General features: G+C 46.4%; 60 protein-coding genes, 7 tRNA genes, 6 pseudogenes and 1 riboswitch (2 of these 74 cut by a window edge). Of the genes and pseudogenes, 17 read left to right on the top strand and 56 right to left on the bottom strand.

Annotated features, from left to right (window positions below; translation table 11 throughout):
• A protein-coding gene (locus tag OQ477_RS17915) for a helix-turn-helix domain-containing protein (protein WP_265973396.1) crosses the window boundary here: on the bottom strand, positions 1-410 show its 5' portion. 376 nt of this gene lie to the left of the window's left edge; the window shows 410 of its 786 coding nt (coding positions 1-410); the start codon lies at positions 408-410; its stop codon lies off the left edge, out of view.
• Between the two features lie 254 nt (positions 411-664).
• A pseudogene (locus tag OQ477_RS17910) lies at positions 665-1,572 on the bottom strand (lysozyme family protein); the annotation flags it as partial.
• Between OQ477_RS17910 and OQ477_RS17905 the strand changes: the two are divergent.
• Positions 1,573-1,659 (top strand): annotated as a pseudogene (locus OQ477_RS17905) (hypothetical protein); the annotation flags it as partial.
• A gap of 86 nt (positions 1,660-1,745) precedes the next feature.
• Here the strand turns inward: OQ477_RS17905 and OQ477_RS17900 are convergent.
• The 8 genes from OQ477_RS17900 to OQ477_RS17865 form a co-directional block, all read right to left on the bottom strand.
• Positions 1,746-1,829, bottom strand: a tRNA-Leu gene (locus OQ477_RS17900).
• Between the two features lie 68 nt (positions 1,830-1,897).
• Positions 1,898-1,979, bottom strand: a tRNA-Leu gene (locus OQ477_RS17895).
• 8 nt (positions 1,980-1,987) lie between these two features.
• Positions 1,988-2,063: transfer RNA gene (locus tag OQ477_RS17890), tRNA-Lys, on the bottom strand.
• Between the two features lie 33 nt (positions 2,064-2,096).
• A tRNA-Gln gene (locus OQ477_RS17885) sits at positions 2,097-2,171 on the bottom strand.
• Positions 2,172-2,182: 11 nt separating this feature from the next.
• Positions 2,183-2,257, bottom strand: a tRNA-Glu gene (locus OQ477_RS17880).
• Positions 2,258-2,276: 19 nt separating this feature from the next.
• Positions 2,277-2,367, bottom strand: a tRNA-Ser gene (locus tag OQ477_RS17875).
• A 3-nt stretch (positions 2,368-2,370) separates the two neighbouring features.
• Positions 2,371-2,445: transfer RNA gene (locus OQ477_RS17870), tRNA-Asn, on the bottom strand.
• Positions 2,446-2,581: 136 nt separating this feature from the next.
• On the bottom strand, positions 2,582-3,031 hold the full coding sequence (locus tag OQ477_RS17865) for a SprT family protein (RefSeq protein WP_202735240.1): 450 nt from the start codon (positions 3,029-3,031) through the stop codon (positions 2,582-2,584).
• Positions 3,032-3,130: 99 nt separating this feature from the next.
• Between OQ477_RS17865 and cmpA the strand changes: the two genes are divergently transcribed.
• The gene (gene cmpA, locus OQ477_RS17860) at positions 3,131-3,244 is read left to right on the top strand and encodes a cortex morphogenetic protein CmpA (protein WP_003156164.1); all 114 of its coding nucleotides are present in this window, start codon (positions 3,131-3,133) and stop codon (positions 3,242-3,244) included.
• 9 nt (positions 3,245-3,253) lie between these two features.
• On the opposite strand, the gene OQ477_RS17855 is transcribed toward cmpA, so the two are convergent.
• The 14 genes from OQ477_RS17855 to acpS form a co-directional block, all read right to left on the bottom strand.
• Entirely contained in the window at positions 3,254-5,413 is a 2,160-nt protein-coding gene (locus OQ477_RS17855) for a Tex family protein (protein ID WP_265973395.1), read from the bottom strand.
• Between the two features lie 72 nt (positions 5,414-5,485).
• Positions 5,486-6,088, bottom strand: a complete 603-nt coding sequence (locus OQ477_RS17850; RefSeq protein ID WP_007410234.1) for a PP2C family serine/threonine-protein phosphatase — start codon at positions 6,086-6,088, stop codon at positions 5,486-5,488.
• Positions 6,088-6,876 (bottom strand): RNA polymerase sigma factor SigB, encoded by a 789-nt coding sequence (sigB, locus tag OQ477_RS17845; protein WP_003156171.1) that lies wholly within the window; start codon positions 6,874-6,876, stop codon positions 6,088-6,090. The genes OQ477_RS17850 and sigB overlap by 1 nt, the downstream gene beginning before the upstream one ends.
• Positions 6,842-7,324, bottom strand: a complete 483-nt coding sequence (gene rsbW / locus OQ477_RS17840; RefSeq protein WP_007609591.1) for an anti-sigma B factor RsbW — start codon at positions 7,322-7,324, stop codon at positions 6,842-6,844. The genes sigB and rsbW overlap by 35 nt, the downstream gene beginning before the upstream one ends.
• Entirely contained in the window at positions 7,321-7,650 is a 330-nt protein-coding gene (locus OQ477_RS17835) for an anti-sigma factor antagonist (protein WP_265973394.1), read from the bottom strand. The genes rsbW and OQ477_RS17835 overlap by 4 nt, the downstream gene beginning before the upstream one ends.
• 63 nt (positions 7,651-7,713) lie before the next feature.
• The gene (locus tag OQ477_RS17830) at positions 7,714-8,721 is read right to left on the bottom strand and encodes a PP2C family protein-serine/threonine phosphatase (protein WP_007609589.1); all 1,008 of its coding nucleotides are present in this window, start codon (positions 8,719-8,721) and stop codon (positions 7,714-7,716) included.
• A gap of 11 nt (positions 8,722-8,732) precedes the next feature.
• Positions 8,733-9,134, bottom strand: a complete 402-nt coding sequence (locus OQ477_RS17825) for an anti-sigma regulatory factor (RefSeq protein WP_003156178.1) — start codon at positions 9,132-9,134, stop codon at positions 8,733-8,735.
• Positions 9,135-9,136: 2 nt separating this feature from the next.
• Positions 9,137-9,502: an RsbT antagonist protein RsbS gene (gene rsbS / locus OQ477_RS17820; RefSeq protein ID WP_007609584.1), complete on the bottom strand. Its 366-nt coding sequence runs from the start codon at positions 9,500-9,502 to the stop codon at positions 9,137-9,139.
• A 4-nt stretch (positions 9,503-9,506) separates the two neighbouring features.
• Entirely contained in the window at positions 9,507-10,328 is an 822-nt protein-coding gene (locus OQ477_RS17815; protein WP_003156182.1) for an STAS domain-containing protein, read from the bottom strand.
• Between the two features lie 117 nt (positions 10,329-10,445).
• Positions 10,446-10,796: a type II toxin-antitoxin system endoribonuclease NdoA gene (gene ndoA, locus OQ477_RS17810; RefSeq protein ID WP_003156187.1), complete on the bottom strand. Its 351-nt coding sequence runs from the start codon at positions 10,794-10,796 to the stop codon at positions 10,446-10,448.
• Between the two features lie 5 nt (positions 10,797-10,801).
• Positions 10,802-11,083: a type II toxin-antitoxin system antitoxin EndoAI gene (endB, locus tag OQ477_RS17805; protein ID WP_003156188.1), complete on the bottom strand. Its 282-nt coding sequence runs from the start codon at positions 11,081-11,083 to the stop codon at positions 10,802-10,804.
• A gap of 119 nt (positions 11,084-11,202) precedes the next feature.
• The gene (gene alr, locus OQ477_RS17800) at positions 11,203-12,372 is read right to left on the bottom strand and encodes an alanine racemase (protein ID WP_265973393.1); all 1,170 of its coding nucleotides are present in this window, start codon (positions 12,370-12,372) and stop codon (positions 11,203-11,205) included.
• 116 nt (positions 12,373-12,488) lie between these two features.
• The gene (locus OQ477_RS17795) at positions 12,489-13,496 is read right to left on the bottom strand and encodes a LolA family protein (protein WP_007410230.1); all 1,008 of its coding nucleotides are present in this window, start codon (positions 13,494-13,496) and stop codon (positions 12,489-12,491) included.
• 164 nt (positions 13,497-13,660) lie between these two features.
• Positions 13,661-14,026 (bottom strand): holo-ACP synthase, encoded by a 366-nt coding sequence (gene acpS / locus OQ477_RS17790; protein ID WP_007609580.1) that lies wholly within the window; start codon positions 14,024-14,026, stop codon positions 13,661-13,663.
• Positions 14,027-14,118: 92 nt separating this feature from the next.
• Here acpS and OQ477_RS17785 point away from each other — a divergent pair, with 92 nt between their 5' ends.
• Positions 14,119-14,718: a rhomboid family intramembrane serine protease gene (locus OQ477_RS17785; protein ID WP_003156193.1), complete on the top strand. Its 600-nt coding sequence runs from the start codon at positions 14,119-14,121 to the stop codon at positions 14,716-14,718.
• Here the strand turns inward: OQ477_RS17785 and OQ477_RS17780 are convergent.
• The 5 genes from OQ477_RS17780 to OQ477_RS17760 form a co-directional block, all read right to left on the bottom strand.
• Positions 14,715-16,181 (bottom strand): PH domain-containing protein, encoded by a 1,467-nt coding sequence (locus OQ477_RS17780; protein WP_265973392.1) that lies wholly within the window; start codon positions 16,179-16,181, stop codon positions 14,715-14,717. The two genes, OQ477_RS17785 and OQ477_RS17780, sit on opposite strands and share 4 nt — an antisense overlap.
• Positions 16,171-16,650, bottom strand: a complete 480-nt coding sequence (locus OQ477_RS17775) for a PH domain-containing protein (RefSeq protein WP_007410226.1) — start codon at positions 16,648-16,650, stop codon at positions 16,171-16,173. The genes OQ477_RS17780 and OQ477_RS17775 overlap by 11 nt, the downstream gene beginning before the upstream one ends.
• Positions 16,651-16,766: 116 nt before the next feature.
• Entirely contained in the window at positions 16,767-18,251 is a 1,485-nt protein-coding gene (gene cshA, locus OQ477_RS17770; RefSeq protein ID WP_015239193.1) for a degradosome RNA helicase CshA, read from the bottom strand.
• Between the two features lie 330 nt (positions 18,252-18,581).
• Positions 18,582-19,952 carry a UDP-N-acetylmuramoyl-tripeptide--D-alanyl-D-alanine ligase gene (locus OQ477_RS17765; protein ID WP_265973391.1) on the bottom strand — a complete coding sequence of 457 codons (1,371 nt, stop codon included), beginning with the start codon at positions 19,950-19,952 and terminating at the stop codon, positions 18,582-18,584.
• 77 nt (positions 19,953-20,029) lie between these two features.
• Positions 20,030-21,115, bottom strand: coding sequence for a D-alanine--D-alanine ligase (locus OQ477_RS17760; RefSeq protein WP_265973390.1), 1,086 nt, complete (start codon positions 21,113-21,115; stop codon positions 20,030-20,032).
• 153 nt (positions 21,116-21,268) lie between these two features.
• On the opposite strand from OQ477_RS17760, the gene OQ477_RS17755 reads away from it, so the two are divergent.
• Entirely contained in the window at positions 21,269-21,586 is a 318-nt protein-coding gene (locus OQ477_RS17755; RefSeq protein ID WP_003156200.1) for a thioredoxin family protein, read from the top strand.
• Here the strand turns inward: OQ477_RS17755 and OQ477_RS17750 are convergent.
• A complete protein-coding gene (locus OQ477_RS17750; RefSeq protein WP_265973389.1) occupies positions 21,583-22,476 on the bottom strand; it encodes a cation diffusion facilitator family transporter in 894 nt (297 codons plus the stop codon). The genes OQ477_RS17755 and OQ477_RS17750 overlap by 4 nt on opposite strands.
• Positions 22,477-22,689: 213 nt before the next feature.
• On the opposite strand from OQ477_RS17750, the gene OQ477_RS17745 reads away from it, so the two are divergent.
• Together OQ477_RS17745 and fbpB are read left to right on the top strand one after the other, a co-directional pair.
• Positions 22,690-22,869, top strand: coding sequence for a Fur-regulated basic protein FbpA (locus OQ477_RS17745; protein ID WP_265973388.1), 180 nt, complete (start codon positions 22,690-22,692; stop codon positions 22,867-22,869).
• On the top strand, positions 22,856-23,002 hold the full coding sequence (fbpB, locus tag OQ477_RS17740) for a Fur-regulated basic protein FbpB (RefSeq protein WP_003156206.1): 147 nt from the start codon (positions 22,856-22,858) through the stop codon (positions 23,000-23,002). The genes OQ477_RS17745 and fbpB overlap by 14 nt, the downstream gene beginning before the upstream one ends.
• A gap of 26 nt (positions 23,003-23,028) precedes the next feature.
• On the opposite strand, the gene OQ477_RS17735 is transcribed toward fbpB, so the two are convergent.
• The 8 genes from OQ477_RS17735 to OQ477_RS17700 form a co-directional block, all read right to left on the bottom strand.
• Positions 23,029-24,174: an acyl-CoA dehydrogenase family protein gene (locus OQ477_RS17735; protein WP_265973387.1), complete on the bottom strand. Its 1,146-nt coding sequence runs from the start codon at positions 24,172-24,174 to the stop codon at positions 23,029-23,031.
• A gap of 114 nt (positions 24,175-24,288) precedes the next feature.
• Positions 24,289-24,624, bottom strand: coding sequence for a hypothetical protein (locus OQ477_RS17730; protein ID WP_032872980.1), 336 nt, complete (start codon positions 24,622-24,624; stop codon positions 24,289-24,291).
• A gap of 94 nt (positions 24,625-24,718) precedes the next feature.
• On the bottom strand, positions 24,719-25,486 hold the full coding sequence (locus tag OQ477_RS17725; protein WP_007410217.1) for an ABC transporter permease: 768 nt from the start codon (positions 25,484-25,486) through the stop codon (positions 24,719-24,721).
• The gene (locus tag OQ477_RS17720) at positions 25,479-26,405 is read right to left on the bottom strand and encodes an ABC transporter ATP-binding protein (RefSeq protein ID WP_265973386.1); all 927 of its coding nucleotides are present in this window, start codon (positions 26,403-26,405) and stop codon (positions 25,479-25,481) included. Before OQ477_RS17720 ends, OQ477_RS17725 begins: the two co-directional genes overlap by 8 nt.
• 101 nt (positions 26,406-26,506) lie before the next feature.
• Positions 26,507-27,556: an AI-2E family transporter gene (locus tag OQ477_RS17715; RefSeq protein WP_101670016.1), complete on the bottom strand. Its 1,050-nt coding sequence runs from the start codon at positions 27,554-27,556 to the stop codon at positions 26,507-26,509.
• Between the two features lie 185 nt (positions 27,557-27,741).
• On the bottom strand, positions 27,742-28,998 hold the full coding sequence (gene dctP / locus OQ477_RS17710) for a C4-dicarboxylate transporter DctP (protein ID WP_032872974.1): 1,257 nt from the start codon (positions 28,996-28,998) through the stop codon (positions 27,742-27,744).
• A gap of 108 nt (positions 28,999-29,106) precedes the next feature.
• A complete protein-coding gene (locus tag OQ477_RS17705) occupies positions 29,107-29,778 on the bottom strand; it encodes a response regulator (protein WP_003156219.1) in 672 nt (223 codons plus the stop codon).
• Positions 29,753-31,375 (bottom strand): ATP-binding protein, encoded by a 1,623-nt coding sequence (locus tag OQ477_RS17700; RefSeq protein ID WP_265973385.1) that lies wholly within the window; start codon positions 31,373-31,375, stop codon positions 29,753-29,755. The genes OQ477_RS17705 and OQ477_RS17700 overlap by 26 nt, the downstream gene beginning before the upstream one ends.
• 80 nt (positions 31,376-31,455) lie before the next feature.
• Between OQ477_RS17700 and OQ477_RS17695 the strand changes: the two genes are divergently transcribed.
• Together OQ477_RS17695 and OQ477_RS17690 are read left to right on the top strand one after the other, a co-directional pair.
• Entirely contained in the window at positions 31,456-32,508 is a 1,053-nt protein-coding gene (locus tag OQ477_RS17695) for a TRAP transporter substrate-binding protein (RefSeq protein WP_265973384.1), read from the top strand.
• Positions 32,509-32,592: 84 nt separating this feature from the next.
• On the top strand, positions 32,593-33,414 hold the full coding sequence (locus OQ477_RS17690) for a manganese catalase family protein (protein WP_014416954.1): 822 nt from the start codon (positions 32,593-32,595) through the stop codon (positions 33,412-33,414).
• Positions 33,415-33,450: 36 nt separating this feature from the next.
• On the opposite strand, the gene OQ477_RS17685 is transcribed toward OQ477_RS17690, so the two are convergent.
• The 4 genes from OQ477_RS17685 to OQ477_RS17670 all read right to left on the bottom strand — a co-directional run bounded on the left by OQ477_RS17685 (position 33,451) and on the right by OQ477_RS17670 (position 35,557).
• On the bottom strand, positions 33,451-33,810 hold the full coding sequence (locus OQ477_RS17685) for a YdbC family protein (protein ID WP_265973383.1): 360 nt from the start codon (positions 33,808-33,810) through the stop codon (positions 33,451-33,453).
• Positions 33,804-34,145: a cupin domain-containing protein gene (locus OQ477_RS17680; RefSeq protein WP_014304387.1), complete on the bottom strand. Its 342-nt coding sequence runs from the start codon at positions 34,143-34,145 to the stop codon at positions 33,804-33,806. Before OQ477_RS17680 ends, OQ477_RS17685 begins: the two co-directional genes overlap by 7 nt.
• 134 nt (positions 34,146-34,279) lie before the next feature.
• Positions 34,280-34,651: a glucose starvation-inducible protein GsiB gene (gene gsiB / locus OQ477_RS17675; RefSeq protein ID WP_012116853.1), complete on the bottom strand. Its 372-nt coding sequence runs from the start codon at positions 34,649-34,651 to the stop codon at positions 34,280-34,282.
• Positions 34,652-34,750: 99 nt separating this feature from the next.
• Entirely contained in the window at positions 34,751-35,557 is an 807-nt protein-coding gene (locus OQ477_RS17670) for an EcsC family protein (protein ID WP_265973382.1), read from the bottom strand.
• Positions 35,558-35,723: 166 nt separating this feature from the next.
• Between OQ477_RS17670 and OQ477_RS17665 the strand changes: the two genes are divergently transcribed.
• The 3 genes and pseudogenes from OQ477_RS17665 to OQ477_RS17655 all read left to right on the top strand — a co-directional run.
• A complete protein-coding gene (locus OQ477_RS17665; protein WP_265973381.1) occupies positions 35,724-36,089 on the top strand; it encodes a DMT family transporter in 366 nt (121 codons plus the stop codon).
• Positions 36,086-36,493: pseudogene (locus OQ477_RS17660) on the top strand (DUF5360 family protein). Before OQ477_RS17665 ends, OQ477_RS17660 begins: the two are co-directional and overlap by 4 nt.
• Before the next feature lie 57 nt (positions 36,494-36,550).
• Positions 36,551-36,766, top strand: a pseudogene (locus OQ477_RS17655) (DUF2188 domain-containing protein); the annotation flags it as partial.
• 58 nt (positions 36,767-36,824) lie between these two features.
• Here the strand turns inward: OQ477_RS17655 and OQ477_RS17650 are convergent.
• Positions 36,825-37,178, bottom strand: a complete 354-nt coding sequence (locus tag OQ477_RS17650) for a hypothetical protein (protein ID WP_007410203.1) — start codon at positions 37,176-37,178, stop codon at positions 36,825-36,827.
• 656 nt (positions 37,179-37,834) lie between these two features.
• Between OQ477_RS17650 and OQ477_RS17645 the strand changes: the two genes are divergently transcribed.
• The 5 genes from OQ477_RS17645 (at position 37,835) to OQ477_RS17625 (ending at position 41,550) form a co-directional block, all read left to right on the top strand.
• Positions 37,835-39,112 carry an Nramp family divalent metal transporter gene (locus OQ477_RS17645; protein WP_088005335.1) on the top strand — a complete coding sequence of 426 codons (1,278 nt, stop codon included), beginning with the start codon at positions 37,835-37,837 and terminating at the stop codon, positions 39,110-39,112.
• A 105-nt stretch (positions 39,113-39,217) separates the two neighbouring features.
• The gene (locus OQ477_RS17640) at positions 39,218-39,484 is read left to right on the top strand and encodes a hypothetical protein (protein ID WP_012116848.1); all 267 of its coding nucleotides are present in this window, start codon (positions 39,218-39,220) and stop codon (positions 39,482-39,484) included.
• Positions 39,485-39,707: 223 nt separating this feature from the next.
• A complete protein-coding gene (locus tag OQ477_RS17635) occupies positions 39,708-40,286 on the top strand; it encodes a hypothetical protein (protein WP_172645800.1) in 579 nt (192 codons plus the stop codon).
• Between the two features lie 95 nt (positions 40,287-40,381).
• Positions 40,382-40,939, top strand: coding sequence for a hypothetical protein (locus OQ477_RS17630; protein ID WP_265973380.1), 558 nt, complete (start codon positions 40,382-40,384; stop codon positions 40,937-40,939).
• Positions 40,940-41,319: 380 nt separating this feature from the next.
• Positions 41,320-41,550 (top strand): hypothetical protein, encoded by a 231-nt coding sequence (locus OQ477_RS17625; protein WP_012116845.1) that lies wholly within the window; start codon positions 41,320-41,322, stop codon positions 41,548-41,550.
• A gap of 288 nt (positions 41,551-41,838) precedes the next feature.
• Here the strand turns inward: OQ477_RS17625 and OQ477_RS17620 are convergent, their stop codons facing one another.
• The 4 genes and pseudogenes from OQ477_RS17620 to OQ477_RS17605 form a co-directional block, all read right to left on the bottom strand.
• Positions 41,839-41,973, bottom strand: coding sequence for a hypothetical protein (locus OQ477_RS17620; protein WP_255322095.1), 135 nt, complete (start codon positions 41,971-41,973; stop codon positions 41,839-41,841).
• Between the two features lie 99 nt (positions 41,974-42,072).
• Positions 42,073-42,614 (bottom strand): annotated as a pseudogene (locus OQ477_RS17615) (phage portal protein); the annotation flags it as partial.
• A gap of 12 nt (positions 42,615-42,626) precedes the next feature.
• Positions 42,627-42,788, bottom strand: coding sequence for a hypothetical protein (locus OQ477_RS17610; RefSeq protein ID WP_014304372.1), 162 nt, complete (start codon positions 42,786-42,788; stop codon positions 42,627-42,629).
• Between the two features lie 155 nt (positions 42,789-42,943).
• Complete coding sequence (locus OQ477_RS17605; RefSeq protein WP_265973379.1) at positions 42,944-43,132, bottom strand: hypothetical protein; 189 nt, start codon at positions 43,130-43,132, stop codon at positions 42,944-42,946.
• Between the two features lie 134 nt (positions 43,133-43,266).
• Between OQ477_RS17605 and OQ477_RS17600 the strand changes: the two genes are divergently transcribed.
• Positions 43,267-43,704 (top strand): GNAT family N-acetyltransferase, encoded by a 438-nt coding sequence (locus OQ477_RS17600; protein WP_265973378.1) that lies wholly within the window; start codon positions 43,267-43,269, stop codon positions 43,702-43,704.
• A 114-nt stretch (positions 43,705-43,818) separates the two neighbouring features.
• On the opposite strand, the gene OQ477_RS17595 is transcribed toward OQ477_RS17600, so the two are convergent.
• The 9 genes and pseudogenes from OQ477_RS17595 to OQ477_RS17555 all read right to left on the bottom strand — a co-directional run.
• Positions 43,819-45,540: a pyruvate oxidase gene (locus OQ477_RS17595; protein ID WP_060675354.1), complete on the bottom strand. Its 1,722-nt coding sequence runs from the start codon at positions 45,538-45,540 to the stop codon at positions 43,819-43,821.
• A 57-nt stretch (positions 45,541-45,597) separates the two neighbouring features.
• Positions 45,598-45,855: pseudogene (locus tag OQ477_RS17590) on the bottom strand (DNA mismatch repair protein MutT); the annotation flags it as partial.
• 80 nt (positions 45,856-45,935) lie between these two features.
• On the bottom strand, positions 45,936-47,756 hold the full coding sequence (locus OQ477_RS17585; protein WP_007410187.1) for an APC family permease: 1,821 nt from the start codon (positions 47,754-47,756) through the stop codon (positions 45,936-45,938).
• 156 nt (positions 47,757-47,912) lie between these two features.
• Positions 47,913-48,059: riboswitch (cyclic di-AMP (ydaO/yuaA leader) on the bottom strand.
• A 135-nt stretch (positions 48,060-48,194) separates the two neighbouring features.
• On the bottom strand, positions 48,195-50,300 hold the full coding sequence (locus tag OQ477_RS17580; RefSeq protein ID WP_265973376.1) for a cellulose biosynthesis cyclic di-GMP-binding regulatory protein BcsB: 2,106 nt from the start codon (positions 50,298-50,300) through the stop codon (positions 48,195-48,197).
• A gap of 5 nt (positions 50,301-50,305) precedes the next feature.
• Positions 50,306-51,568, bottom strand: coding sequence for a glycosyltransferase family 2 protein (locus tag OQ477_RS17575; protein ID WP_017419244.1), 1,263 nt, complete (start codon positions 51,566-51,568; stop codon positions 50,306-50,308).
• Positions 51,561-53,288, bottom strand: a complete 1,728-nt coding sequence (locus OQ477_RS17570; RefSeq protein ID WP_265973375.1) for a DUF2334 domain-containing protein — start codon at positions 53,286-53,288, stop codon at positions 51,561-51,563. Before OQ477_RS17570 ends, OQ477_RS17575 begins: the two co-directional genes overlap by 8 nt.
• Positions 53,278-54,126 carry a diguanylate cyclase domain-containing protein gene (locus OQ477_RS17565; protein WP_003156258.1) on the bottom strand — a complete coding sequence of 283 codons (849 nt, stop codon included), beginning with the start codon at positions 54,124-54,126 and terminating at the stop codon, positions 53,278-53,280. The genes OQ477_RS17570 and OQ477_RS17565 overlap by 11 nt, the downstream gene beginning before the upstream one ends.
• Positions 54,107-55,192 (bottom strand): lipoprotein YdaJ, encoded by a 1,086-nt coding sequence (locus OQ477_RS17560; RefSeq protein WP_265973374.1) that lies wholly within the window; start codon positions 55,190-55,192, stop codon positions 54,107-54,109. The genes OQ477_RS17565 and OQ477_RS17560 overlap by 20 nt, the downstream gene beginning before the upstream one ends.
• 232 nt (positions 55,193-55,424) lie before the next feature.
• Positions 55,425-56,233, bottom strand: partial view of a DNA topoisomerase III gene (locus OQ477_RS17555; RefSeq protein ID WP_029326219.1) — the 3' end only. The gene runs 1,378 nt beyond the window's last position; the window shows 809 of its 2,187 coding nt (coding positions 1,379-2,187); its start codon lies off the right edge, out of view — the gene reads right to left on this strand; it ends in the stop codon at positions 55,425-55,427.

Below are 56,233 nucleotides of genomic sequence, written 5' to 3'. Positions count from 1 at the left end.
ACAATAACTCCAATGCCGAGTACTGCTATAATAATGATAAGGAGTGTATAAATAGCTGGTTCTTGTTTAAAAACCAAATAAGGGACTGTGGAAAAAATAAGCATGCTCAGTCCGAAAGATACATACTTGAAAACTTTGCGTTGATGCAATAAAAAGCCGTCTGCCATTTCTCTGCTTACATAATATCCTTCTTTGTTATCGGGATGAGGTTCAGCAGAGTCTTTTAACAAATAATCAATTGATACTTCGAAAATGTTTCCAATCATTAGAAGCTTTTCTGTTTCAGGAAACCCTTGCCCATTTTCCCACTTACTAATCGCCTGCCTTGTCGTGTTTACTTTCTCTGCTAAAGCTTCCTGTGACAGACCCTTTTTTTTTCGCAGCTTAAAAAGTTTTTCACCAAATGTCATATTTAAGAACTCCTTTACTTTGATGACTACATTGTATGAAAACAGCGCTCTCCGTTCTATCTTCCAGCAAATGCACTTTGTCAACTTACGGTTGCAACGGTGTTAAACCGTGTGTTTTATCCCTATTATGATTATGTCTTTGATAAGTAAATGTTTTCAAAATTAAACACCTAATTCCTTTTCCTTCTTAAGTATAGATAAACAATAAATTCTTTTCCACTTTTTATTTACCCTATAATACTTGTAATTCCTAATTATTTAATGCGTCCAAAAGATACAAGGTGCTCTCTCCAGTAACCTGATTTCAGATCAGAATATTCGATTCCACTGTCATTTGAATTAAACATTCTTCCATTGCCTACATAGATGCCGGCGTGAGTAATGGCTTTTCCTTCATATGTGCCGCCAAAGAACACCAAGTCGCCCGCAGTCGCTTCTTTTTCACTTATTTTCTTTGTTGCCCCATGTTGTTCCTGTGCTGTTCTTGGAAGAGTAATTCCGGCATTGGCGAAAGACCACTGAACAAGGCCTGAACAATCAAATCCAGTTTTCGGGTTTGAACCACCCCAGGCATACGGTTGCCCTTCATATTTCAAAGCTTCTTTCATAACCGTTTCATAGAAATCCATAGAACCATTAACAGGCTTCACATTTTTATCAAAGCCTTTCACATACCTCATGACATGGTCAACATAACTTGGGTCACCGTAGCTTTTCCAGCCCATTTTAAAAGCTTGCAATCGGCTGAAATCAAGTGCCAATTTCTTTGTGTATTTCCCACCATTCTTTTTCACATAGTCTATAAATCCAGAACCAAAGTTGTATCCCTGTAAGGTTAAACGAACATCACCGCCAGTCTGGTTAAAAACCTTCTTAAAATGTTTAATGCCTACTTCAATCGAACGTTCTGGGCCAGTTATGGAGTTGGGAGTAAGCCGATACTTTCGGAACCTTGCATGATATCTAAAGAACGCCCACCAATTTCTTGCATGGTGAGCGCCATAATAATATTCACTTGGTCAAAAACGCCTTCTTGACGGGCATATTTCTCAAATACTGCTCTAAATCGTTCCACTTCCGGGGCAATTCCAACTGTTTCATATTCGCCATCCCCACCGCCTATAAAATCGTCCCCGACTTGATTTTCTCTTGAAATCGTCATTCAATCAAAACAACAATCGATGTTTATGGTCATCTCTTTCCTAATAAACAAAAAGAAACTGCTGATAAGCTGGATGAATTATTCTAACAAGTGGAGTAAAAAGGAGTAAACCTTAAAAATAAAAGAGAGCATAAAAAAATACCAGGGGTCTACAACCCTTGGTATCATTGAGATGCGGCCGAGAGGACTTGAACCTCCACGGGTTATTCACCCACTAGGCCCTCAACCTAGCGCGTCTGCCATTCCGCCACGACCGCGTGCTATGAAGCTGTCTTTCCACTAAGCATATAAGCTAGTGATGATGATCAGCACTTTGAAAAGAAAGTGCGGGTGAAGGGACTCGAACCCCCACGTCGTAAGACACTAGATCCTAAGTCTAGCGCGTCTGCCAATTCCGCCACACCCGCGTGACAAGTGGTGAGCCATGAAGGACTCGAACCTTCGACCCTCTGATTAAAAGTCAGATGCTCTACCAACTGAGCTAATGGCTCGCTCTAAAAGTGATTCAAAATTTTTAAATAAAATGGCTGGGCTAGCTGGATTCGAACCAACGCATGACGGAGTCAAAGTCCGTTGCCTTACCGCTTGGCTATAGCCCAACGAAGGTAAATGGTGACCCGTACGGGATTCGAACCCGTGTTACCGCCGTGAAAGGGCGGTGTCTTAACCGCTTGACCAACGGGCCGTCTGGTTGAGAACTTATCTGGCGGAGAAGGAGGGATTTGAACCCTCGCGCCGCTTACGCGACCTACACCCTTAGCAGGGGCGCCTCTTCAGCCACTTGAGTACTTCTCCATATGGCTCCACAGGCAGGATTCGAACCTGCGACCGATCGGTTAACAGCCGATAGCTCTACCACTGAGCTACTGTGGAATAATCAGACTTTCTTCATTATAAATGATGCGACATATTGTGTCAAGAAGCAACATTTATTTTTTTTGAGAAAGTGTCGTTGTTTCTCAACGACTTTTATAATTTAACATAGAACATTAAAGTGAGTCAAGCCTTTTTAAAAAATTCTTTTGATTTTCCCTCTGCATTTTCCGCAGGCATATCTTTCCGGGTTCATTGCCCGCTTCTTTATATACTGTTGGCCGCAGGCCGCGCATCTATACATATATGTTTTCTTTTGTGTCTTTTTGGTTTGCAGCGGCGTGCAGAATCTCGGCGCTCCGACTTTCTGAAGCAGTTCTCTGAAGTCCTTGTCTCTGTGCTTGTACCCTTTTCCTTCAAGGTGAAGGTGGTAATGGCACAGCTCGTGTTTAATGATTCCTTCCAGCTCGCTCTGACCGTGTTCGAGAAGATATTTTCGGTTTAATTCGATGTTATGGGAAGACAGCATGTACCGCCCGCCTGTCGTTTTCAGCCGGTCATTGAAAAAGGCCCGGTGACGGAACGGCTTTCCGAAATCTTGTGCAGAGATGTCTTCCGTCAGCTTTTGAAGTTGTTCGTTATCCATATGTGCACCCCGCTTTAAAAACATTGAACGGGACAATTCACCGTTCGCATACAATGAGTTAAAACCGACCTCTAACTAAAAGCTGAGGAGGAATGAGCCATGCCGAATTGGCTGATGAAACAAATGCAAAAAGCGTTTTTAGAAAAGGACAATTACCAAATCAAACTGCTGAACCAGTGCTGGTATTTCTACAGAAAAAAACACTGCTCGTAAGCAGTGCTTTTATTTTACCATAGACAGCGACACTCTGCCTTTTTGCACGTCCACGCCTTCGACCCATACGGTGACGATGTCCCCGACCGATACGATGTCGAGAGGATGTTTGACGTATTGATTGCTCAGTTTTGAAATGTGCACAAGCCCGTCCTGCTTGACGCCGATATCGACGAAAGCGCCGAAGTCTACAACGTTGCGGACGGTGCCCTGCAATTCCATTCCTTCCTTTAAATCCTCAAGCTGCAGAACGTCTTTTTTCAGCAAAGGCTTCGGCACTTCGTCACGAGGATCTCGCTCCGGCCTTGTCAGCTGCCCGCAAATATCCGCAAGCGTAATTTCCCCTATACCAAGCTCTTCAGCCGTTTCAGACAGCGGCAATGCGCTTATTTTCTCTTTTGCGTCCGCGCTTCCGATCTGATCCGCAGTGAGCTGCAGTTTTTTGAGCAGCGCCTTTGTCTCTTTATAGCTTTCCGGGTGTATTCCGGTGCGGTCGAGCGGCTCCGGTCCTCCGGGCACTCTCAAAAAGCCGATGCACTGTTCATATGTTTTTGCGCCGAGACGCGGGATTTCTTTCAGCTCTTTGCGATTTGTAAATTTTCCGAGCCCTTCCCTTTTTTTAACGATATTACCGGCAACGGTTTTGGATAACCCGGCTACATATTGAAGCAGCGCGGCTGATGCTGTATTGACATTCACCCCGACTTGGTTGACGACGGTCTCTACGACAAAACGGAGTGATTCATTTAAATGCTTTTGGCTGACATCATGCTGGTATTGCCCGACGCCGACGGATTTAGGATCAATTTTTACAAGCTCGGCCAGCGGGTCCTGCAACCTCCGCGCGATGGAGACGGCGCTGCGCTCTTCGACCTGAAAATCCGGAAATTCTTCACGGGCGATTTCTGACGCGGAATACACGCTTGCTCCGGCCTCATTGACGATGACATAATAAATGTCCCGCTCTGTTTCTTTCAGCACATCAACGACGAATTGCTCTGTCTCCCGTGATGCCGTGCCGTTTCCGATCGCCACAACCTCGACTTCGTACCGGTCCAGCAATTCTTTGATTTTTTTTCGGGCTTCCGCTGTCTTTTTTACAGGAGCGTGCGGGTAAATGACGTCGATTTTCAACACTTTTCCCGTCTCATCAACAACTGCCAGTTTGCACCCCGTACGGAAGGCCGGATCGACGCCGAGCACAACTTTCCCCTTCATCGGCGGCTGCAGCAGGAGCTTACGCAGGTTTTCAGCGAAAATATGAATCGCCTGCGCGTCTGCTTTTTCTGACAGCTCTTTGCGGATATCGCGCTCAATAGCCGGCTGGATCAGGCGTTTGTACCCGTCCTCAATGGCTTCTTTCAGCGTTTCTTTCACAGGCGTTTCACGGTGTTTGATGATTTGCTTTTCTAAATAAGCTTTTATCTGATCGGCGGGCGGTTCGATCGCAATCTTTAAAATGCCTTCTTTTTCACCGCGGTTCATCGCAAGCACTCTGTGAGGAACGACCTTTTGGATCGGCTCTTCGTACTCGTAGTACATTTCATAGACGTTTTTCTCGTCATCTGCGGCTGACTTGCCTGTTGCGGAAGTGAGAATTCCTTTTTTATACGTTTCCTGGCGAATCCACTTTCTGAAATGAGGATCATCCGAGATTTGTTCGGCTATGATGTGCTTCGCGCCTTCGATGGCTTCCTCTCTTGAAGCGACTTCTTTTTCTGCACTGATATATTGATCAGCGATGTCGTGAAGGCGGTTTTCTTTCGGGAGAGAAAGAATATAGTCCGCAAGCGGTTCAAGGCCTTTGCTTTTGGCGACGGTGGCTTTTGTTTTCCGTTTTTGTTTGAAGGGACGGTATAAATCCTCGACTTCCTGAAGCTTGACCGCTTGTTCGATTTTTTGCTTCAGCCCTTCCGTCAGCTTGTCCTGCTCAGAGATCAATCTGATGACTTCTTCTTTCCGCTGCGTCAGGTTTTGTATGTATTGCCACCGCTCGGAGATTGCCTGAATCTGCACCTCGTCCATTGAGCCGGTCTGCTCTTTTCGGTACCGCGCAATAAACGGGACGGTATTGCCGTCTTCCAGCAGGCGGATGACACTTTCGACATGTTTTTGGGATAACGCTGTTTCTTCAGCAATTTGTTTTTTCAAAAGGGCTAACGTTTCCATATCACAAAAGCCTCCATCTCTTCATTCTTTCTCTAGTGTATCAAAAAACGGCGGAACATAAAAAAAGCAGCCTTACGATAAAAGCTGCCCTAGAATATAGGTCAAATCATCACGTCTGGATGTTGTGTACGGATGAAGTGATTTTGATATATCTTCTATTGAGTGTCCCTGCTTTAAGCAGGTGCGGATATGCGGAACCTCAAGCCCATCCGTGTAGATGATGAACCTCGCCCCTTTTTCGTATGATGACGTATACGTTTTGTATCTTTGCGGTTTGCCTGAGAGGTAACCCGAAATCGGCAGCGGATGAAAGACTTCGCCTGATGGGGAGTGCAGGAAGAAACGGACATTGCCGATCGAGCAGTATGTCAATTCCCTTTTGATGAAATTGATTTTTAAGATGGAGGCAGTCGCCCCTCTTTTGTTTTTCATCGCTTGATTGCAGCGCTCAATGATGCTCTCCACATCCTCATCCGCATACGTTTCCACGATGTCTTTAATGGCTGACGAGGATTCGTTGGCAAGAGATCCGCTGCCGAGACCGTCCGCTACCGCGCAAACTAATTCTTCTTCATTCGCCTTCATAAAAAAGCTGTCGCCGCATATGGACTTGCCTTCTTTATTTAATTGGTATACAAGAGTTTGAACATGTTCATTTTCTTCAACCTGAATCATTACATTAGCTCCATGGAGGGATCTCCAATCAAGGCCTCTCTCAGTTTTTTCACCGCTTTCCGCTGCAGGCGCGAGACGTGCATTTGAGATATTCCGAGAATGTCCCCTGTTTCTTTTTGGCTTTTATTTTGCACAAATGTTAGATCGATAATCTGTTTTTCGCGGTCGGACAGCACATGAAGCACGCTTTTGATCATCATCTGCTGGTTGACGCGTTCGTATCCTTCCTCCTGCGACCCGACGATATCTAAAATCGTGACGGTGCTTCCGTCCGCATCCGCTTCGATGCTGTGATCGACAGACAGCGCCTGATAGCTTTTTCCCATCTCCATCGTTTCAAGCACTTCCTCTTCTGACACATCGAGAAAGGCTGCGATTTCTTCGACTTTCGGCGACCGCTGCGTCTCTGTCGTCAGCTGATCCACCGCCATTTTAATGCGCGGCCCGAGTTCTTTAATCCGTCTCGGGACGTGTACGCTCCATGTTTTATCTCTGAGGAAGCGTTTGATCTCGCCGATGATGGTCGGAATCGCAAATGCTTCAAAGGATTTGCCGACCTCGGGATCATACCGTTTAATGGCTCCGAGAAGTCCGATCATCCCGACCTGGCGGAGGTCTTCATGAAAGCTTTTTCCTTTTGAATATTTCTTTGCCAGCATTTCGACGAGATTGGTATACACCTCGACGAGTGTTTCCTGGGCTTCTTTATTATCATGTGTTTGAAAGTCGCGTATGAGCCGATCAACTTCATCTTTAGTTAGTTTCGTAGTTTTTGATGGTTGTGCCATGATCAACTCGCTCCCCATTTAAATACTTTGTCATCGCCACGGTTACGCCAGAGTTGCTTTGAACTTTGACTTCATCCATGAGCGTTTCCATTAAATACAGACCGAGCCCTCCTTCTGACAATTGATCGACTGTGTGCGAAGGTGTGTACGGCCCGAGATCCTGCTGCTTCTGATCAAAATCAAAGCTGTCTCCCTGATCGGCGACAATGACCTCCAGCCGATCCTCAAACACACCGAACCGCACGGATACTTCTCCCTTATTTTCATCGTTGTATGCATGCTGGACAGCGTTTGTACAAGCTTCGCTGACAGCGATTTTTAAATCTTCAATGTCATCATAAGTATAGCCCATTCTGCTTGCGACCCCTGATAACGTAAGCCTGACGATTCCTACATATTCCGGTTCGGCCGGAATTTTCATCTCTATATAATCAACTGATGTACTCATTGCACGCCACCTTCTGACTTTGCCGAAATGTCGATGATGTCCTTAAGCCCCGTAATTTCAAACAGACGGACGAGCCGGTCGGAAAGATTCTCAAGCTTCAGAGAGCCGCCTTCCTTGCTCACCGTTTTAAACACGCCTACAAAAACGCCTAAACCCGTACTGTCCATATAATTTACATCTTTTAAGCAGATTCTCATGTCCTTCCCCTCGTTTGCCAGGGGCATCAGCTTTTCACGAACCACCGGAGCTGAGTATACATCGATTTCTCCAGCGATATTGATTTGTATATCTGAAAGATTCTCGATCATATCTACCGTTAAATTCATCGTATCACCTCTGAAAGTTATCCTTACTCGTGCTAATGGCTTTTTACCCGTGCTGCTGTTTTTTTAAACCTTTCTTTTCAAAACAATTAACGTAAAATCGTCATGAAGCTGAAAGTCCTGGAGTCTCAGCAGGCTGTCGTAAATATTTTTGACCATATCCTGCGCGGAGCAGTCCATATGTTCTTCCAGCATGCGCTGAATGTCGCTGCGTTCTAAGAAACCGTTTTCGGTACGGCATTCGGTGACGCCGTCAGAAAAAAGAACGATCATGTCTCCTTCGTCCATGTGCTGTTCATATTGGCTGTAATCAAAATCCTGAGAAATTCCCAGCACCAATCCTTTTGCCTCCAGATCATAAAACTTTTTTTCTTTTTCAGAGTAGTAGAAGCCCGGTTCATGCCCCGCAGAGGCATATGTAAATTGGTGATTTTTCGTATTGTAGTTTGCGTAAAACATGGTGATAAACATGCTTGAGTCCACGTTCTGTTCTACAACGCGGTTAAGATTTTTCAGCACTTGGGAGGGGTGAATGCCGGTCTCCGGAAGAGAGTCCATGGCATACTTGATCATCGACATGCACAATGCGGCGGGTATTCCTTTTCCGATGACATCGGCTATCGCGATGTTAATCGATTCCTTGTCTTTGACAAAGTGATAATAGTCCCCGCTCATTTGTTTGGCGGGGACGCTGATTGCCCCGATATCCAGGTCTTCTTCTTCAGGAATTTTTGTGCCAAGCAGCGTCTGCTGAACATTTGCGGCAATTTCAATTTCTGAACGAAGCTCCTGCTGGATATCTCTCAGACTTTGATGTTCCTGATAAGCCATCCCGTAGCCAATCATGACTTCTATTAAAAAATCCAGCGAATGAAAAACATCTTCCGGCAGATCCGGATACAGTTCCTTTACTACTTTTCGGTGGATGCTGATGATCTCCTCCGGAGGAACCTGATGTTCAATCGTTTTTCGGCTGAATTTTTGGGCTTGATATAAAGATGTTTCTGTTAATTCGGCTATATATCGGCTAAGCAGCTGATGATACCGCTGCTCTATAACCTCCCTGAAATCCACGTTCTAACCTCCTACCGAAGCCATTTCACGGCTTGAATCTCTGTTCCTTCCTCTGCAACAGATTGCAGGCTGAATTCGTCCATCAGCCTTTTGACGCCCGGAAGGCCCGCTCCCAGTCCGCCTGACGTTGAAAAGCCGTCTTCCATCACTTTACGGATGTCGGGGATTCCGGGTCCTTTGTCTTCTGCTATAATTTTAAGGCCTTTTTTCCCTCTGTCGTTTACTTGTTCTATGCTGACCTGGCCCTTGCCTGCATATAAGTAAATGTTTCTGGCCAATTCTGAGATAGCCGTCGTGATTCTGGCCTGGTCCACCGTGCCGAAGCCTAATTCCTTCGCAACGTTGCGGCCAAGCTGTCTGGCGGCTACGATATCCCATTCTGTCATGATTTTCACACAGGATTGGTCGTTCATCGCTATTCCCCCAATTCCCGCTTCAATGTCTCAAGCCCTTGCTCTAAATCGAGCGCTGTTTCGATTTCCTCAAGTGAGATTCCGAGTTCAATCAATGTGACCGCCACAGCCGGCTGAATTCCCGTCAATACGACATTTGCGCCCATCAATTTAGACATGGTGATGACATCGCCGAGCACTTTCGCGATAAATGAATCGATCATGTCAACGGATGTCAGGTCAATGACGACCCCGTTTGCGCCGGTTTCATAGATTTTGTTCAGCAGATCTTCTTGAAAATGCAAAGCTGTCTGGTCGTCAAGTTCCCATTGGATGGATACCAATAAGCAGTTATACAGTTTCAGGATCGGGATTTTTGGATGTCTCACAATGTTATTCCCCCAATGAAACGATTTTTCGATTTGTCATTTCAAGCGCTGTTTGAATTCCTTTTTGAAGGGTATTCTTCGTAATAACCTGCGACAAATCAATTCCCAGATTAACGATCGTCTGCGCGATTTCCGGACGGATTCCGACGAGCAGGCATTTCGCGCCGACAAGCCGCACCGCTTCCGATGCCTGGATAATATGGTGCGCCACCATCGTATCAACGACCGGCACGCCCGTGATATCAATTAATACAACCTGTGAACGGTGCTTCACGACGCCGTTTAACAGATTTTCCATAATGTGCTTTGCACGCTCCGTATCAATCGTCCCGACAAGCGGCATGACCGTTACATGCTCAAATACCGGGATCAGCGGAGCCGACAATTCCTGAAGCGCGATTTTTTGCAAAGTAACCGTTTTTTCCCAGGAGATAGAATACTGATTTAAGATTTCCGTGTTGATCGGATTGAAAAAGCTGTCTATTTCCAAAATCAAATCTGCTCTGTCCTGATCGGCCATATTAAGGTCGACCATCGTTTCGTAAAGCAGTTTCCAAAACTCTGACAGGGTGGCTGAAAGAAGTTTCAGTGACAGGCCGAGCTGAACGGCGCGCAGTGCGAGTTCACTGATCTGCTCTTCCGTGGCCTCGTCATTTTTAGTCGATAATAAAAGAATGTCTATATAGTCTTTACAAATATTTTCACATATGTGATTCGTAAGCTGATAGTCTTCCTGATTGCCTACTTCTTTTAGTTTGGCTGTCCAAGTATCAAGCAGTTCATCATGCTGATCAATGATGAACTGATACACTTTCTGATTCGACATGGGTTTCACTGACCTCCCGACACAAAACAACAAATTTTGTTTGATTATCTCTTTATTATAGCGCTTATGTTTTTCGAAAACAAAAAAAGTTGCTCTTTATGAGCAACCAAAATATGACTAAAAATCAATGAGTGCCAAACTGATTTGCAGGGCTTCATCAACCTTATCCATCATTTCATCATCCAGATGAGTTATTTTATCCGTTAATCTTTGCTTGTCAATCGTCCGAATTTGCTCCAGCAAAATAACGGAATCTCTTTCAAAACCGTAGCGTTTTGCATCAATTTCGACGTGGGTTGGTAATTTCGCTTTCTGTATTTGGGCTGTTATGGCTGCAACAATAGCAGTCGGGCTAAAGCGATTTCCGATATCATTTTGGATCACTAAAACCGGGCGTACGCCGCCTTGCTCTGAGCCAACAACAGGAGATAAATCAGCAAAATAAACATCGCCGCGCTTTACAATCAAAATGATTATCCTCCGCTGACTAAGCGCTCAACGGTCGTTTCTGCTTCGCACTCAGCATAGTGAGCCTCAGAAGAGATATTCAAGTTGATTTTCGCCATTTCCATATACCCGCGTCTCATCAAATCACGGTTATGGCGAGTTGTCCGTTCGCTGACATACGCTCTCACTGCTTGTGATATCAGTTCGTTTCTGCTTCGTTTCTCCCGCATCGCTACACCATCCAATTCAGCTACTAAGTTTTCGGGCAAGCTGATTTTCATTTCGGTTCTTGCGCTGGATTCAGACAAAAAACATACACCTCCACCAAACTTACGGATACGACCAATACATCCATCCAGACATAATGATACCATTATTCAAACGTCAAGCAAAGCTGTTTTATAAATTCTCTTTTTCCGGATGACGGCTACTTGTTTGTATTATCTTGCAGTAAAGGATTTCTTACTTCCATTATACTCTCATTTTCCAAAAACATACGGGGAACGCGGGAACTAATGGTACAAGGGACCTCGTAATTAATCGTCTCAAGCCGCCCTGCGATTTCATCCATCGTGATCGTTTCTTCCTTCTGGCTGCCGATCAGGGTGACTTTGGTGCCCGGCGGATAAGATTGATCTAATTCGACCATCAATTGATCCATGCAGATTCTTCCCGCGATGTTCATCCGTTTGCCTCCGATCAGCACAGACGTGCCGCTCAGCTTGCGGAGCCACCCGTCCGCATAGCCGATGGGAACCGTTCCGATCCATTGATCCTTCTCTGCCGTATATGTTGCGCCGTAGCTGACGCTTTCCCCTTTGCGGATCTTTTTCACATGGGATAAAACAGAGTGCAGCGCAAAAGCCGGCTTTAATTGAAACGGAATTTCGCTTTGGATGTCAGCAGAAGGACGAAGCCCGTACATACTGATGCCGAAACGAACCGCGTTAAAAAAGCCTTTTTTAAGACGAAGTCCGGCAGCGCTGTTCGCGCAGTGCACCATCAATTCTTTTAAAGGAAGCGGAGCGATCAATTTTTTAAAGCGGTCAAACTGGAAGAGGAAATAATCTCTGTTTTTCTCATCCGCGGTAGCAAAATGGGTGAATACGCCTTTACAGACTAAACCGGGATTTTGACCGAGGATTTTTAACACGCTTTGGATTTCTTCCTCCGTTTTGACTCCGAGTCTGTTCATGCCGGTGTCGACTTTCAGGTGGAACGGCACTGTTGCACTTCCGAGGTGGCGCGCGGCTTCCTGAAGCCATTCAACAGAATATCCCGTGAGTGTTACGTCATACTCGGCAGCTGCTTGTACATATTCGGGCGGCACGGCGCCAAGCACGAGAATCGGCGCTGTAATGCCCCGTTTTCTCAATGAAATCGCTTCATCCAGTATGGCTACGGCAAGACAAGAGGCACCCGCTTCAAGCGCGGCTTTCCCAACTTCCAAATCTCCGTGGCCGTAAGCGTTCGCCTTTACAACCGCCATGAGATGGACGTTTTGCCCGATGTGTTTTTTCATATGCGTGACATTTTCTTTAATCGCGGACAGGTTGATTTCCGCCCACGTTTCTCTGTAAAAGGATGCTGTGTTCATTCGATACACTTCCTAGCATTATTTTCAATTCATATTGTTATTATCATACTAAAATTATTCTGCAAAGTGAAATGGAATCAAAAAAGAGACCGACAGCGGCGGCCTCTTTTTTGACGTTATTTTGACGACTGTCCCTGCATGCTTTTGGCGGCGGCCACCATTTCATCTTTTGTCAGATCCTGTGATGACAGAAGATAATCCACTCCGTCATATGTCCACGTTAAAGACGTATCAGATAATGCGGCCACCGTGAAGCCGAGATTAACCGGTTCGCCTTTCAGCGTGACGGCAGAGGCGGCTTTTGCGATATGGGCTTTTTCTTGAATAAGGGTGAATGATTTTTCTCCGCCGTAAGTCATGACGATCCGTTTGCCGTCCGCCGTTGAAATATCTTTCTCTTCAAGCTTTTTGACGCCGGCCGGCACTTGAAGCGGTGTTTTGACCGCAAATGAATCAGACGGTTTGGCGCTTGTGGCGACGTCCATCTGGGAAAGCGTCATATTTTTCTTCTCGTCAAAAGAGTCTTTATCAAACGGCTTGTTGAATTCAAAGCTTTTGAATTCGACTTTTACCATCACTTTCCGGTCTGTATCCATGACTTTGACGAGCGATGGGCTCATGTCCTTTTTGTTGAAAGTGATTTCCTGAGTCGGCAGCATTTTGTTGTGCTGATAGTTTGTTTTTGTTTCAAACGTGTACTTTTTATCTTTGGCGGAATAGACGGCGTCTTTGTCATGCTGCACGTCCTTTACAAGTGACTCAAACAAATATACTTGGCTGCTGTTATTCGGCCAGTCGCTTTGGAAGCGGAAGCTCTTATTTAGAGACGGCGTGAGGACAAAGACTCCGTTGGCGTTCCGTAAGATGACTTGGTTTTGGTCTTTTTTCGGATTTTCCAAATAGACCCGGTACAGGGAAGGTTTTTTATGCCAGATTTCCACATTGTATACTTGCGGATCACTCCCCGTTTCGATGGTCATTTTGGCTTTCGCTTTGTACGAGGTGTATTCTTTCGCCTTCTTATCTAAACCGTTCACGATATCTTCCTGTGATTTTTGGCCGCAGGCCGAAAGAATAAGGACGGCAAGCAGTCCCGTTAAAAGCAAAACAAAGCTTTTTCTCACCTTTTTTCAACCCCTTCTTCTCAATTGATGTAAAGGGAAGAAATCGCTTGTTTGACTTTAACGGTACGCCCTGAACGGACGGACGCGTACCATAAAAGCCTCAAACAACTTGTCTCCCTTAATGCACTATCAAATATATGAAGGGGTTCCGGCTAATATGCAGACTAGCGTGACAACCTTTCAATCACGACCTGTGCCGCGGCGTATTCTTTTGTATGGGTAATGGAGACGTGAACCGCCGCGCCGTCAAGCTTGGCGCAGGCCAGCACAGGCTTTCCCGCCGTGTCGTTTCCGGTTTCAATATCCTGAAAGCTGAGCTCTTTGCCGATACCTGTGCCGTATGCTTTCGAAAAAGCTTCTTTTGCCGCAAATCTTCCCGCGAGAAATTCAATTTTCCTTTTGTCCGACAGCAATGTAAAACGGGCGTATTCAGCCTCCGTCAATATTCTTTGCGGAAACCTCGCCTGCCGGCTGAGCATGTTTTCAATTCTGTGCAGTTCAACGATGTCGATTCCGATTCCGAAAATCATGTGAATTCCTCCTAAAAGTCCGTACTAAAAAACGGTTTATGTCATAAACGTGTTACTATATATGTAACAAATCAGATGCAAAGGGGCTTGCGATGTTTATACGAACGGAAAATTTCCAGACTTTTATCAGACGTTATCCGGCCGTCAGCTGTATCTTGGCGCTGCAGGCGTTCTTGTGGCTGTTTTTCAGTATGCCGCTTCATTCCGTCATGATGTGGTCAGATGCTGTGACCGGCTATAATTACGGCGTTTCCTCGGGAGAATGGTGGCGGCTGGTGACACCGATGTTTTTACACGCGAATTTCACTCACCTTTTGTTTAACTCCATGTCTCTCTTTTTATTCGCGCCCCCGCTTGAGCAGATGCTCGGAAAAGTCCGTTTTCTGATTGTGTACATCGCATCGGGCATCATCGGCAATATCGGCACGTATCTTGCCGAACCGCTTGATTATGTGCATGTCGGCGCATCCGGCGCGATCTTCGGACTTTTCGGCGTGTATGTGTTTTTGACTGTTTTCCGCAAGGAGCTGATCGGCCGGGATCAGTCGAAAATGATTATGACCCTGCTTATCATCGCGGTGCTGTCGACGTTTATCAACTCTAATATTAACATTATGGCGCATTTGTTCGGACTGGCAGGCGGATTTTTGCTTTCCTTTTTATGCGTGCAGCAAAAAAAGCGGCGGTATTAACCGTCCGCTTTTTCATATGAATACCAGCGCCCGATGCGTTCGGCATCTTCCTCGCTGACATCCTTCAGCATGACATGCTCCATGTGGTGAGCTGATTTCACTGCGGTAGCCACAGATGCGAGCCGCCTTCTTTTTTGCAGAAAGGAGCGGCTGACTTCAAACATCTGCATTCTTCTTCTCAGCATTATCGTGGTCGTCTTCCCGATAAGCCTCGTGGTGATCTGAAGCCTGCCGCCGTTTATGCACCATGACGCTGTCCTAAACGAGGCATATCCAAGCACTATTTCGACGGGAAGCACAAGGAGCGATGCATATCCCCACGGTTTAAACAGAATACAAAGCGGGATGATCACGAAAACCGAGAAGATTATGGATCGGAATAAATACCGGCGCAGCGCCCTTTTCGGCAAATGATTCCGGTTTTCTTCCAGCACGTAATCCGGTGTGAAACCGTTCAGCATCACACCGAGCTTTGATTTGCGGATGATCGGAAACAGAATCGTCTGTGCTCCTTCTTTCTCATTCCCCGCACTGCCGGCGCTGACAATCGCAACCGTCGCGTATCCGAATAATTGCCTGATCACATTTTCTTTCATTTTAATGGCTTGGATTTTACGAAGCGGGATCGTCACTTGATGCTTTTCAATAATTCCTCTGGTAATGACCAATTCGTGTTCTTTTTTTTCTATCTTAAAGTTGGCATGCTTGATCATCATACCGGCGATGCTTAACAGCCAGGCGATGAACAATCCTATGAAAATGATCACGGCGTATATGCCGATGCTCGCATGCTTGAGAAAGGAGAACCTGTCATAGAGCCAGTCCATCGGAAGTACTTCATCAATCTGAGAAAAGAGGGCGAATACTGCTGAGATGATGACACCGATTCCCCCGGATGTTGAGGCGGCCATAAGCAGCTCACCCACAGACAGGCGGTAAACGGATTGCACATCTTCCCCGCGCATCGGCTCCTGCTCTGCTTCGGTCTCCCCTCGTTCTTCTTGCTCCGCTTTTTGCTGAAAAACAGCCACTCTGATCCGTTCCGCCTCTTCCACAGTAATGGCGGATAAGACGGCCTCGGCGTTTTTCCCGTCGCCGGCCGTTTCGATTTGAAGCTTAACAAGCTTAAAAAGCTGCTGAATGATGCCGGCACTCGTATTCATTGATTGAATCCGGTCAATGGAGATGTATCTCTTTTTCGTAAAAAACAAGCCTTCTTCAATTCTGAATTCTCCGTCCTCAATCCGGTATGTAAACTTTCTCCACTCGATCACACTTGCCGTAATCAGCCAGATAAGCAGGACGGCGAGCGCAATGCCTCCGTAAAAGCGGATGAAGTGGTTGGAATTAACAATATAGACGAGAAAAAATGGCAGAATAATGTTTTTAATGGTTTCGATAATAATATGGAATAAGTTCAAAATCACGGCCGCCGGGTGCAGACGTTTCGGCTCAGACATCATCTTCCGTCACCCTTGCCAGACGGGAAATGGAATCCCTCAGCCGGTCAGCTTCCTCCATATCAAGCGCCGGAATGGAATGAACGGTTGCCGCCGTGGAGATTTTGACTGAGGCCAGACGGTACCTTCTGAGGAGCGGGCCTTGTGAAGTATCTACGTGCTGCACCCTCACCATCGGCACAATGACCCGTTTGACAATAAAAATGCCGGATTGAATATCAATTTCATTTTCATGGACTTCATAGCGCCAGATCCTGTGCCTGATTTTCGGTATGGCATAGACGGATATCACTGAACCGAATATCCAAATGATGCCGAGGACTCCGGTGATCCAATACGGCCAATGGAAGAAATGGCTTAAAACAGCTGCTGCTATAACGGCCAGAAGACAGAAAGCGGACAGGATGATTTCCTGAAGACGCCAGACTTTTAAGCCGCTTGGACTGATTCGATTTTTTGGCTGTGCTCTCAACATAGCTACCTCCCATTTTTTATCATACATACAAATACGGCTGATTTGCAAAAAAGATTCACTTTCCGGCATATCAAAAAAAAGCGGACCCCGTAAAAGGGTCCGCTTCCTGTGTTTTAGTATGATTTTTTCTGGCGTCTGTCACCTGAAGAACGGCGGTCGCTTGAGCGTTTTTTATCGTAGGAAGAACGGTTGTTGGTTTTCCCTTTGCCGCCGCGGTAGCCGCCGCCTTGGCCGTCTCTGCGCTTAGAAGTACGCTGGTTTTTATAGCGTTTGCTGACCATCGGCGCTTCATCAGTGAGGCGTACAGGCGTGCTGTCCGGCTCTTTTGTCGCCATTTTAATGGCTGCAGCCACAACTGTCACTGCATCATGATCTTCTAACAATTCCGCAGCTGCCGTCATGTAGAAGTTCAGGTTGTTTTCGCTGATCGCCGTGCGCAGACGGTCAACCGTCACCTGCTGCTGTCCTTCTAATGCTTCGTCAAGCGTCGGCTCTTTCATGCGGTCCATTTTGCGTTTTGTCGTTTGTTCAATCGCGCGAAGCATGCTTTTCTCTCGCGGTGTGATAAACGTCATCGCCATACCCGTTTTTCCTGCACGGCCCGTTCTTCCGATACGGTGAACGTAGCTTTCAGGATCTTGAGGCACGTCAAAGTTGTAAACGTGGGTAACGCCTGAGATATCAAGTCCGCGGGCGGCAACGTCAGTCGCTACAAGCACTTCGATCGCACCTTCTTTAAATTTACGAAGCGCAACCATACGTTTCGCCTGCGTTAAGTCGCCGTGAATTCCTTCAGCCGCATATCCGCGAAGGTTCAGGGCTTCAGCAAGCTCATCGACACGGCGTTTTGTACGTCCGAATACGATCGCAAGTTCCGGAGACTGAATGTCAAGAAGACGAGTCAGCGTATCGAATTTTTTGCGCTCCTGCACTTCCAAGTAGAACTGCTGAATGTTGGACACAGTCATTTCTTTCGCTTTTACTTTTACGTGTTCCGGCTCAGTCATGAAACGCTCTGCGATCCGTTTGATCGGCGCAGGCATTGTTGCTGAGAATAAGAGCGTTTGGTGGTCGCTCGGCACGTTTGAGAGAATGGATTCAATGTCATCAATGAATCCCATGTTCAGCATTTCATCAGCCTCATCCATGACAACCGTGTTCACGTTGTTTAAACGGATCGTGCGGCGGTTGATATGGTCAAGAAGACGCCCCGGCGTACCTACGATGATATGCGGGTTTTTCTTCAATGCGCGGATCTGACGTCCGATATCCTGGCCGCCGTAAATAGGCAGTACTTTCGCACGCTTATCTTGTCCGATTTTATATAACTCTTCAGATACTTGAATGGCTAATTCACGGGTTGGCGCGATTACGATTGCTTGAATATTAGGAGACTCGGGGTTCATTTTTTCAACAAGGGGTATACCGAACGCAGCTGTTTTACCTGTACCTGTTTGCGCTTGTCCGATGACATCTTTATTTAAAAGTCCGAGCGGAATCGTTTGTGCCTGGATCGGTGTTGCTTCTTCAAATCCCATACGATTGATTGATTTCATGAGATCAGAACTTAATTGGAAATCTTGAAACGTTATAGTCAAATTATTCAAACTCCTTCTGATTGCTGTTTCAGTAATGTCGTGATTTACCACTAAAAACCGCCCTTTCATCCAAAGGACAGGATCATACGTATACAAAGCCCGAATTACTTTACGTTTAATCTTACCATTACACTATGTGTTTTTCAATAAGGCGAGATGGTCAGGCGGCCGGAAGCGGCCTGACCGGATTCTTCCCGCGAACGAGGCCGGCCCCCGCGCCGGACGGGATTTCCCAGCCGGCGGTCTTTCTTTTTCATACGGACAGAATTATTTCACCATGAATTAGTTTCTTCATTTTTGTATATTTTTATAATGCTGATCAGTATTTTTTCAGTTCTTCTCTAATAAATCTTTAACGATTTCTTCGAGCTTCATACCTCTCGATGCTTTAAACAGAAGGAGATCGCCGGAAGCGGCCATTTCCTGTATGGCGTGAAGCAGTTCTTTTTTGTCAAGATAATGGCTGACGCGCCCTTCTTCAAAATGCCGGCGCGCTCCGTCAGCGATGAATGCGCCGAGTGTGCCGTAAGTAAATACATGGTCGATTTCCGCCGGATTGATCGCAGCTCCGCATTCTTCGTGGAATGCTTTTTCTTCATCACCAAGTTCAAGCATATCACCGAGCACGAGCATTTTCTTCCGATAGCCTTTCATCGTTTCGATTAATTCGACCGCCGCTTTCATTGACGTCGGGCTCGCATTATACGCGTCGTTTACGATCGAGATGCCGTTGTCCGTTTTGACCAGTTCCAATCTCATCCCCGTCACCTTCAGGCGGCTCAGTCCCAGAGCGGCATTTTCCGGCGTAATGCCGAAATAGATGCCGGCGGCGTATGCGGCCATGGCATTCATCACATTATGTCTGCCGAGAACGGGAATAAAGAAAGAACGGTCGATTCCGTCGATATTGAAGTACGTGCCTTCTTCCGCCTGTTTTATTTCTTTCAGGCAGAGATCATTGTCCGCGCCTGCGCCGTATGTCGTTGTCCGGCAAGTGTACGCCTTTTGGCGGAGCAGCGGCTCATCCCCGAAATAAAACAGAACGCCGTCTTCCCGAAGTCCGTTTATAATTTCAAGTTTCGCCTCCGCAATTCCTTCTCTTGAGCCTAAATCCTGCATGTGGGATTCGCCGATATTGGTAATGACGGCAGCTTCCGGTTCAGCAAGACGGCTCAGAAAATCAATTTCGCCCCTCGCGCTCATTCCCATTTCTAAAACGGCGATTTCTGTATCTTCAGGCATGGCAAGCACAGTCAGCGGCAGGCCGATATGATTGTTGAAATTGCCGGCGGTTTTGTGAACGCGGTACTGCGTGCCGAGAACGGCGTGCAGCATGTCTTTCGTTGTCGTTTTTCCGTTGCTCCCGGTCACCCCGATAACCCGTGTGCCGAGCTCTTCCAAATAAGCTTTTGCCAATGTTTGCAGCGCCTCCAGCGTGTCATCGACCAGGATGACAGCACGCTCTTCCGGCGGATTCGGTTCAGAGCGGTCCCACAACACCGCGGAAACGCCTTTTTCGAATGCTTGCGGCACAAAGGTGTGGCCGTTAAAATGCTCGCCTTTTAAAGGAATGAACAGCTGATTTTTTTCCAAAGTCCGCGTATCGGTTGCGGCGCCCTCAATCATTGTTTGTTCAAATACGGGATTTGTCAGTGTGCCTTTGACCATGTCTGCGATTCGCTTTACAGTTCGCTTTATCAAAGGTGGCACCTCGCTTTCTGAAAATGTTGTCTGTTACGGGAAAAGACACTGCCCCTTTTAGGCAGTGTCCGTCTTCATTAAAATGTATGTTTAATCAGCTGTTTTTCGGCATGGCGTTCTTTTGCCAGCTCAACCAGCTGTTCGATCAGATCACTGTAATCTACGCCTGCTTCTTTCCAAAGCAGCGGGAACATGCTGAATGGCGTAAAGCCCGGCATTGTGTTCACTTCGTTAATGAGCACTTGACCGTCATTGGTCAGGAAGAAATCGGCGCGGACAAGGCCTGATCCGTCAATCGCTTTGAAGGCTTTAATCGCCATCTCGCTGATTTCCGCATATTGTTCATCCGTCACTTGCGCGGGAATCATTAAATCCGTGTCGCCGTCTTCATATTTCGCCTTGTAATCGTAAAAGCCGGTTTTCGGCGCGATTTCACCGACGGCGGAGCATTTCGGTTCGTCATTTCCGAGTACGCCGATTTCGATTTCTCTTCCGGCGATTCCTTCTTCCACCACAATTTTCCGATCATACTCAAAAGCCAGTTCGAAGGCTTTTTCAAGCTCTTCGCGATTTCGGCATTTGCTGATTCCGACGCTTGATCCGAGGTTCGCCGGTTTGACGAAGCACGGATATCCCAGCTCCTCTTCAACCTGCTGTAAGCAGCTGTCCGGCGTCTGTTTCCAGTCCTTTTTTAAGAAAGCGGCGTACTTCGCCTGCGGAAGCCCCGCTTGAGCGAACAAATGCTTCATGATGACTTTATCCATGCCGGCTGATGATGCAAGCACCCCGTTGCCGACATAAGGAACGTTCAGCAATTCCAGCAGACCCTGAATGGTGCCGTCTTCACCGTTCGGTCCGTGCAGAAGCGGAAATACGACATCGATCGGCGCCTTTTCGTCAGGCGACGCTTCAGGAAACATTTCCCGGTTCAATGCTGATAGAGCGAAACTTTCACCGTTTTGTTCCAGCTGAAGCATTTTCACGTTGGAAACCGGCTCAGTCAGCAGCGGGCCTCTTTGCCATTCTCCTTTTTCAGTGATGTAAATCGGATGTATATCAAACTTCTCAGTATTAAGCGCTTTTGTTACAGCTAATGCTGTCTGCAGCGATACATTGTGTTCGGCTGACTTTCCGCCGTACACCAATCCTAGACTTGTTTTCAATGGATATTCCCCCCACAACAATTCATCTTTACTATCTTATCACTTTCCTCAGAAAATGATCTAATTATTTTTGGGCATTCTGAATATGAAAGCATTTGTATGTAATTCCTTTTTATTTTATATTAAAATGGCATGGAAAAGGAGATGTGTCATATGAAAAAAATCAGTACAACAGAACAATTTAATGAACTTATTCAATCCGACAAGGAAATCATCGTGAAATTTTTCGCTGACTGGTGCCCTGACTGCACGCGCATGAATATGTTCATCGGCGATATTTTGGAAGAATATAATCAAAATGATTGGTATGAGCTGAACAGAGACGAGCTCCCTGAGCTTGCCGACAAATATCAGGTAATGGGCATACCGAGCCTTCTGATCTTTAAAAACGGTGAAAAGAAAGCGCATCTTCACAGCGCAAACGCGAAAACGCCCGAAGAAGTCACAGAGTTTTTATCACAGCATATTTAATTCGTTTCACGATCTTTGTTTATGACTTCAGGCTCTACATGAACATGGACATGAGTCACATCATGTTCATGTTTTATTGCATACTCGACTGCATCGGCTACTTCATGGCCTTCTTTCACTGACAGTCCCGGATCTACCGTAATGACCATTTCCACATGAACCGTGCTCCCCAAATACCTTGCTTTCACATCCTTCAGCCTGCTGACCTCTTTTATTTCTTTCACCGTGTGTTTATACGGCTCCAAATCTTTCAGATCAAACCCGTCCGTCAATGAGTGGGAAGCATCTTTGAAGATGTCCCATGCCGTCTTACAGATGATGATTCCGATCAGAAAAGCAATGACCGGATCAATCCACGGCAGATGAAGCCTGGCCGTTAAGACGCCTATAAACGCCCCAATACTGACATAGGCGTCAGAACGGCTGTCTTTCGCCGCCGCATGAAGCGCAGAACTTTTAACCCGATTCGCAAGACGGCTGTTATATACATACATGCCGTACATTACAATCGCGCTTCCGAGCGCCGTCCATGCCGCAATGAAGCTCGGCTCGGCCTCCGTTCCGCTGACAATCGCCTTTGCTCCTCCGATCAGCACTTCAATACCGACCGCCATCATAATAAAAGACGCAATTAATGAAGAAATTGTTTCAGCCCGATAATGTCCGTAAGCATGATCACTGTCCGCGGGGCGCTGGGAAATCCGGAGCCCGATCAGCACAGCCAGTGATGCGACAATATCCGTGGCATTATTTAAACCGTCCGCTCGGAGCGCTTCGGAATGATAAATAAGACCGATCACCAGTTTGACGGCGGCAAGGATGAGGTACGCGGCGATATTAAGAATCGCGCCTTTCTCACCCCGTTTTAAGTTTGCCGTTTGATCATTCATGTAAGGACTCCTCCATTCTCATTCATAGTATGGATGGAAAAGCGGAAAAATAGCAGCTTTGATCTGAGCAAATGCAATATTCGACAGCATTATTCCCCGGGAAACTTTTTGTCGAAAAATTGGCGGTATTTTTCCTTTACATATGAATATGCCCATTGTATAATTTCATTAATTGATAATGATTCTCAATATCATTTGATTAGGAGGGTAATCATGAGGTCTTCTCCTCAGCTCAGATCATCAGTTGAAGGACGAAAAAAACATCTGATCCATTTGCTGATCAATAACGGAATATACAAAAAGTCGGAACGGCATTTATATGAATTATCGCTCGGAGAATTAGAAAGCGAATACAAATATGTTAGGAAGGTGCGGGTTCATGGCGAAACGTAAAATAAAAACATACGAACAGCTGATAAAAGAAAACAAGGCGGCCATTATGAATAATCAAAAGCTGATGAATGTGATCTATGACAGAATTGACCGCAAGCATCAAAAACTGCTCCGGCACAACAGCCATACATAAAAAGAGCCTTTTTCAGGCTCTTTTTTTTATTGCTCAAAGGCTTCCGCCGCTAATTTGCCGATGACCGCATCGTCCATCGGCGGATTGTGAAGGCCGGCCCGGGCATCCCGATAATACCGCTGGAGCGGATTGTTTCGCTCCAGGCTTTTTGCGCCGGTGATTCTCATTGCTTTATCAACAACAGAAAGGACGGCATTTGTCACAATATGTTTTGCGGCGCCGAGCTCGCTTTTGATGAAAGGGCGGCGTTTCGGGTCATCATACATTTGCGCCGCCGTGAAGAGAAACTGTCTCGCTTTTAACAATTCAAGCTCCATTTCCCCGACACGCTGCTGAACGGCCGGCACGTCTTTAATCGGTCCGTTCAGGCTGTTCGGCGAATATTCGGATGCAAACCGGACGGCATAGTCCCTTGCCGCTTGAGCGATACCCAGATAAGCAGCGGGAATGTGAAGCAGCCAGCCATTCACTTTCGCCGCCCTCGGCCCGCTGATAAGCTCCACAAGCCGCTCGTCACTGAGCGTGACATGATCTAAAAGGAGATCATGGCTTCCGGTCGCCTTCATGGCAATCATATCCCATGTTTCTTCGACCGAGACGCCTGCCTGATCTTTATGAATGAGAAAAACACCGGTCGTTTGTTTTTCTTCAATCCATGCCGTCACAAGCATATAATCTAACGTCAACGAAAGGGTTGTAAAGGTTTTTCGGCCGTTCAGCACCCATTTTCCGTCTTTTTTGACAGCGGAGGTGCCGGGTCTTCCTCCCCTCGTCGGACTGCCGGTCTGCCGTTCCGTCGCTGCCCTGTTCAGGACAGCTCCCTTTTTCACCTCTTCTGTGATAAATGAAAAGACATCTTCATCCCAGCTGTTTCCTTCTCCGAGCTCACCCATGACGGATAAATGCCAGCCGATTCCGAGAGCAACGGCCGCGTCTCCCCGCGCCAGCCGTTCCTGAAACAGCACCATATCATAAACGGAAATGCCTGCACCGCCGAATGCCTCAGGTACCGTTAATGCCGTATATCCTGCGTCGCGCAGTCTTTGAATTTTCTCCACGGGAAAACGGCCCGCCTCATCATCAAGCGCGGCTGTTGTTTGAAATTCGTCTGCAAGCAGGCCGATTTTTTCCATCCATTCCCTCTGCCGTTCATTCTGTATCCATAAAGACACTGGAATCCCCCCATTATAATTCCGATAAAGTTAATAAGTATTATAGAGATTCAAGTCTCGTTTCGCAACTGTGAGGCTGTATAAAAAAACACGCTATTCCATGGAATAGCGCGTTCAGACTGCTTCCGGGCCGCGGTCCTGCTTGAGCCCGAGATAAATCAGCATATATGTGAGATAACCCATCGTCATCACAAGCCCGCCAAAGAAAAAGCTTGAAAAAATCGGCTCTTCAAACGCGGTAACCGCCGCAAGCACGATCCAGCTTGCATACAGGTAGATGATGAAATAACGGAATCCCGTCTTCAATTTATATAAGAGAAACAGCCCCACTGTAGAAAACAATCCCAGCGCAAGTCTGAAATAAACAAGATGTTCGAATTGGAACATGAATGACACAAAGGAAAAACCAAGCAATAACACAATCGGTAATGCGGTAATAAAATTTCTCAAGTGAGCACCTCCGTCATTACCTTTATTATAAATCAAAATAGCATAAATTATTGATTTATCGTGATCTTTTTCACAAAAATGTCATTCCTTTACTTTATACCCGAACATCGCGTTTGCAAAAGCTCCACCAAGCGACGGCTAAGAAGAATACGATATGGATAATGATAATGCCTGCGGAAAATAACGGCGTCATTCCCGCAAACAGCGGTTTCGCCCCGCTCATATATTGCGTCAAGTCAGTATTTGCGAACAGCAGAAAACTTCCCCATTTGTTTTGGAAGAGCGACATAATCGTCACGAGTGATTTTGCGCCGTACAGCACGATAAATGACAAAATGACGGCCGTTGCGCTGTTTCGGAATACAGAAGAACACAACAAGCCAAAACATGCCATCGCAAACGCCTCGACCCAGTTCGTGCCGATTACTTTCAGGGTGTTCATAAGAAGCGTCCCTGATTCAGATGTCACCGACACGCCGAAGAAAGCCATGCCGAACAGCAGAGACAGAATATAGTACGCCGCATACAGGTACAAGCTGACCAAAAATACGGTAATGAGTTTAGATACAAAAATCCGCTCCCGCTTTACCGGGCGGATTAACAGAAATTTGATCGTTTTCTTATCAAATTCAGCGGAAATGATCGTTGCCGCGATCACGATTGTTAACGCCTCAAGCAGAATATTCAGCCCGGGCGCGTACGCCATATAGCCGATGAAATTCTCATCCGTTCCGGAACTGATGACAAGCCGTTTAATGACAAGCGCCATAATAAATTGGAGAACGGCCATCAGAATCAGCGCCACTAATGAGACTTTTCGGTTAAAGAGCTTCATATGCTCATTCGCTGTCAATTTAAACATTCGTCTCCCCCTCCTCTTGAAGCGCCGTCGTCACTTTCATGAATTCATCCTCCAGCGATTCCGCATACGGCATGATGGAATACACGAGAAAGTCTTGTCCGACGAGCGCACGGTTTAATGCCGGGATGTCCTTCTTCGCTACGGTGACGGTAATGCCCCCGCCGTTTTTCTCCGGAGCAAATTGCTGTTCTGACAGCCATTCGAATGCTTCGTCAGCCGGCTGAATGTCGAGGACGGCTTTTTCTTCTTTTTCCTCAGCGCCGCGCAGAACAACCTCTGTTTTGATCTCACCTTTTTGAATGATGATGACACGGTCGCAAAGGTCCTCCACTTCACGCAATAAATGCGTCGCAAAAAGGATGCTCGTCCCTTCAAGCTCCGCGAGTTCCTTTAAGTGATCGCGGAAATCCTTCATTCCGCCGGGATCAAGCCCGTTTGTCGGTTCATCTAAAATGAGCATATTCGGACGGTGAAGAATGGCCTGCGCAATCCCGAGACGCTGACGCATGCCAAGGGAATACGTTTTAACTTTGTCATGAACGGCATTGGTGAGCCCGACCCGCTCGATGACTTCCTGAAGCCTGTCCTCTTTGATGTTTTTGTGCATGTTGGCAAAGTGCTTCAGGTTTTCCCACCCCGTCAGGTACGGGTAGAATTCAGGATTTTCCACGATCGCTCCGACGGATTCAAGCGCTTTTTCGAAATCAGCATCGTGCTGAAAGCCGTTAATTGTAATCGTGCCGCTGTTTTTCTTTAAAAGACCGACGATGATTCGGATAAGTGTAGTTTTTCCCGACCCGTTCGGACCGAGCAAACCGATGATCTCGCCCTGCCTGACATCCATGCTGATGTTTTTTAAAATGTGCTTTTTGCCTATTGTTTTGTCAAGGCCTTCAATATGTAAAATCGGCTCAGTCATACAGCCTTCCTCCTTTTTCACAAAAAATAAACAGTGCCCGTACATAGGCACTGTCTGCATTATAACATTAGTCATATATTCGTGAAGAGCCGGAGCCGACGTTATGTCTTATCCGGGACCGGTCCTTTTTTTTCCTTCTCTTCATTATTGACGACATCCAGAATATCAAGCAGGAACACAAAAATCGGAATTCCGATAATCAAGCCCCAGATACCGAAGAAATGTTCCGAGAAAATCAGAACCGTAAAGGTAAAAAAGATCGGCAGTTCCGTTTTCGCTGACATCAGTTTCGGATTAAGGAAGTACGTCTCAATCGCATGAATGACGAAAATGACCAGCACGATGTAGATGACATACGCTGCGCCGCCCGTCGTATACGCGATGATGCTGAGCGGAATGAGCGAAATCACCACACCCGCCACGGGAATGAGCCCGAGGAAAAAGACCATGATGGACAGGCCGAACAGCTGCGGAAAATGCAGAATCGCCAATGCGATCAAGGTGAGGATACAGTTCACCAGCGCGATAATAAATTGGGCTTCAAGCACTTTGCCGAATGTTCTCGCAAACTTGCTGCCGAAATAAGCAAGTTCGTAGTAAAAAACAGACAGCTTGCTGTGCTGAAATTTTTTCATAAACTCCGTGAGCCGCTTTTTCTCGAACAGGAAAAACATGCTGAGAATCAGTGACATCACGACCTGCAAACCGAAAGTGCTGATATCGGCCAAGTATGTATACAGTACATTAAAACCTTCTTTTACATAGGAACCGATATTGATATCGCCGAACACGCTCGATATCTCATCATAAAACGGAATGACATCGGGATGATACGCGATGTGCTTGATCTGCTTAATCAGCTGTTCAATCTGCTTGGCAACAATCGGGTAAAAGACAAAGCCTCCGACAGTCGCCCCGACAGCCAGCGCAATATATAAAACGGTGATGACCACCCTCTGGCTGATCCGGAAAAAATGGTTCAACACGTGCCGGATGACAGTCTCCAGCCGATCCATCAGAAAAGTAAAAATAAACGTAAGCAAAATCAAATTAATCATACTTCGGAATACAACTAACACCCCAGTCAAAACAAGAAAAACGGAAAAACGTCTGACACCCGGATGCTGAAAAAATTTAAAAATAGCCGCCATTTATACACTCCTGCTAGGACAAAAAGCCCTTAGATTTCATCTTTCACTCTCTAATTGTAAATTATATAACAAAATGACGCTAAGGTCTTTGTCCACCTCCTAATAAATTTAAACAAATTTATCTTTTTTACTCATGGAGGCCGAAAAAAAGAACGGCATGCCCGATGCATGCCGTTCCTTTCCTTTTATACCGCCGTTTTCATTTCTTTTACGGCCTGTGTGCTTTTCGTTTCGTCAAACTCATTTTCGCTCTTGGCTACGATGATGGTGGCGATTCCGTTTCCGATCAGGTTGACGATCGCCCTTCCTTCACTCATAAAGCGGTCAACGCCGAGGAGCAGCGCCAGTCCCTCCAGCGGGATAACCTGAAGCGCCGATAAAGTGGAGGCGAGTACGATAAATCCGCTTCCGGTTACGCCCGCCGCGCCTTTTGATGTCAGCATCAGCACGAGAATGATCGTAACCTGCTGGCCGATGGTAAGGTCAACGCCGAACACCTGCGCCAGAAAAACCGTCGCCATTGAAAGATAAATCGAGGTGCCGTCAAGGTTAAAAGAATATCCCGTCGGAATGACAAGGCCGACAACCGATTTGGAACAGCCGTAACGCTCCATTTTATCCATCATCCGCGGAAGGACGGACTCAGAAGAGCTTGTGCCGAGAACGATGAGCAGTTCATCTTTAATAAAACGGAGATAGTTCCACAAGCTGAAACCGAATAGTTTGCAAATGATATTCAAAGCGACAAATACAAACAGGAACATCGTAACGTATACAGACAGCATCAGACTCGCCAGCGGCTTGATGGAATCAAGGCCGAAGTGCCCGATCGTATAGGCCATGGCCCCGAATGCGCCGATCGGCGCCGCGCGCATGATGTAGCCGATGATTTTGAAAAAAACGTGCGACAGTTTATCAAAGAAATCAATAATGCTTTTGCCTCTTTCACCGAGCGCCGCCAGGCCGACACCGAATAAAACAGAAAAGAATAAGACCTGAAGAATGTCGCCTTTTGCGAAAGCGTCAACCATATTTGACGGAACGATGTGAGTGATAAACTCAATCCAGTCAATCCCCTGTCCCCCGTTTTGGGTGTACTGAGAGACATCCCCTTTTTCAAGCTTGCTGTAATCAAGGCCCTCACCGGGTTTCATGATATTGACGACCAGAAGTCCGATAATAAGGGCGATGGTGGTCACGACTTCAAAATAAATAAATGCTTTTCCCCCGACTTTGCCGACTTTTTTCATGTCTCCCATCTTGGCGATGCCGAGCACGATCGTCAGGAATATGATCGGTGCGATAATCATTTTTACCGCATTGATAAATGTATCGCCGAGCGGCTTCATCTGCTTCCCGGCCTCAGGCCATACGAGTCCGACAATGACGCCGATGATCACCGCCGTGATGACCTGCACCGTAAGATTTTTGAAAATTTTCATCCCTACTCCCCCTTGCCTCTCGCTGCGTCTATACGAGAATGATAGCGTTTTCATACAAAGAGGGGAAGCTTATGATCATAACGGACATTTTGGTCTTTTTGGTCTCGGCTAGCGGACAAATTTGTAGCGGTTAACCGGCCGGCCCACTCCCCCGTATTGAATGTCGAGCTTAATCTGGCCGTCTTTCTCAAGAAAATCAAGATAACGCCGCGCTGTCACCCTGGCGATCCCGAGCGCTTTGGCGGCTTCTTCAGCTGAAAGCGGCTCCGTCTGCTGTTTCATATAGGTCAAAATTTCATTCATCGTAAAATGATTTAACCCCTTCGGCAGATCCCTGGACGGATTTTGCGGAATTTTAAGCAGCATGTCAAGCTGCTCCTGCGACATGGTGTCATGCTCTTCAATTTTCCGTTTATATTGTTTATAGTTTTCGAGCGCCTGTCTCATCCGCTCCAGCTTAAACGGCTTCAAAATATAGTCGGCCGCACCGTTCTGCAGCATAAGCTGGATTGTTTCTTTGTCTTTTGCGGCCGAGACGATGATGACGTCCACTTCGAGCTTTTGTTTTCTGATTTCCTGGAGCGTTTTAATTCCGTCTTTTTTCGGCATGTATACGTCTAATACCACGAGCCCGGGCCGCAGATCTTTTATAAGCCTGATTCCCTCGTCTCCGTCGGCGGCCGTGGCGATGACGCTGAACCCTGAAACACCGGTGATAAATTCTTTATTCACCTCCTGCACCATCGGATCATCTTCAATAAGCAGCACCTTGATGTCCATCGAATGATTCCTCCCCCTTCATCGGAAATAAAATAGAAAATGCCGTTCCCTGTCCCTGCCGTGTGTCGACTTCAATGACGCCCATCCCTTTGTCGACGATTTGTTTGACGAGGTACAAGCCGTATCCCGTTCCTCCCGTTTTATTGACGGTAAACCCTTTGTCATAAAGGTGCGGGATGTGCTGATCGGAAATCCCGCTTCCGTTGTCTTCTATTAATATAGCAAGCACCTCATCATTTTGCTCGATACTGATGTCAATATGTTTGTCCTCCGTGTCCGCTGTTTCGAATGCGCCGAACGCATTTTCAATTAAATTGCCGAGCAGGACGACGATGTCATGCTGGTCGACATGCTCCGGAAATGCCGAGAAACTGCTGTTTTCATCAATTTTCACAGAGATGCCAAGCTCTTTTCCTCTTTTGATTTTGCTTAACAACAGCCCCGCCGCAGCGTCATTCTGAATGGCCTGATGAAGAAAATCGGTGACGCTTTCTTGTTCTGATGATTCCTTAAAAGCAAGCTGGAGCGCTTTTTCTGATTTTCCGAGCTGAATCAGTCCCGCGATGGTGTGAAGCTTGTTCATATGTTCATGATTTTGAACTCTGAGCGCATCGACAAAATTTTTCACGCCGGTCAGTTCTTCCGCCATTTTCGCCGCTTCCGTCCTGTCCTGAAAAATGGCGACGGCTCCGATGACCTTCTTTTTCATGACGATCGGAATTCTGCTGCTCATGATCACCTTTCCGCTGACTTGGATTTCTTCATTATATACGGCTCGGTTCCGCTCGACGATCTCAGGGAGGCGGGAATCTTTTAACACGTCCCAGATCAGCCTGCCATCGGTCTCTTGTCTGACATTGAATATCTGCTTCGCTTTTTCATTAAAAATGGTGATGTGATGCTGGTTATCGATCGCGATGACGCCCTCATTCATTGAATGAAACGTAGCGGTCCGTTCCTCATACATTCTCACGATCTCATGGGGCTCCAGCCAAAACATTTGTTTTTTGATGTGGCGGGCCAGCAAAAAGGAGCCGGCCAGTCCGAACCCGAGCGCCAGCAGAACGATAAACAGTATTTCATGTTTCAGCTGAAGAAGAATTTCACCGAATCCGGGCAGCGTTTTACCGGCCAGAACGACGCCGATCTGATTCAAATCCCGGTCTTTGATGGGATAAAAAGCGCGGACGGCGGTGCCGATTTCTCCCTTTGCTTCGGAAAAATAAATGTGCTCGGCGAACGCCGCGGCTTCGTCCTCACCCCTTGAACGCTTTCCGATCATGGTGCTGACGGGATGTGAATAGCGGATATGATCCATATCCATGACGACGATGTAGTCCGCTTCATTGATGATCCTTATTTCTTCGACCGCATGGCGCACGTCATCCCTTTGTTTTTTCTGCTCGAGGGCGCGTTTGACATCGGTCATCTCAGATACCGTCCGCGCGGTATTCATCAGCCGTTTTTTCAGCTCGCGCTCCTCTGTATGCTGAATATTGCCGATCAGCACGATGCCGACGATCAAAAAGGTAAAAAGCACGACGATATACGAAAGTATGGTGATTTTCCAGCGGATGGTGAGCTTTTTTTTCGTCATTGGCCTCTTCCTTTCCGTCTCTTTACGAAAACGGCCCGCCCGATTATGCTTGTTATAGAAAATGGCGGAGGGGGTTTTCGATGAAAAGCTTGCTGACTTGTCTCAGCCTGATGGTACTCGGTATCGGAACCGCTTTATTCATCGGCTTTCATGATCATTTCTCAACGGAAGAACCGTATTATGATGACGAACAGGAAGGCCTGAAAGATCAAATCGTTTTCAAATTCAGCCATGTCGTTGCTGAAAACACGCCTAAAGGGCGGGCGGCGAATAAGTTTGCCGACCTTGTCTATCAAAAGTCCGGCGGCACCATTAAAGTAGAGGTGTTTCCAAACGGGAGCCTCTATTCAGATAATGAAGAAATAAACGCCCTCCAAAACGGGGACGTGCAATTCATCGCTCCCTCCACCTCAAAGCTCGGATCACTGTCTCCCGAATGGGGTGTTTTGGATCTGCCGTACGCGTTTACAAACTATAAAGCCGTGCAAGAAGGCCTCAACGGCAAAATCGGCACACGCCTGTTCGCTTCATTAGAAAAGCATCATTTGAAAGGACTGGCGTACTGGACGAACGGATTTAAGCAGCTTACGTCAAATAAAGGACCGATCTTCACTCCGGACGATTTGAAAGGACAGGCGCTCAGGATCATGCCGAGCAGCGTGATCGAAGACCAATACCGTCTGCTCGGCGCGCACCCGCGGCAGGATTCCTTTAATTCCACGTTTCAGCTCTTGGAAAGCAATCTTGTAGACGGAGAAGAAAATACGATTTCAAATATCTATTCTAAAAAATTTTATAATGTTCAAGATTATTTGACAATCAGCAATCACGGGTACCTCGGTTATGCCGTGATGACCGACGAGCATTTCTGGAATTCGCAGACAGAAAAAACGAGAGCCATCTTAACGGAGGCGATGAGAGAAACGACGGAATGGAACGAAGCCTCCGCTGAGAAAATGAATAAAGACCAGCTTGAAGAGATAAAGAAGAATTCATCCATTCATATTCATGTGCTGAGTAAAGCGGAAAAGAACACATGGATGAAACGCCTCGACCCGATTTACGGACAATATGAACAGGTGATCGGCCGCGGGCTTGTGCAGGATTTGTTATCCTTGCGCCGCGAGCCTTAGCAGGGCCAATACGCCCATCTCCGTTTCATCCCTTTTCCCGCCGGGGAAGTAAATAGGGACAGAGCAAAAAAAGGAGATGGAGACATGTTTACACATACGAAAAAACTGCAGCATCCGGCTAAACCGGATCGTCCTGACCCGCTGTTCGCAAAAAAGATGCAGGAAATTTTAGGGGGACAATACGGGGAAATATCCGTCGCCATGCAATATTTGTTTCAAGGATGGAATACACGGGGCAATGAAAAATATAAGGATCTTCTGATGGATACCGCGACGGAAGAAATCGGCCATGTCGAAATGATCGCGACGATGATTGCGAGACTGTTAGAAGACGCCCCGCTGGCAGAGCAGGAAAAAGCGGCTGATGATCCGGTCATCGGGTCCATTTTAGGCGGGATGAATCCGCATCATGCGATCGTCTCAGGGCTCGGCGCAATGCCGGAGAGCAGCACGGGCGTTCCGTGGAGCGCAGGCTATATCGTCGCAAGCGGAAACCTTCTGGCAGACTTCCGCGCCAATCTGAACGCCGAATCACAAGGAAGGCTTCAAGTCGCACGCCTGTATGAAATGACCGATGATAAAGGCGTGAAAGATATGCTCAGCTTTTTATTGGCCCGCGATACTATGCATCAAAACCAATGGCTTGCGGCCATTAAAGAATTAGAAGAACAGGAAGGTCCGATCGTTCCTTCCACATTCCCGAAGGCTCTGGAAAAACAGTCATTCTCCCATAAGCTTATTCATTTCTCAGATGGAGCAGAAAGCGCTGAACAAAATTGGCTGAAGGAAACAGCGCCGGACGGAGAACCATTCGAATACGAAAAGGAACCGAAAGCGCACGGCGAAATAGCTAAGCTGGATCCCGTCCCGCCGTATGTCCACAACACGCTTCCCGGACGCGAGTAAAGACACAAGCCCAAAACAAACTGTTTTGGGCTTTCATTATGCCTTCTGAACCGTCCAGTCCGGTTCGTACCGGATGTCCGGGTGATGTAACAGCTCGTGAATGAAAGGTTCATCCTCTTCGTACAGCATCACTTCTATTGAAAGAATTGCAGCCTTCTGCTCGATTTCTTCGTATATGCGGTCATGTTCGTTCTCCATAAAATCATCATAGGCCTGTCTGTTCTCCCAAACGCTGATGATCTCTGCGATGAACAGGCCGTCTGCGTTTTTCCGCCATCCGCCGGCCTGTTTGACGAAGCCATTTACACATGATAATGCTCCCCACCTTGACTGTGCTTGCGCAAATGCTTCAGTGTTTGCAGCGTCTGTTTCACATACGATCTTTTTGATCAGCATGACCGTTCCTCTGTGATGACTGTTTTCGCATGCGTATGCTCAACACAGAGATTCACGGTTCTGACGTAAGAGCGGGTGCGGTGAATCGTGCCTTTCGGGATGAGCAGGCTGTCATTTGCTTTGAGCACTGCGGTTTCTTTGTCCTTAAAATCGATCAGCAGCTCACCTTCCAGAACGATGAACCATTCATCTGAGTCAGGGTGATGGTGCCAGTCATATTCTCCCGTAAACACTGCGAGGCGCACACAGTGGTCATTGATCTCCGCGATTGAAAAATTGTCGTGTTTTTCTTTGACTTTATTGGCGATAGCGAGCAAATTCAGCATGTCAGACACGAGTGAAAAACCCCTTTTTCATTTTATTGTATCGCAACGGCGGCTCAGATCAAGATTTCCCCAAAATAAAAAGCGATCCGGCTGGTGCGCCGGATCGCTTTTGATCTGCAGGTTGTCTGCCTTTTATGCTTTTATTAGCTGCTTCGTCTGTTTCCGCCTTTTTGGCCGATTTCCTTATAAAAATCTTTGTCATGATTTTTACTAGTGGCTTCTCCGCCTTTTTGACCGATTTCCTGATAGAATTCCTTGTCATGGTTATTGCTAGTGGCTTCTCCGCCTTTTTCACCGATTTCCTGATAGAATTCTTTGTCGTGATTTTTGCTTGTTGCTTCTCCGCCTTTTTCACCGATTTCCTGATAGAATTCTTTATCGTGATTTTTGCTTGTTGCTTCTCCGCCTTTTTGACCAATTTCCTGATAGAATTCTTTGTCATGGTTATTGCTTGTCGCTTCTCCGCCTTTTTTACCTGCTTCTTCTCTGCTCATTTTGTTATTATCTTGTGCCATTTTTGAATTCCTCCTTTAATTGGTGTTGGTTGTTGGTTTCCCGATTTCAGAACTGCTAAACAAAGAAAACACATTGAATGTGTTTTCGGGTGGTTTTTATCATTCTGTATCGTCCAGGCGTTTTAAAATCCGGCGTTTTTTATAAAGCATGATGCCTGTTTCTGCGATGCTTTCTAAAGCTGAACGGTTGGCGGACGCGCCGAAGATGATGCCCGCGACCGGAACCATTTGCAGCAGTTTTTTCGCAGCGAACGTATCGCGGTAGCTGTAAACGACTTCCCGCCAGCCTTGGATTTGCGAGGCGACGCGCTGATAGGCGCGGTCGTTTTGATCATATTGCCGTAAATCTTGCAGAATCGCTTTTTTTCCGATGACGTCACTGGATGCAAGCTGGAGCAATTTGACGATAAACACGCGTTCTTTTTTGTCTTTCGGATCAAAGCCGTAAGCAACCGCGATATCCTGCAGCGTCTTTAAGGACAGGCCGAGCATCGCCGGAATGTCTGCCGCCAGCGTGAATACGCCGCCGACTCCCGTTGCGGCTCCCTGCACCGTCGCGGCCTTTACGCTTGTACGCGCTATGGCTTCTGCGATTTCGTCCATGACGGCAAGCGGCGCATTGCGGATGTCGCGAAGCGTTTGACATGTACCGTGCGGCAGCCGTTTTTGAAACTTTTTCATGATGCGCTTTTCTGATGTAAGGTACTGTCCGCCTGACTGAATAAACGTTCCCGTTTCATCGAGAATGAGTCCGATTTTCCTCTGAATAAATTGCGGTGTCAGCTTGTCCAAAAGCTGAAACGGCAATCGGGTGAATGTTTGCCAGAACATCACCCTCTGCTGCGCCTTTTCCCATTTTTGAATGTCTCTCAGTTGTCTTTCCAGGTCTGTCCGCTCTTCTGTCACCCGTCCTGCACGTCCTTTCTGATTTCTTTGTTCATAGTATACCTTTATGGCGTTTTCTTTTTACACCCGGCCGGATTTTTTATCCGGAAAACATTCCATTGTTTAATTTTCTTCAAATTCTATATATTGTATAATTCTGAATAATACGATTGAAGGAGAATGTTGAATGCAATGGATTTATTTAAGTTTAGCGATCATTTTTGAAGTATTGGGTACGGTCAGCATGAAATTATCAAATGGATTTACAAAACTTGTCCCAAGTATTTTATTGTTATTGTTTTATATCGGCAGCCTTTGTTTTCTTACTTTGACTTTGAAATATATAAGTGTCTCCATCGCGTATGCGGTCTGGTCGGGAATGGGGATCGTGCTGATTTCCTTGATCGGAATTTTTCTGTTCCATGAACAGTTCTCTGTCATAAAAGCTGTCTCTGTTCTTCTGATCATCATCGGTGTTGTTTCCTTAAACTTTATTTCTGAAAGTGAAACGTCATCAAACGGCATCAGCGTTCATACGGACAGAAACAGATGATGAAAGGGTTAAAGGTTCTCTTCCTCATTACAGATATTGGATTTATCATTTATTGGATTGTTACTTTTTTTGAGTGGATTCCAAAAAACATGGTGTTTAAAGATTATGATAACGCCATGATCATGGCCTGGAACTGGTCATTCTTTCCCTTAGATATTTTCATTTCGATAACCGGGCTGTACAGCTTGTTTCTTTATAAACGGAAACATGCGTTATGGCGCTCTTTCGCATTAATATCACTTGTGCTGACCTTTTGTTCAGGCCTGCAAGCGATTGCCTTTTAGGTATTTATCGGTGATTTTGATTTTATGTGGTGGGCATTCAATCTGTACTTGCTTCTTTATCCTTTATATTTTATTCGGAAATTGCTGGTCTCTCGTCACAATAGCTGTCATTCTTTTTGATGAGGCGGTTTTCTTTTTCTCCAGGCGGGAAACACTTTTCATAAAGGAGTGATAGACATGCCTTGGTCTATGAAGGATTATCCGCAATCATTGAAGAATCTCGAGGAACCTGTGAAGAAAAAAGCGATCGAAATCGCGAATGCGATGGTAGATGAGGGTTATGAAGAAGGACGGGCCATTCCCATTGCGACAAGTCAGGCGAAAGAGTGGAAAAAAAACGCTTCTAAGGAAGAAATCGATCAGCTGATGAAACACGATGATGAAACGAAACGCGGAAATTGAATCGGAATAAAGGAAAAACCCCGCTCTCAAGAGAACGAGGTTTTTCTGATTATAAACCGTAATAATAAGATAGTGTGGTGACTGAAACGTAGCCTGTCGCTCCTGCATACGTGACTTTCAGCCATTTATTGGAATTGGTGTAGTGACCTTGAACATATTCTCCGGTTACCCAGGAACCTGTAATTTTTTTACCGCTTGAAAATGTTGTGATCGTTGAACAGCTGACCTTAGAGCATGAGCGCATATTAGCACCGTAAATACCGACTGTACCCCCGCTGGCTAAAATGGAAACGTCCGGTTCAGCTTTAGGTTTGAAAGCTGCTGCTGATGCAGAGCCGCCAAAAGCGAATAAAGAAACAGCAAAAATCATGGCTAAAGAAATGATCGACAAACGACGTACCAAGAAAATTCCCCCTCTTTTATCATATGGCTGGAAAGCTTTCCTGACGTTATTATACTTTTTCGCCCGGGAGACTGAAATAAGTCTAATGCTCCAACTTCTTTTCTTCGCAAGTGACCATGCCGATTCTTTATTTGATAGATAACAGCGGTTTATTGGACTGGAATCACTGATATATCGTTGATTCAAACGTTTATTCAGAGCGGCCGGAGTTTTTCCGGAGGTCATTTGAATGGTACAGAAAGGTTTTATCTTCCAATGGAAAGAAACATTATTATTCTATTTACCCGGGAAAACGGAGGAAATACAGCGTCTTTTTCTCAGGATCAGTTGGGCGGACAGAAAGTTGTGAAGTGATATGGGCAAGTGTTCTCTTTTCACCTTTTTAAAAGAACGCTCAACGCATCCGCGCATGATCGGACGCGGAAACACGCTTGGCGAACGGCATCGCTTCTTTCCCGGAACGATGCCGTTTTCATTTTCGGACCTTTCTTCGGCGGGATACATATCATAGATAAAACAGGGCATCAATGTGCCGGTTTATTGAACATAAAGAACTTGACATCTCATAATAGCAGATTTATGATGTAGATAAAATAATTTGCGTCTAGGAAACTTTTTGTTATTTAGCTAAAAATCTATCGGAATTTAGGTGAGACATAATGAGCAAAGACATCTCAGCACAATCACTGCAAGCAAAAGCCGTGCAGGATGCACTTGACGGCAAAAGCAAGGGATTCAAGCGGCTTCTGCCTTTCTTAGGCCCAGCCTTTATCGCGGCGATTGCCTACATTGATCCGGGAAACTTCGCTACGAATATCTCAGCTGGTTCGAAATTTGGGTATATGCTGCTGTGGGTCATCCTCTTTTCAAACTTGATGGCTTTTTTAATCCAAGTTCTTTCCGCGAAGCTCGGCATTGCCACGGGTAAAAACCTTCCGGAAATCGCCAGAGACCGGTATCCGAAATGGGTATCAGCCGGGCTGTGGATACAGGGTGAACTGGTGATTATGGCAACTGATCTGGCAGAATTTATCGGGGCGGCGCTCGGGCTCAACCTGCTGTTCGGCATACCGATGGTTGAAGCGGCCATTATCGCGGCGATCGGATCATTCGCGATTTTAGAGCTGCAGCGCCGGGGTTACCGGGCGCTGGAAGCGGGCATCGCCGGACTTCTGTTCGTCGTGGTGATCGCCTTCGCTCTGCAAACCTTCTTTGCCAAACCTGACGCCGCTTCCGTTCTCGAAGGGCTGTTTATCCCGAAAATTGACGGAATGGACAGTGTGCTTCTGGCAACCGGGATACTCGGCGCAACCGTGATGCCGCATGCCATTTACTTACATTCCGCACTGACACAGCGCCGTGTCGTCGGAAAAACGGATAGTGAGCGGAAAAAGATTTTTAGATTCGAGACGATTGACATTCTCATCGCGATGGTGATCGCCGGGGCGATTAACGCAAGCATGCTCATCGTCGCTGCCGCGCTTTTCTTCAAGAACGGGCTATATGTAGAAGATTTAGACGTGGCTTATCAGCAATTCGGCCACTATATCGGACCGGCTTCAGCCATTCTCTTCGGGATCGGGCTGCTGGCCGCAGGGCTTTCGAGCTCTTCTGTCGGCACATTGTCAGGCGATATTATCATGCAGGGCTTCATCCGTTACCGTATCCCGCTTTACTTGCGGCGTTTCATTACCATCATTCCGCCGATGATCATCATTATCTCGGGGGTCAACGCCACAGAAGCGCTCGTATGGAGCCAGGTCGTTCTTTCATTCGGCATTTCCTTTGCGCTCGTGCCGCTGATTATGTTTACAAGCAACAAACGCCTGATGGGCGCCCTGACGAACCGAAAATGGGTGACGGCTCTCGCCTGGCTGATTGCGGTTTTAGTGATCGCGCTTAATCTGTTTGTGATCTACGATTCATTCCGTTAGAAAAAAACCGGCCATAGCGGCCGGTTTTTCTTTTGGCGCCGGGTGCCGTTCGTATCTTTTTCCGGGCGTTTTTGGTATGATAGAAGAAAAATCGGAGTTTTGCTTATGTCAGTATTTATCCTTTTTTATCTGTGGATTGTGCCGATTGTCATCGGCATCTTCTGTTCTCTTATTGCTTATCGGACAACGGGTAAGAAACGTCTGATTCCCGGCTTTTTGATGATCGCATTAAGCATCGTTTCCTTAATCACGGGGCTTTGGATCGGCGGGGTGAACTATCATGTGTTCATCGGGGGCATGTTTTTATTCGGTACGTTATTGGCCGGCTCCGCCTTCCCGTTTTTCTTCGCTCTTTCACGCAAACGAAAATAAACAGGCATGCCGCCTGTTTATTTTTATTCATTAACCCTAAATTATAAAACCGCTCCGATAATGTGATTCCGCCTCAAACAGCCTGTACATGTGTTATATAGGCTTCAGCCCATGTCCCATCGTCGAAACTGCAGCCAAAATGAATCCTGCTAAAGAAGATTTTGAATTATAAGAAAAATACTGTATTAAAATCCTATTTACCCCAAAAATACCTATTGATAGAATGGTATCTGAGAGGGGAAAATGTTCAAAGCGGATCATATCGGTCCCGCCTAAATACATAGTCTTTCATTTCTCTCTACACTACATTTCTAAAGGAGGATTTCCCATTAAACACGCAGCTAAAGGCATTCTGTTTGCCGCATCTTTAGCCCTTGTAACTACTGCTTTTGTCCCCGCATCCTTAGCTAAAGAAAATCATAATAATACTGCCAATGCCACTGGAACGACCAAATCATTTTTTTATCAGACTGATACGCAATTTTCCTACGGACTTAAAGCACAAAGCGATGCATCTGTGTCAAAACCAGTCAAAGATGTAATCAGAGAAGTGCTGAAAAATAAAACAAAATTATTCAATCTTGTTGAAAAATTAGCAGGAAAGAAAATAAGAAATGAACTCGAATCCGTTTTCAATGAACACATAGAACCGGTTTTAAAGAAAATGCTGAACGAGTATGTCGCCTTAAGCTGGGCTGACGTGGAAAAGAATCTTTATCTTTCACTTAAAAAGTCCGGACTTTCTGACAGCCAGGCTAAAAACCTCGCTCAATTGACAACTTTAGCAATGAAAGCATTTTAAAATCATTCATAAATGATCGTCAGGAAAATACGTATGAAGTAATGCAAAGTGCTGTTAGATTCACTCTAATAGCACTTTTTCATTGGAGATGTCACATGACTGTCTTTTTTACTGTTCTGCTCACTTTCTTATGCTGCCTTGTGATTTCATCTCTTATTTTTATGATTCTATTAAAAAAAGAGATCGTGGATACACCGCCAAACCGCTTAGCTCATGCAGCATTCATAGGGCTAATTGGATTCTCCCTGTTCTTCGCTGTGACTGTACCTAGCCTAGTTATTTATTTTATAGCTATAACTGTAAATCATTTTTTCGGAGAATATATCATATATGGTTCACTTTCAGACTTATACATATTTTCTGTCGTCGTAAGTATTTTAGCTTTAGTTTATATGCTTATCCTTACGGCAATTGTAAAAGGAATGACTCATGTTTTGACATTGCCTGCTTGGTCAGCCTACATCCTTGAATTCATTTTTGCATGGGCTGCTGTTTACTTCTCAGTTCAATACGTTTCCAATCATATCATTGAGAACATATCTATATTTCAAGGTGGAGAAGTGCTTCTTTCATTGTTCATCACTTTCTTATTTTCGGGATTGGATATCCTTTTCACTAATTTGGATAAGATCACAAAAGAGAAATTAGGCTAAGGGGGTAACAAATATGAGGATCATGACATATATATCCTATTTTTCTATTTCTTTAGTTTTGCAGGTGGTATGGCTGCTGTTAATAAAAAGAACCTCTAATATATCTCTGATAGATATGATTACGGTGTCCTTTTTATTCACCCTCTTTATGTTCATCTTGGATCATATTTTCAAAAAAAAGCGGACAAATTAGGGACTGTTTTTTAATAATCCTCGGGCTTCTCTTTCGTTTTGAAATGATTCCGGATCTGGAGATGTTACGATGATCCATTCATTAATGAATAACACCAGTCTCCGTAAAATACTTCTCCTTTTATATAACATCCTGACTTTTCCGTCATATATTCAAACGAAAAAACTGCAAAAGGGAGTAATAAAACATGATATTGTTTATTGGCAAGTTCATGTTGCTCTTTTTACTCTGTTCGCTGGCATATTATCTATTTAAAATTGTTTATTACAATATAGGGAAGAACATTGCGCTTAAGACCCCGAAAGGGACAAAGACAAACCGGACGGCACGTGTGTTTGTCAAAAATGGAACTACACTGAATGAGGGAGATTACTTTATGATCGCTGTTGTGACCGCTCTCTGGCTGTTCTTGAGATGAAACTGCATTGAACCTTCACGAGTTTTTTAATCAGCCATCGCCCCGCCAGCTGCCGCGATCTTCTCGATAGCTCCTTTGTTTTTCCTTGAATTATTGAAGAAAGGCTTAAAAATGGACGGCGTCTTTCTCATGCATGCATCGTTCAAGAAAACACTTCACAGCAAAACGGAAAAGTGAACGCAATACAAGTAACGCTTAAGAACCTTATGAGGCTGCGTATGTTGATTACTGGATAAGAAAAAGAAATCCCCCAGTCTTAAAAGATGGAGGTCAAAAATTGGAGAATACTTAAATATTTATAGCTTTTTCAGCGATGTGGAAAGTTCCAGAATCACTCATTTCAGCAGTATAAACATTTGTTACACTTAATAATCCAGTGAAAAGAATAGCGATTAAAGCGGAGCTGATTATAACCTTTTTCATTATATAGCCTCCGTAACCTTAAGTATTTGTGTTTGGGCGTGTATGGTTTTCTTTAAAAAGTTTCTTCCCTCTGCATAGTAAGCTCATTTCCAATGTCATGACTGAAAATAGAATAGGAATACCGCTCTGCAAGTTAGGAATACCAATAGCTTGAATACTCTTTAATTCTTTTTTTACACCTTTTTTCTGTGATTGAAGTACGTTCGCTCGCTGCTGAAGCTGCGCCTGATTAATATTGTCCGAGACGGTTTCCACATACTGCAGAACCCCGTATTTATTAATTCCTGAATTATCTTTTGCAGTGGCAGTATACGTCTTATTGTCTTTCTAGCGTCGGAGTTTGACCTTCGTTGCTGTTTCATTTATTGAGGTGCTGTACTGGTATCCTGTGATGTTTACGCCTGTCTCTAACACCCAAACTTCTGACGTGTCAGGCCAAACCCTAAGACAAAGCTTCCCCTTCGAGGCATATAACTGATAATTATGACTGGTCTGTTTTTTTGTTTGCTTCAATGCCTTTAATATCATGTCATGAAGGCTGGTATCGTCTTTAAAAACCAATGATTTAAGTATATGCTGTTTTTTACGATGGACCCAGTGGGAATCTGAAAATCTCGGGCCAGCCGTTTTACTGTTTGATCAGGGATTTTTTGTTAAAAGCTTTTGAACATGAAATTCAAAAAAATAAACAGCACGATTATCGTCACAACAATAAAGGCTTCTCTTGTGAAGTTTTTATCATCTTCTTTTTGCTGTTTCTTTCTCTTAATCTCTTCTCTGTATTTTCTTTGAACCTCTTTCTTTTTATCATCCATTATCTAAACTCCTCTGAGTCCTTTTTCTCTATATAACTTGCACCCCTCCTTTCAGTTATTGCAATTTTATCGTGCGACAAATAAGTACACCAGTGAAAAAAGCCTTGACTATAAAGCCTTCTCGCACAGCTGAGACTTTAAAAGATGAATTTAATTTAACGGATAAAAAACAGCCCGATACTTCCGGATTGAATGACAATTGTTTGACTGCTTGCATTCTGTTTCCTCCTTAAAGTAATAGAGCGGGCATTAAATACATAGCACCATGCTGAATGCCGGAAGCGGCGGCTCATCGCCGATAACGGCGTCAATAACGACCGGCTCGTTTGAGTTAAGCGCTTCATGAGAATGGTTCCGCCTTCTTATTATTTCTTAAACAACAAACCGATTCAAAACCAATTTAAAATATTGCATTATTTGGAATATATGTGTAAGTTTTGTATAACAAAAATTAAAAAAAGAGTGAGGAGGTAAACATATGATAATCAGAAGCGCAGAACACTATGATGTAAAACAATTGACCGATTTAATGTATTTATATATCGTGGATTTTTATAAAAGACCTAAGCCACCGATTGAAAAGATACATCATTTAATTGAAATGTTATTTGAGAAGAACAGGGGTATTCAATTCGTTGCTGAACAAGATGGGGAACTTATTAGCTTTGCAACACTATATTTTAGTTTTAGTACGACGAAAGCAGATAAAATAACAGTAATGAATGATTTATTCGTGATAGAAAAAGCAAGAGGCACAGGAGCAGCCAAAGAATTGTTTAAAAGTTGCAAGAGATTTACAAAAGAAAACGGGTATGCGCATATGTCGTGGATAACTGCATCTGATAATTACCGTGCACAAAAGTTCTATGAAAAGATGGGTGGCTCTCTTGGAACTTGGCTGACCTATTCCATATAACCCGGGATGACCTTATTGAAGAAAAACCTAAAATAAAAAGCCGGGCTTTTACTATGGCTTATCTGGGTAAATAAATAAAAATAAACAGGCATGCTGCCTGTTTATTTTTATTTTTTAAAACAGCCGTTTTAAGCTTTTCTTGAGTGACGGCATTTCGATTTTTTGGTTTTCAAAGAAGTTTTTCAGCATGTATTTGCTGAAGCCCTTCGCTTGGCCGTAAGTGATTTTACCCGGAAGCGGCGGCTCGTCGCCGATGACGGCGTCGATGACGACCGGCTCATTTGAGTTGAGCGCTTCATGAAAAGCGGGAGCCAATTCCTCGTGTTTCGTCACTTTGATGCCTTTTGCCCCGCAGCTTTCTGCAAAAGCGGCGTAATCCATATTTTGCAGCTGGGTGACGTAGTCAATGTTGCCTTTGACCCGCTGTTCATATTCAATCATGCCTAAATTTTCGTTGTTTAATATGACAACCGTAATCGGAAGTTTATATTTAACAGCCGTCGGCAGGTCCTGCATCACCATTGAAAATCCGCCGTCTCCGCAAATGGCGATGGACTGCCGCTCAGGTTCGGCAAGGCTTGCGGCAATCGCTCCCGGAAGCCCGCATCCCATCGTGGCGAGCCAGCTTGAGACGATAAAGTCCTGCTTTTTCATTTTAAAATGGCGGGCCATCCACACCGTAACCGTTCCGACATCCACCGACAGAACGGCATCGTCTGCGGCCGCATCCTGAAGCCGGGCGATGACCTGCTGCGGCTTGAGCGGATGAGTCGCTTCAGTTTCATCCTTTTCGATTTCCTTCCACCAATGCTTCATGTGCTCGGTGCAGGCGTCTAAAAATCTTCTGTCTTCTTTATATTCAATGTATTCCGTCAGCTCTTTCAGCCCCAGAGCCGCATCACTGACAATTCCCGCATTGACGGGATAGCGCTTCCCGATTTTCGCCGGATCCGAATCAAGCTGAATGGCAGGCGTATCATCCGGGAGATAATCCCTGTACGGGAACGATGTGCCGAGCATGATCAGCAGATCGCATTCCTCCATGGCTTCGTAGGCGGGCTTTGTGCCGATTTGCCCGAGATTCCCTAGAAAGTGGGGATGGCTGTCAGGCACGACGCCTTTTGCCGGAAGGGTAATCACAATCGGAGCGGCCGCTTTATCGGCGAATGCGAGCAGCTCCTCTTTTGCCGATTTTAACCCTTGGCCGGCGAGAATGACCGGTTTTTTTGCGTTGTTAATATATTGCGCGCATGTCACGAGATGTTCTTTTTTCGGCTCTATATCGGCTTTGAGGTATATCGGCGATGTATAAACCGGCTCCCGTTTGATTTTTTGCGCGAATAAATCATCAGAAACGGTTAAAACGGCAACGCCTTTTTTGCTGTAAGCCGTGCGGATCGCCTGATTCAGAAGATCGGGCAGCGCTTCTGCCGTATGTACTTGCTGGTTGAACACCGCCACGTCCTCAAACATTTGCTCTAATTTGATTTCCTGAAAGCTGTCACGGCCGATTTCATCGGAAGCTACCTGTCCCGCAATCGCCAGCACCGGAACGCCGTCCGCTTTGGCGTCGTATAAACCGTTCAGCAGATGAACGGCCCCCGGTCCTGCGATTGAAAGGCAGACACCGATCTGCCCGGTCAGTTTTGCCTCAGCCGCGGCAGCCAGGGCTGCGACTTCTTCGTGCCGGGTTTGGATGAATGTCAGGTTATTTCGTTCATGTCTCAGTTCTTCGATAAATTCATTAATGCTGTCTCCGGGAATGCCGTATATATGACCGACTCCCCATTGTTCAAGCAGCTCCGTCATTACGTGTCCTGCTGTTTTACTTGGCATACTGCATCCTCCTTTTACCTGTATTCATCCCCTTTTTCATACGGGTTGAAACACGGGCTATACTCTCAGCTTTTTTCTCAGCCGATCAAGGATGGATAACAGATTCCGGTCTTTAAGGACTGCCTTATGATTTGCCGCCCCATTGAGTCCGTCTTTTATTTGCCGTTTTCTGTTCGGCACCATGAACAGCGGCAGCCGATTAGGACAAAACCAGCGTAAAGCGGCGGTTTCCGGCCCGTTCATCAGCGGTGCTCCTCCATTAATGGCTCCGATGAATACATGCTGTGTATCTTCAAATGCCGGCCTTTCATACTCAATGATGACAAAAGCGCCTTGTGCCATGTCGTCCTCCTTTACAAAAAAGACCGCGGCATTTTAGCCTGCGGTCTTTGCCGTTACTTTTTAAAATGATACGGCAGGGTGGCGACGATGATGTCCTTCTTCCAAAACAGCCGGACGCGGAGCAAGAAGGCTGATTGGTTGTGAAGGATGGTCTGCCAGCGTTTTTTCGTAATAAATTGCGGAAACAGCACCATCACGGAGAACTGTTCTTTTTTCGCTTTCTGTTCGACCGTTTCCAAAAATTTATCAAACGGGTGAACCAGACTGCGGTATGAGGAATGCAGGGTGACGAGGCGGACGCCGTTATGAAGTTCTTCCCAGCGCTTTTCCACCTTTTTTTCGTTTTCTCTGTCAAAGGAAACATGAACCGCAATAACCTGATCCGATAATGATTTCGCATACTGAATCGATTTTTGGACGACGGTGGTGACACCGGCGACAGGCACGATGACGACGGTTCCCCTGATTTCCTCAGGCTGCTGATCAACGACCCGCAGCTGTTCGCCGACCGCGGTGTAGTGATTTTTAATGACGAAAAACAGCATGACGACAGCAGGCATGAATAACAGCACCGGCCAGACAAGATTGAACTTCGTCGCGAATAAAATACACAGCACCATAAATGAAATGGCGGCGCCGCATGAGTTGATCAGCATTTTTACCGCCCAGCCCTTCGGCTTCTGCCTGATCCACTTGATGCACATTCCCGTCTGCGACAGCGTAAACGGAATGAACACGCCGACGGCATAAAGCGGAATTAAATGTTCCGTGCGGCCGCCGAATAAAAGAATGAGCAAGATGGACGCGATACCGAGAAAGATGATTCCGTTTGAAAATCCTAATCGGTCGCCCCGTACCGTAAACATTCTCGGCATATACTGATCGCGCGCTAAATTAAACGCCAGCTGCGGAAAAGCGGAAAAGCCCGTATTCGCCGCAAGCACGAGAATCAAAGATGTAACGCCTTGAATGAAATAATACACCGTATGGCGGCCGAAAGTTTCCGCGGCGATTTGTGAAATAACGGTCTCGTTAGGCTTCGGTCCCGTGCCGTAGCCGTACGCCAGCACCGTAATCCCCGTAAATAAGATCGCCAGCAGAATCCCCATCATGGCCAGAGTGCGGGCCGCGTTTTTCGCCGGAGGATTTTTAAAGGCAGGGATCGCGTTTGAAATGGCTTCAACACCGGTCAGTGCCGAACAGCCGGATGAAAAGGCCTTCAGCAGCAAAAACAGCGTGATGCCCGCCACCGGTGTGCCGATCGGCGTGTGTTCGGCCGGATGAACCTGGCCCGTCATGAGCTTAAACAGTCCGACGACGATCAAAAGGACAAGCGCCGCCACAAACAGATAGACGGGATACGCCAAAATGGACGCCGACTCTGACAGTCCTCTCAAATTTAAAATCATAATCAGAATCACAAGCAAAACAGCAATGAGCAAATGATGCGGGTGCAAAGCCGGAAAGGCCGATGTAATGGCGTCAGTTCCGGCAGAAATGCTTACCGCCACCGTGAGAATATAATCAACAAGCAATGAGCCGCCCGCAATCAGGCCCGGCTTCTCACCAAGGTTTTCTTTTGAAACCATATAAGCGCCTCCGCCTTGCGGATAAGCGTAAATAATCTGTCTGTAGGACAGAATCAAAGCAAGCAGCAAAATGAGAACGCCGGCTGCGATCGGAATGGAATACCAAAACGCGGCCGCGCTTACCGCAGCCAAAATGATCAGAATCTGTTCCGTTCCGTAAGCAACTGATGACAGCGCGTCTGAAGAAAGCATAGCGAGCGCCTTGAGTTTCGTGAGTTTCTGCTCTCCGGCCGCCTGTGATTTCAGCGGTTTCCCAATCAAAAATCTTTTGATTGAATGGTACATTTGTTGTCTTCCCCTTTTTTTCATTTTCCGTTTGATTTACAAACCCTTACTGCTATGATGTCTCCGAATGCTGATTGCATGCCTTATTTCAGCACAGCAAAAAGACACAGAGGCAAACGGATGCCCCTGCGCCATAATCGTGCACAGGTTTCATTCATCTCCTCTCATGAACGCTTACGAGGTTAGCTGTCGGATTCGGGCTTATGAGAGTTGGCCCTACCTGAAAAAGGATTCACCCCAAGCGGCATGACGCGCCGCAAATTGGTTCCCCCGCTCTGATTACAGATTAAGCGATATAGATTATAAAAGAGATCATACTCCCGTCCCGTTCAGTTGTAAAGGGGCTTTTATGCTGTTTCAAAAATAAAAAAATCACCGCCAAAAATGGAAATAAAAATACAAAAAAAAGAGGCCTGTTAACGGCCTCTTTTTCCTTCATTACTTTTCGCTTTTTTCATGATCCGTTTTTCTTTTTTTCCTTCTTGCCGTCAGCCAGATCAGACCGGCCGCAATGATCATAAGCGCCGCGAAAACAGCGATATACGTGACGTTCAGTGCTGCGGAACGGCTCTTCGTATCAGCCGCCGGACTGCTGTCATCGGACTTGATTTGCTGATGATTCGAAAACAGCTGCCGGCCGGCTGTTTCGTTAATGACGGTTGCGGCATCGCTTGTGCTGTCTAAAAAGCTGATCAGCTCTTTTGTGACAGACGCGCCGCTTCCTGATAACGGAGCAAAAACAGCGATGCTCCGGCCGGAGTCCCAAGGTGATTCCTGTGTAAACGCGACTTGTTTCGTTGTCTCATTCAGCATTTGAAACGAAGAGACATCGTAAGCTCCGCTGCGGTCTGAGGGCACGAGAAGCTTAGAGGCGTTTGATTTCAAAAGCGGAATTTGCGGCAGGCCTCCGATAAACACAACATTCCGGCCTTTGGCGTCCGCTTCCTTCATGTCTGATGCCGTCTTTACGGTAAAGCCGTTTCCGAATGAATCCGCCACCAGAGAAAGCTCTTTCAGTGTCTGCATGTTTACGTCATCCGGGATGACGATCACTGTTTTCTCTTTCCCGCCGCCCGCAAACGGGAGCGGCCATTGCCCGAAATCCGCTTTCTGCGCCGCATCGCTTACCGGATACGTCAGCGTGCTGCTTTTATCAATATAGACCCATTTGTTTTCGTCACGATCGATACACGGATTGTTATGTTTCAAACCTGATGTGACAAATTGCAGATCAATGTATCTGCTGCTTCGCAAAAGCTTCGGATCAATCGGGATTGAGACGTGGTAAAAGCCGTCTTTATCTTGATTGCCGAGATCATCAAGACGCACCGCATTCGGCTGTCCGTTGACCATGACGTTCAGTTCCGCTCTCTCGGCGTCATCATCTGAATCCGCCTTCTTCCGGACTGATTCCGACGTCTTTAATGTAAGTGAAAGCTTGACCTTACCGTCTTTATCAACAGCGGCCGCCGCAGGGTAAAAGAAGTGCTCTGACGCCGTTTTGTTTGATCCGACCGTTACATTTCCCGCGCCGAAGTCCTCTAGTGTCAGTTTATTACCTGTCTTTTCCGCAGCGGGCTGAAGGCGGCCGATTGTCAAAGTATCTCCGCCCAGCTGGCCTGAATAAGCGCTGTCTGTGATGACGCGGATTTTATCCGCCAGCGTTTTGTCTGATTGCGCCGTGACAAACAGGACGGGCTGCCGTTTGTCACCTGATGTCAGAACCCGTTCAGCGAGAAGAAGTTTGTTGTCTTCCGCTTTGATGTTCCCCCGTTCGAAAAGCTCTTTTATTTTCCCGTTCCAATGCTGATCAGCACCGATGACAATTGACGGATTGCTGATTTTGCCGGCGTCGGATTCTTTTACATAGGAAACCTTCAGCCTGCTGTCTGCCGTTTTCAGAAATGCTTCTGTTTTGACTGCGGCTTCAGCTTCCGCCGAGGTCGGTTTGTCAGGAAGGATAATATCGGTTTCTTCACCCGTATTGCCTGATTGGGCAAACGGATATGGGAAATGGCCGAGATCCGCTCCCTTTGACTTGCTTGCTTCTGAAAGTACAAGACGGCTGTCCGGATAAATTTTTATCCAGTTGCCTGACGTATCCTGCCTGACGCAGACGCCCTCTTTTAACACGCCGTAAAATCGTAATGATACATTGTGATAGCCTTGGGCGGATTGGCTTTTGCTGAGATTGAGCTTCACCGTTTTCCGCTTGGAACTGCCGTCAAGCTTTATGGATTTGACGGGTTCATCATCAATGGCGATGGTTAAAGAAGACGGGGCAATTAATAAGTTTGACGCCTCGTAATCAATCAGAAGCGACTGATCGGCATTCGAAGCTCCCGCAGGAATCTGATAGGTCAGCTCTGTGCTGTCTTTCGCCCCGTACAGTGTCATCAGATCGCCAGTCAGCGCCTGCTGCTCTTTTGCGCCGGCGCTTGTTCCGAGGGCGGAACCGTCCGTTTTCAGTTCCCGGGCCGCGGCCGCCTGCCCGTTATACATCAATAGGAAAAGGCCGGTTATTAATATGATCGCTTTTTTCAAAAAGGTCACCCGCTTTTATTTTGATTGTATCGCTCCGTTTTGTACCACTTGACTTCCTGCTTGAACAAGCGGTGCTTGATCTCTGTGAATAATGACCAGATGACGAGCACGATCCAAGCCTGAGAGTATGTAAAGTACATCAGAAATACGATAAAGAAGTTTTGTTTGTTCATTTCTGTTTTTTCAATGCTTAAAGTAATCATGACCTCAGTCATAAACAGGAAAAAGGCCAGTATCCACAAAATCATCGCCAAAAACCCGACTGCCAGATGCAGGTCGTAAAAAAGATTGATGATAAAAATCGTGTTTGACATGATCACACCGAAGAAAAACAAAAAATACGTAAAAAAGAAATAAAACAGATCGAAGATGATCCGCTTGCGTTTCAGCTTAAAAAATTGGGATAAAAACTTGAGAACGACGTATTGGTTGCCGCGCGCCCATCTTGTCCGCTGACGCCACCACACCTTCCATGTCTCAGGCTCCTGCTCCCATGTCACGGCCGCTGGGAAAAAGCGGATGTGATAACCGAGATTATACACGCGGATGGTCAGCTCGGTATCCTCCGCCAGCGCCTTATCATCCCAGCCGCCGAGCTGTTCGATAATGCTCCGCCTGATCGCGAAGTTCGTCCCCGGGATGGTGGCGATTTTGAACCATTTCCATCTGCCGCCCTGCGCCATCCACTGAAAGCAGATGGTTTCAATATTGATAAACTTCGTCAGGATCGTTTTGGCCGCGTTGATGACACGGAATTTCCCGACAACCGCTCCCGCTTTCTCATCATTCATCAGACCGAGAACCAGGTAGTACACCGCCATTTTTTCCGGCGTATTGTCCGCATCATACACGCAGATCACGTCTCCGTTCGATTCCGCGAACCCTGAGTTCAGCGCCGAAGATTTTCCTTTTCCGGCGTTCGGGGGCTTTGTGATGACCATTTTAATGAAGTCATACTGACGGGAAAATTCATTGACGATGTCTCCCGTCCGGTCGGAGGAATTATCGTTAACGACGATGATCTCAAGCCTGTCTTTCGGATAATACAGGTTCACCATCGCCTTCAACGTCTGCCTGATGACGACCTCCTCGTTATGCGCGGGGATGAGCACGCTGACCTTCGGGAGCTCCCCCATCTTTGCGCGCCATTTCGGAATGTTCCGTTCGAAGGTCATATAATGCCTGAATCCGCCCTGCATCAGAAACATGTGATAGAGAAGCATCACCCATATTAAACTTAATGAGATAAAAAACAGAATGTTACTCAAGGGTTCTTCTCTCCTTAAAGATTCGTTTTTTTAATGTGGCGCGCAAATAAAGAACGTAGCAGGCGAACATGATGATAAACAATAACACCACGCCGGAGAGAATCCAAAGCGCTTTTTCCAGAGGCGTCTGCTGATGGTGATTGAAAAAGGCCGTTATCGGATGAATCTTGTTTTCCACATGAATGGTTCCGTCTCCGTCCGTTTTGATCCTGACGCTGTCCGACGTTACCGTTTGCTTCGTTTTCTTCAGATCGAGCCACTCGCCGCCGGGAATCCGCTCCATCTGATTGACGAGCTCGGGGAGGAATTTCATGCCGAGATACGGATGGTAGAAACCGCCCGCCACTCCGCCGCCGAAATCAATCATCTGCGAAATATGATTCTCCATATCTCCGAGCGGATTTTCCTTTGAGTTATCGGCATAACCGATTGTTTCAGGGTACAGCGTCATCCCGTCCAGCATAGCCGGCTTTGAGACGAACGGAGGGGCGCCCGAGGTTTTCCACGTCGTGCCGCTGAGCTGCACTTGTCCGAAAATGCTGGAGAAATAAGAAGATGCGATTTTGTAGCCTTCTTCAGACATCGTATAGTGCGGCGCTTCGAATGACAGCGGGTAAAGGCCGAGCTCTGTCAGATCGTCAATCGCCTGCTCCAGCTTCGTTCTCGTGTAGATGTTTTCTTTTTCACGGAAAGGCTTCACATACGCCCGGTACGCTTTTTCATTCGGAAAATCCTGTTCCTTTTCAAGCTTGACCGGAGTATCATCCGCATTTTCTGACGTAATCGGCTGATCCGCTTTGGCATCCCAAAATTCAAAGCCTTCTCCCGTTTCGCTGTATCGGTATGCGTGCGTGTAGCCGTGAATAATGATGCTGCCGCCCATTTGCTGAAGTTTTTTCAGGACGCTGACCATTTTCGGTTTGTCCGCCAGGTATACTTTTTCTCCGTTTTCCGGATTGAGATAGACCGGAATGACCGCCAGAATAAACGGAATGTGTCTTTTATGCAGGTAAGAGCCCGCTTCGTAAAGCAATGTTTCATCTGACATCGGACTGATGTCTTCAAGCCGCAAATAAAGGAGGGTGCCGCCCTCTGATTCTCCGAATGCGTTGCGCAGCGCTTTCGCCGTCAGAAACGAATCATTTAACAGGCTCGTCACACCGAAATAATAGTCAGAGCGCGCCGTTTTCCACATAAAAGGGAGGATGCTGCCGTCACCGGACCGGTATGTATAAAGGGGCTCCCCTTTTACTCCCGATACGCCGAGCACGGACATCCCTTTTTCAAGCGGCATGTCTGTTTTTTCTTTCTTGCCGTAAATACGGTATACCGTTTCTTTTTCTGTCAGGGACAAACCCGCAAATTGGCGGAACTGCCCAGCGTTATAGCCGATGCTGATCAGCTTTTGCGGCATACTGCTGATCAGAGACACAAATGATGCGCTGAGCTTTTTTTTCGTGACGCCGTAATAGATGACGCGCCGATTCTTTTTGAGATCGGCTGCTGTGATGTCTCCGTCGCTTTTCACGGTGACGGCGGATGAGAAATGGCCCGCGGTCAGATCAAGCATTTTGACCTCAGCGGTTTCTTTGCCGTCCGTGCTTGTATAAATAATGAGAATGCCGTCCTTTTTGTCTTTTGCTTCCGCCGGACGGGGAACATAAACCGCCGAAATCATGAAGAGCGCCGAGAGTAAGAGACGTATCCATTTAGAGTTCATTCATCATCATCTCGTTTTCCAGTTCATTTAAAAATTGCTCGGCCGTTTGTAAATCCTTTCGGTACGCCAAGTAACATACACGGAAGGTGATGGAGACGTATTTACCGTTTTGCAGCCGGTACGTATCCAATTCCTTTTTCAGCTTCGCCAGAACGGCCGGCATGTTTTCTTCAGGCGTATGGGTCAGCACGATGCCGAACCGTTCGGCGGACGGCCTGAATTTTTTGTCTGTTTCCCGAACGCTTGACCGGATTTGGCGGCTGATAAATGCCAGCAGGCGGTCGGTCTCTTTTTCTCCGTAGAGGGATTTGAATTCCTTGAAATAATGCATGTGCAGCAGCAAAAAGACGAAGGAATTGCCGTAGCGTTCAGCCCGCTTGATTTCCTCAGAAAGCTCCAGCTTCATCCGCAGATGGTTGTCAAAGCCGGTCACCCTGTCGACGGCGACAAAGCTCGTAATCTCTTCACGCAGCTGTTTCACTGAGCGCTCAAGCCCCTTCGCCAACTCGTGAATCCTTCCCGCTATGTAAGAAAAGAGCAGCAGCGCAATCCCCCAAATGACCAGCACCTGCAGACTTTCGGCACCGGCAGACGCCATAAAGCTCCCGGTCTGAAACCACAGGAGCAGGCTGCCGAGAACAAATAAGACGAGTAAGGTGATGACGAGCGCATAGATTGCCCCGAACCATATGCCGGCTCCCGCAACAAGCAATGTGATGCAGGTTATCAGAAGCCCTGCGGATTGCTGAGACGCATAGTAAATAAAAAAAGACAGCAGCACCAGCATAACTGCTGTGTAGCTGCACAGTTTTTGTGATTCATTGAATGATATTTTCATTAAACAATTTCCTTTCAGCCAGAAGCGGCAGCAGGTTATCGAAAGAATGTGTATCGCCCCCGCTCATATAGCCGCCGTAATCAGGTTTCAGCGTGTCCAGTGTTTCAAATGAAGTCATTCTTTCATAAAGCGGCTTGATGACAGCCGGATCAGCTTTTTGTTCTGCTAAAAAAAGAACGGCCAGGGCGTAAACGGACGGTGATTCGTACTGAACCGCCGGCTCTTTCGTGTTCGCGCTGTATCGTCCGTACAGCTGTCCGCGCGACTTAAATTCCTCTATCATCCATTTTGACAGCGCGGCGGCTTTGCCATCGCCCCGCTTCAGATTCACGGCGGCGTACAGCTGGTCGATGACATTCACTTCGCTGTCATATTTGTATTCCTTTGTTTCAGTATTGAACGATTTCGGCAGAAAACCATTTTTCAGGGGCGCAAGATTGAGAACATGAAGGTTCCGGTTTTCCGTTTTCTCATCGATAATCCCCTTTTCTCTGAGCATCTGTAAGGCGCCTGGGTCGACATAGGACAACGTCACGGTCTTTGACGCGGCATTTGAAGCGGCATCATAATAATCCGTAAAATACCCGTCATTCGTATTGTATTTTTTCAGCGCCTTCCCGATCTGCACCGCTGTTTTCCCGTATTCACTGTTTCCCCACAGGGTTCCGGCCTCATTCAGACAGTTCATAATTCTGAAATCATCAATTAAGGCATTGGTGCCGCTCGCTTTATTCCCGTCAATCTTCCACGACACGAGCCCGTTTTTCGTCAGAAACGAATCGGTGAGAAGCTGATATTGCGCTTGAAACTGCCGTTCATCTTTCCTGTTCAGCAAAAATGCCATCCATAGTCCGAGAGACTCAGATAAATATTCCGGCTCACCGGATATGTTCGTCCGGATCATCCCCCGCCCGTTCATCAATTTATGATAAATAAAATGCTCTGCGGGCTGAAGCGGTCCGGACGGTTCGGCCGCCGCCTGTTTTTCAGTGCCGGCCTCCGCGCACCCCGCCGTCAGAACGATCGAAATCAAAAGGATCATCAGACGAAAAACGAATTGCTTCACAGTCTATCCTCCTATTTTACAAATCCTTTTTTAGACCCATATCTTATTTTTTCACAAAGTATTTTTACTATATAGGAAACGATAAAAGAATACTAGCATTTTTTCACATTGGGAAATTTTAAATGGGAGCGCCGACTGCTACCTTTTCCCTCTTCACATGGATCGTATTCCCATTACAGTAAAAAACACAACAAAAGGCAGCATTTCGTTACAAATGCTGCCTTTCTCTGATCTATTTATCCAGGCCGAGTTTTTTCAGCTGTTCTGCCAGCGCGTTGTTCATCGGCTCCTCTTTGTTTTGGCTTTTCATATAAGAGTTGATGTCCCGCTTGGATGCGCGTCCGGATTTATCTTTCGCCTTGCGCTTTTCAAAGACGGACAGTTTCTCCCGGTGGCCGCATACACATGCGAAGGTTTGGCCTTCACCCTGGCCGCGAAGCTCCATTTTCTTATGACAGTTCGGACAGCGGGCGTTTGTTTTTCTTGCCAGCGTTTTCCGGCTGCCGCACTCACGATCCTGACATACGAGCATCGTGCCGCGTTTGCCGTTGACTTTAAGCATCATTTTGCCGCAATCAGGGCAGGCGGTGCCTGAAATGTTGTCATGTCTGAAAGTTTGGCTGCTGTTTTTGATTTCCTTCACCGTTTTGCCCGCATATGTTTTCATGTCTTTAATGAACACGGCGGATTTCAGTTTGCCCGCTGCGATGGCGGAGAGCTTTTGCTCCCACTCAGCGGTTAAGGCCGGTGATTTTAAATCTTCCGGGACGAGCTGTAAGAGCTGCTTCCCTTTTGACGTGATGAAAATATCTTTTTCTTTTTTCTCGATTAAGAAACTGTTGAACAGTTTTTCTATGATATCAGCGCGGGTGGCGACTGTTCCGAGTCCGCCGGTTTCACCCAATGTTTTCACAAGGTTCTTCTCTTCTCCCTGCATAAAGGCGCTTGGGTTCTCCATTGCGGATAACAGCGTGCCTTCATTAAAGCGCGCCGGCGGTTTCGTCTGTCCGCTCGTTTCTTTCAATGATGAGACAGTGAGGC

Origin of the sequence: Bacillus sp. ChL18 (assembly GCF_026241425.1) — a bacterium.
In the GTDB taxonomy this organism is placed as follows: Bacteria; Bacillota; Bacilli; order Bacillales; family Bacillaceae; genus Bacillus; species Bacillus velezensis.
Note: the sequence above shows the minus strand (reverse complement) of the source record. Positions and strands in the feature narration are given on the sequence as shown.

Coding starts and splice junctions, on each gene's coding strand:
- OQ477_RS17865 (WP_202735240.1), bottom strand. CDS start 3,031: ATGGATAACGAACAACTTCAAAAGCTGACGGAAGACATCTCTGCACAA.
- cmpA (WP_003156164.1), top strand. CDS start 3,131: ATGCCGAATTGGCTGATGAAACAAATGCAAAAAGCGTTTTTAGAAAAG.
- OQ477_RS17855 (WP_265973395.1), bottom strand. CDS start 5,413: ATGGAAACGTTAGCCCTTTTGAAAAAACAAATTGCTGAAGAAACAGCG.
- OQ477_RS17850 (WP_007410234.1), bottom strand. CDS start 6,088: ATGATTCAGGTTGAAGAAAATGAACATGTTCAAACTCTTGTATACCAA.
- sigB (WP_003156171.1), bottom strand. CDS start 6,876: ATGGCACAACCATCAAAAACTACGAAACTAACTAAAGATGAAGTTGAT.
- rsbW (WP_007609591.1), bottom strand. CDS start 7,324: ATGAGTACATCAGTTGATTATATAGAGATGAAAATTCCGGCCGAACCG.
- OQ477_RS17835 (WP_265973394.1), bottom strand. CDS start 7,650: ATGAATTTAACGGTAGATATGATCGAGAATCTTTCAGATATACAAATC.
- OQ477_RS17825 (WP_003156178.1), bottom strand. CDS start 9,134: ATGAACGACCAATCCTGTGTGAAAATCATGACAGAATGGGATATCGTA.
- OQ477_RS17815 (WP_003156182.1), bottom strand. CDS start 10,328: ATGTCGAATCAGAAAGTGTATCAGTTCATCATTGATCAGCATGATGAA.
- alr (WP_265973393.1), bottom strand. CDS start 12,372: ATGAACACAGCATCCTTTTACAGAGAAACGTGGGCGGAAATCAACCTG.
- acpS (WP_007609580.1), bottom strand. CDS start 14,026: ATGATTTTCGGAATCGGAATCGACATCGTTGAACTGCACAGAATTGAA.
- OQ477_RS17785 (WP_003156193.1), top strand. CDS start 14,119: ATGTTTATACGAACGGAAAATTTCCAGACTTTTATCAGACGTTATCCG.
- OQ477_RS17780 (WP_265973392.1), bottom strand. CDS start 16,181: ATGATGTCTGAGCCGAAACGTCTGCACCCGGCGGCCGTGATTTTGAAC.
- OQ477_RS17755 (WP_003156200.1), top strand. CDS start 21,269: ATGAAAAAAATCAGTACAACAGAACAATTTAATGAACTTATTCAATCC.
- OQ477_RS17750 (WP_265973389.1), bottom strand. CDS start 22,476: ATGAATGATCAAACGGCAAACTTAAAACGGGGTGAGAAAGGCGCGATT.
- OQ477_RS17745 (WP_265973388.1), top strand. CDS start 22,690: ATGAGGTCTTCTCCTCAGCTCAGATCATCAGTTGAAGGACGAAAAAAA.
- fbpB (WP_003156206.1), top strand. CDS start 22,856: ATGGCGAAACGTAAAATAAAAACATACGAACAGCTGATAAAAGAAAAC.
- OQ477_RS17725 (WP_007410217.1), bottom strand. CDS start 25,486: ATGTTTAAATTGACAGCGAATGAGCATATGAAGCTCTTTAACCGAAAA.
- OQ477_RS17720 (WP_265973386.1), bottom strand. CDS start 26,405: ATGACTGAGCCGATTTTACATATTGAAGGCCTTGACAAAACAATAGGC.
- OQ477_RS17715 (WP_101670016.1), bottom strand. CDS start 27,556: ATGGCGGCTATTTTTAAATTTTTTCAGCATCCGGGTGTCAGACGTTTT.
- dctP (WP_032872974.1), bottom strand. CDS start 28,998: ATGAAAATTTTCAAAAATCTTACGGTGCAGGTCATCACGGCGGTGATC.
- OQ477_RS17705 (WP_003156219.1), bottom strand. CDS start 29,778: ATGGACATCAAGGTGCTGCTTATTGAAGATGATCCGATGGTGCAGGAG.
- OQ477_RS17700 (WP_265973385.1), bottom strand. CDS start 31,375: ATGACGAAAAAAAAGCTCACCATCCGCTGGAAAATCACCATACTTTCG.
- OQ477_RS17695 (WP_265973384.1), top strand. CDS start 31,456: ATGAAAAGCTTGCTGACTTGTCTCAGCCTGATGGTACTCGGTATCGGA.
- OQ477_RS17690 (WP_014416954.1), top strand. CDS start 32,593: ATGTTTACACATACGAAAAAACTGCAGCATCCGGCTAAACCGGATCGT.
- OQ477_RS17685 (WP_265973383.1), bottom strand. CDS start 33,810: ATGCTGATCAAAAAGATCGTATGTGAAACAGACGCTGCAAACACTGAA.
- gsiB (WP_012116853.1), bottom strand. CDS start 34,651: ATGGCACAAGATAATAACAAAATGAGCAGAGAAGAAGCAGGTAAAAAA.
- OQ477_RS17665 (WP_265973381.1), top strand. CDS start 35,724: ATGCAATGGATTTATTTAAGTTTAGCGATCATTTTTGAAGTATTGGGT.
- OQ477_RS17640 (WP_012116848.1), top strand. CDS start 39,218: ATGTCAGTATTTATCCTTTTTTATCTGTGGATTGTGCCGATTGTCATC.
- OQ477_RS17635 (WP_172645800.1), top strand. CDS start 39,708: ATGGTATCTGAGAGGGGAAAATGTTCAAAGCGGATCATATCGGTCCCG.
- OQ477_RS17630 (WP_265973380.1), top strand. CDS start 40,382: ATGACTGTCTTTTTTACTGTTCTGCTCACTTTCTTATGCTGCCTTGTG.
- OQ477_RS17625 (WP_012116845.1), top strand. CDS start 41,320: ATGATATTGTTTATTGGCAAGTTCATGTTGCTCTTTTTACTCTGTTCG.
- OQ477_RS17620 (WP_255322095.1), bottom strand. CDS start 41,973: ATGAAAAAGGTTATAATCAGCTCCGCTTTAATCGCTATTCTTTTCACT.
- OQ477_RS17610 (WP_014304372.1), bottom strand. CDS start 42,788: ATGGATGATAAAAAGAAAGAGGTTCAAAGAAAATACAGAGAAGAGATT.
- OQ477_RS17605 (WP_265973379.1), bottom strand. CDS start 43,132: ATGAAGCGCTTAACTCAAACGAGCCGGTCGTTATTGACGCCGTTATCG.
- OQ477_RS17600 (WP_265973378.1), top strand. CDS start 43,267: ATGATAATCAGAAGCGCAGAACACTATGATGTAAAACAATTGACCGAT.
- OQ477_RS17595 (WP_060675354.1), bottom strand. CDS start 45,540: ATGCCAAGTAAAACAGCAGGACACGTAATGACGGAGCTGCTTGAACAA.
- OQ477_RS17585 (WP_007410187.1), bottom strand. CDS start 47,756: ATGTACCATTCAATCAAAAGATTTTTGATTGGGAAACCGCTGAAATCA.
- OQ477_RS17570 (WP_265973375.1), bottom strand. CDS start 53,288: ATGAACTCTAAATGGATACGTCTCTTACTCTCGGCGCTCTTCATGATT.
- OQ477_RS17565 (WP_003156258.1), bottom strand. CDS start 54,126: ATGAAAATATCATTCAATGAATCACAAAAACTGTGCAGCTACACAGCA.